This is a genomic window from Comamonadaceae bacterium OTU4NAUVB1, assembly GCA_024372625.1.
Taxonomy (GTDB): domain Bacteria; phylum Pseudomonadota; class Gammaproteobacteria; order Burkholderiales; family Burkholderiaceae_C; genus Variovorax.
The window spans coordinates 2,672,593-2,729,976 of record CP099605.1; the positions used below are offsets into that span (position 1 = coordinate 2,672,593).

Genomic DNA, 57,384 nt, shown 5'->3' on the forward strand with positions numbered 1-57,384 from the left:
TTCGTCCCGAGGTCGCCCTGGCGCCGCCGGACCCTCGGCCGCCGGCGCGCCCGCCGGCCGCGTCAGATCGCGACGAGCTGGCGCACGCCCTGCGCTTCCATGTCCTTGCCCTGGCCGCGCGCGATGACCTCGCCGCGCTCCATCACCAGGTACTCGTCGGCCAGTTCCTGGGCGAAGTCGTAGTACTGCTCGCACAGCACGATGGCCATGTCGCCCCGGTCGGCCAGCATGCGGATGACGCGGCCGATGTCCTTGATGATGGAGGGCTGGATGCCCTCGGTGGGCTCGTCCAGGATCAGCAGCTTGGGCCCGGGCGCCAGCGCGCGGGCGATGGCGAGCTGCTGCTGCTGGCCGCCGGAGAGGTCGCCGCCGCGCCGGTGCAGCATCTGCTTCAGCACCGGGAACAGCGTGTACAGCTCGGCCGGGATCGGCGTGCCGCCGCGCTTGTAGGCCAGACCCATGCGCAGGTTCTCCTCGACCGTCAGCCGGGCGAATATCTCGCGGCCCTGCGGCACGAAGCCCATGCCGGCGCGCGCGCGTTCGTAGGGCGTCCGCTTCTGGATGGGCTGACCGTCGAACTCGATGCTGCCGCTCTTGATGGGCACCAGGCCCATGAGCGACTTCAGCAGCGTCGTCTTGCCCACGCCGTTGCGCCCGAGCAGCACCGTGACCTTGCCGAGCGTGGCCGTGAAGCTGACGTCGCGCAGGATGTGCGAGCCGCCGTAGTACTGGTGGATGTTCTTCACCGTGAGCATGGCGTGTCCTTTCGGAAGGGATGTCCCGCGCTATCGACCAAGGTACACCTCGATCACGCGTTCGTCGGCCTGCACCTCGTCCAGCGTTCCCTGCGCCAGCACCGAACCGTCGCACAGCACGGTGACGATCTCGGAGATCGTGCGGATGAAGCTCATGTCGTGCTCCACCACCATCAGCGAATGCCGGCCCTTGAGCGTGAGGAACAGCTCGGCCGTGCGGGCGGTCTCCTCGTCGGTCATGCCCGCGACCGGCTCGTCGAGCAGCAGCAGCTTGGGGTCCTGCATCAGCAGCATGCCGATCTCCAGCCACTGCTTCTGGCCGTGGCTGAGCGTGCCGGCCAGGCGCGTGACGCTGTCGGCCAGGTGGATGGTGGCGATGATCTCGGCGAGCCGGTCGCTCTGCGCCGAGTCGAGCCGGAAGCGCATCGAGCGCGCCACGCCCTTGTCGGTCTTGAGCGCCAGTTCCAGGTTCTCGAACACCGTCAGCTGCTCGAACACCGTGGGCTTCTGGAACTTGCGCCCGATGCCCAACTGCGCGATCTCGGCCTCGCGGTAGCGCAGCAGGTCGATGGTGCTGCCGAAGAACACCGTGCCCGAATCGGGCCGGGTCTTGCCGGTGATGATGTCCATCATCGTGGTCTTGCCCGCGCCGTTGGGGCCGATGATGCAGCGCAGCTCGCCCGGGGCGATGTCCAGCGACAGCTTGTTGATGGCCTTGAAGCCGTCGAAGCTCACGCACACGTCCTCCAGGTAGAGGATGCGGCCGTGCGTGACGTCGACCTCGCCCGGCGTGGCGATGCGCCCCGAGCCGGCCTCGCGCCCGCCCGATTCGGTGTTGCCCGTCGGGGCGAGCGCGCCGCCGCGTGTCGACAGGCGCTGGGCGCCCGCTTCCATCAGATCGGGCGTCATGCGCGCGCTCCCTTCGTCTCGATGCCGGCGGCGGTGGCGACGCCCGCGGGCGGCAGCGCTTCCGGTTCCATGCCCTCGCCGGCGGCCAGCGCGCGCTGCGCCTCCTGCCGGGCGTCGCCCGACGCCGCCGCGCCCTGGGCCTGGGGAGCGCGCCACTTGCGCACCAGCCCGACGATGCCCTGGGGCAGGAACAGCGTCACGGCGATGAACAGCGCGCCGAGGAAGTAGAGCCAGTACTCCGGGTACGCCACCGTCAGCCAGCTCTTGGCGCCGTTGACGATGAAGGCGCCCACGATCGGGCCGATCAGCGTGGCGCGCCCTCCCACCGCCGCCCAGATCGCGATCTCGATCGAGTTGGCCGCGCTCATCTCGCCCGGATTGATGATGCCCACCTGCGGCACGTAGAGCGCGCCGGCCACGCCGCACATCACGGCCGAGATCACCCAGATCGTCAGCTTGTAGGGCAACGGGTTGTAGCCCGAGAACATGACCCGCGTCTCGGCGTCGCGGATGGCCTGCAGCACGCGGCCGAACTTGCTCGCCACCAGCCACTTCGCGAACAGGAAGGAGGCGAGCAGCGTGAGTCCGGTGATGGCGAACAGCGTCATGCGCGTGGCCTGCGTGGCGATGGGGATGTCCAGGATGCGCTTGAAGTCGGTGAAGCCGTTGTTGCCGCCGAAGCCGGTCTCGTTGCGGAAGAACAGCAGCATCGCCGCGAAGGTCAGGGCCTGCGTGATGATCGAGAAGTACACGCCCTTGATGCGCGAGCGGAAGGCGAAGAAGCCGAACACCAGCGCGATCAGGCCCGGCACCGCGACGATCAGCACCAGCGTCATCGCGAAGCTGCCGCTGAAGGTCCAATGCCAGGGGAGCTCCTTCCAGTCGAGGAACACCATGAAGTCGGGCAGGTCGCTCTTGTAGTTGCCGTCGCGCCCGATCTGGCGCATCAGGTACATGCCCATCATGTAGCCGCCCAGCGCGAAGAACAGCCCGTGGCCGAGCGACAGGATGCCCGTGTAGCCCCAGATCAGGTCCATCGCCAGCGCGCAGATGGCGTAGCACATGATCTTGGCCGTCAGGGCCACGGCGTAGTCGCTCAGGTGGAAGGGGCTGTCCGGGCTCACCCACATGTTGAGCATCGGCGCCACCGCGCACACCGCGATCAGCGCCACGAAGAACGCGGTCCAGCCCTTGCCGCGCAGCAGCGGCCCCCTGGTCGGCAGAGTCACTGCGGCGGTCATGCTTCCCGTCCCTTCATGGCGAAGATGCCCTGGGGCCGCTTCTGGATGAACACGATGATGAACACCAGCACCGCGATCTTGGCCAGCACCGCGCCGGCCCAGCCCTCGATGAACTTGTTGAGGATGCCCAGCCCCATGGCCGCGTACACCGTGCCGGCGAGCTGGCCGACGCCGCCCATCACCACCACCATGAACGAGTCGACGATGTAGCTCTGGCCGAGGTCCGGGCCGACGTTGCCGATCTGGCTGAGCGCGCAGCCCGCCAGGCCGGCGATGCCCGAGCCCAGCGCGAAGGCATAGGTGTCGATGCGCGCCGTGTTCACGCCCATGCAGGAGGCGATCGGGCGGTTCTGCGTGACCCCGCGCACGAACAGCCCGAGCCGCGTGCGGCCGATGAGCCAGCCCATGGCCAGCAGCACCGCCACCGCGAACACGATGATGCCGATGCGGTTCCAGGGCAGCGAGACGTTGCCCAGCATGGTGAAGCCGCCGCTCATCCAGGCCGGGTTCTCCACGCCGACGTTCTGCGCGCCGAAGATCGAGCGCACCAGCTGCTGCAGCATCAGGCTGATGCCCCAGGTGGCCAGCAGCGTCTCCAGCGGGCGGCCGTACAGGAAGCGGATCACGCCGCGCTCGAGCACCGCGCCCACCAGCGCCGCGGCCAGGAACGACACCGGGATCGCGGCGAGCAGGTAGCCGCCGAACCAGGCCTCGGGCAGGTAGCGCTGGAACACGCCCTGCATCAGGTAGGTGGCGTAGGCGCCGATCATCATCAGCTCGCCGTGCGCCATGTTGATCACGCCCATCAGGCCGTAGGTGATCGCCAGGCCGAGCGCGGCGAGCAGCAGCACCGAGCCCAGGCTGATGCCGCTGAAGACGGCGTTGATGCGGTCGCCCCAGACCAGGCGGTCGTCGATGCTCCGGATCGCGGCCGTCAGCGCGGCCTTGACCTCGGCGTCGTCCTCCTTGCCCAGGCGCTCGTTGAGCAGCAGCTTGACCTCGGGGCTGCCGCTGGTGGCCAGGGCGCCGGCGGCCTCGATGCGGCGCGCGCGGTCGGCGCTGTCGAGCAGGCTGGCCGCGCGCACGCGCTCCAGCCGGGCCTTGATGGCGGGCACCTGCTCGGCGGCCAGGGCCTTCTCGATCAGCGGCAGGCGCGATTCGTCGGGCTCGTTCAGCAGCGTCTGCACGGCGTCGCCACGCACCTTCTCGTCCGCGCTCGTGAGCTGGAGCGCGGCCATCGCCGAGGCCAGCGTGCTGCGCAGCAGGTTGTTGTTGACGATGTCCTCGGCGTCGTCGGGTACCTTGGCTTCGGCGCCGGTGACGGGATCGAAGCCCTTGTCGTCCTTCGTCACGAAGACGCGCTCGGGCGTGGTCTTCACGGCGTCGTCGGCCATCGCCTGGAAAAAGTCGGCCGTCCTCGCATCGGCCGTGAGCACGGCCTTGTTGATGGCGACGACGCGGTCGTCGGTCTCGCCCGATGCCATGGCCCGCGCCTCGTCGGACGTCAGCGCCTGGGCCGGCCAGGCCGCCAGCAGCGCGAGCGCCGTCGCGCAGGAGTAGAGAAAGCGCATGGTCATGGATGGATGCGACACGGATGGATTGAACGTGGGAACCCGGCGCGACCGGCGTTGCCGGCCCGCGGACATCACCGCCCGGAGGCCGGGCTCGGCCCGCGAGGCAGGCCGGCCGGGGGGTATTGCCGGAACACCGTGGAACCGGCTCCGCCGGTCCGCCGGTGTCGCCCCCGGCAGGGGGTCGGGCGAAGCGGCACGCAGTGCGCGAGCCCCGGGGGGTTACATCTTCCCGGCGGGCTGGTCGGGCTTCTTGTCGTTGCCTTCGATGAACGGGCTCCACGGCTGGGCCTTGATCGGCGCCGGGGTCTTCCACACCACGCCGAACTGGCCGTCGGCCTTGATCTCGCCGATGAACACCGGCTTGTGCAGGTGATGGTTCTTGGCGTCCATCTCGACCGTGAAGCCGTCCGGCGCCTTGAAGGTCTGGCCGGCCATGGCGGCGATGACCTTGTCGGTGTCGGTCGACTTGGCCTTCTCCACGGCCTGCTTCCACATGTGCATGCCGATGTAGGTGGCTTCCATCGGGTCGTTGGTCAGGGGCTTGTCGGCCTGGCCGGGCAGCTTCTTGGCCTTGGCGTAGTCGCTCCACTGCTTGATGAACGCCGTGTTGGTCGGGTTCTTGATCGACATGAAGTAGTTCCAGGCGGCCAGGTGACCCACCAGCGGCTTGGTGTCGACGCCGCGCAGTTCCTCCTCACCCACCGAGAAGGCGACGACCGGCACGTCCTTGGCCTTCAGGCCGGCGTTGCCCAGTTCCTTGTAGAACGGCACGTTGGAGTCGCCGTTGATGGTGGAGATCACAGCCGTCTTGCCGCCCTGGGAGAACTTCTTGATGTCGGCGACGATGGTCTGGTAGTCGCTGTGGCCGAACGGGGTGTACTTCTCCTCGATGTCCGAATCCTTCACGCCCTTGCTCTTGAGGAAGGCGCGCAGGATCTTGTTGGTGGTGCGCGGGTAGACGTAGTCGGTGCCCAGCAGCACGAAGCGCTTGGCGCCGCCGCCGGCCTTGCTCATCAGGTATTCGACGGCCGGGATGGCCTGCTGGTTGGGCGCCGCGCCCGTGTAGAACACGTTCTTCGACAGCTCCTCGCCCTCGTACTGCACGGGGTAGAACAGCAGGCCGTTCTGCTCCTCGACCACCGGCAGGACCGACTTGCGCGACACCGAGGTCCAGCAGCCGAAGATCACGGCGACCTTATCCTGGCCGAGCAGCTGCTTGGTCTTCTCGGCGAACAGCGGCCAGTTGGAGGCCGGGTCGACGATCACGGGTTCGAGCTTCTTGCCCATCACGCCGCCCTTGGCGTTGATCTCCTCGATGGTCATCAGCGCCACGTCCTTGAGCGCGGTCTCGGAGATGGCCATGGTGCCCGAGAGCGAGTGCAGGATGCCGACCTTGATGGTGTCGGCGGCGAAGGCCGGCGCGGCGGCGAAGCCGGCGAGCGCGGCGGCGGCGGTGATCGCCTTGAGGGTGAAACGGCGTTGCTGCTGCATGGTGACTTCCTTCTCCGTTGGTGTCTGGGATGGAGGCGAGTCTGCGCAGCGGGACCGTTTCGACCAATACGCCGGGTGGCGTACGGCGGACGGGCGCGCGGCCCGGCGGGTCAGGCCCCGGGCATCGGGCGCGGCAGCGGCGCGCCGTCCAACCAGGCCTCCACGCCCTCGACCGCGTCCCGGTAGAAGCGCTCGAACACCGGCTGCGACACGAAACCCAGGTGCGGCGACAGCAGCGCGTTGGGGAGTTCGCGCAGCGGGTGCGCGGCGGGCAGCGGCTCGATCGCGTGGACGTCGAGCGCCGCCGCGCCCGGACGACCGGCGCGCAGGGCGGCGACCAGCGCGTCCTCGTCCACGAGGCCGGCGCGCGAGGTGTTCACGAACACGGCGTCCGTGCGCATCCGCGCCAGCCGCTGCGCGTCGAACAGGTGGCGCGTCGCCTCGGTCATCACCAGGTGCAGGCTCACGACCTTCGAGGTGCGCACCAGTTCGTCGAGCGCGACCGCGCGCGCGCCGTGTTCGGCGGCCCGCGCGTCGGTCATGCGCGGACTCCACGTCACCACCTCCATGCCGAAGGCCTGGGCCACGCGCGCCACGCGTCCGCCGATCTCGCCGAGGCCGACCAGCCCGAGCCGCTCGCCGTGCAGCACCTGCCCGAGCGGGCCGCCATCGCGCCATCGCCCCTCCCGCAACGCCTCGAGGGCCTGCGGCAGGCGCTTGACCGCCGCCAGGATCAGCGCCCAGGCGAGCTCGCAGGTGCTCTCCTTGGACGGCCCCCAGGCCGTGTGGCAGACCGGCACGCCCCGCGCGTGCAACGCGGCGACGTCGAGCGCCGCGTTGCGCGTGCCGGTGAAGGCGAGGTACTTCAGCCGGGGCATGGCCGCGACCAGCGCGGCATCGACCGGCGTGCGGTCGCGCATCAGCACCAGCGCGTCGGCGTCCTTCACGGCGTCGAGCAGCGCGTCGCCCCGCAGCGGCGAGGTGTGGATGCGCAGGTCGGCGCGCCGCTCGACGCCGGACCAGTCGGCCAGCCGGCGGGCGGCGTCTTCATGGTCGTCGAGCACGACGACGAGGGGGCGGGTGTTCATGTCGGATCGATCAGGAGACCGGCGTCCAGCGCGCGGATGCGTGGGTCGACGTAGTAGCCGCCGTATTCCGTGTAGCGCAGGAACGGCCGGGCGCAGTTCACGCAGCGCCACAGTTCGCAGCGGTTGTAGGGGAAATGGGCGAGGGAGACGGGCGCGTCGGGCGCGTCGTAGCGCGTGCCGTGGGGGTGGAACTCCTCCAGGGTCGGCTCGTCGTAGGCGTCGCCCGCGCGCAGGCTGCCGACGCGTTCGAGCAACGCGCCGTCGAAGGTCGCCGGCAGGCTCTCCCAGCCCCGGCACCGCAAGGCACCGCACGGGCAGGCCGGGTCGGGCGCATGGCGCGCGGCGGCCTCCCGGAGGTCCTTGATCGTCAGGGCCGCCATGTCAGTCGGGCGTCGCGCCGGAGGTCTTGACGACCTTGGTCCACTTGTCCAGGTCCTTCTGCGCGAAGGCCTGGAAGTCGGCCGTCGACATGTCCATCGGCTCGGCGCCGAGGGCGAAGATGCGCGCCTTCATCTCGGTGGCGGCGAGCGCCTCGCGCACGGCCTCGTTGAGGCGCTTCGCGATGGCCGGGTCCAGGCCCGCCGGCGCCAGGAGGCCGTACCACGGCTTGGCATCGAAGCCCGGCAGGCCCAGTTCGGCCACCGTCGGAATGTCGGGGAACGCGGCCGAACGCGTGAGGCCGGTGCTGGCCAGCACCTTGATCTTGCCGGCCTTCACGTGCGGCATCGCCGGCACGGGGTTCTCGAACGACACCGGCACCTGGCCCGCCAGCAGGTCGTTCATGGCCGGGCCCGACCCCTTGTACGGGATGTGCTGCATCTTGATGCCGGCGCTCTGGTTGAACATCTCGCCGATGATGTGCTGCGGGGTGCCCGAGCCGGCGGAGGCGAAATTGACCTTGTCGCCCTTCTTCGCGCGCGCGACGAGATCGGGGATGGAGGTGATGCCCGAGGCCGGGTTCGCCAGCACCACGAACGCCGCGTTGGCGACCGGCGCGACGAAGGTGAAGTCGGCGATCGGCTGGTAGGGAATCCGGGCGTAGAGCGAGGGCGAGATCACGATCGGCCCGCTCGCGGCCAGCAGCAGGGTGTAGCCGTCGGGCGCGGCCTTGGAGACGAAGTCGGTGCCGACGTTGCCGCCGGCCCCGCCCCGGTTCTCCACCACCACGGTCTGGCCGAGCTTCTGCTGCAGCGGGATCGCCAGCAGGCGCGCCATCACGTCGGTGGTGCCGCCCGGCGCGTAGGGCGAGATGATCCTGATGGGCTGCCGGGCGGGCCAGGCCTGCGCCAGCGCGACGGCCGGCAGGAACGCGGCGGCGACGAGCGCCGGGACGAAGAGGCGGCGAGGGATCATGGAAGTCTCCTTGTGATGGTTTGGACGGAAAGGCGCGGCGTTCATGCCACGGCCTTGAACTGCTTCTCCGCGAACGCCCACACCAGGCGCGTGGCGTCGGGTCCGGCCGGGTCGCTGTAGGCGACGCTCTTGAGCCCGCCGCTCCAGGCGTGGCCGAGCCGCTCGATCTCGCAGAGGGTGACGTGGACGCGGCGCCCGCGCTTGAAGTCGGTCACGCGCATCGGATGGCGCTGTCCGCGCCGCACCAGGCGCTCGGCCACCGGCCGCGCCGCCGTCGCCGAGGCCCACACCATCGCGGCGCTGCGGGCGTTGTTCGACGCCACCACGTGGTCGGCGTCGCCGTGCAGCACCAGCAGCGGCGGCAGCACCGCGCCTTGCGCCGCCGCGCCGATGGCCTTGCCCACGGCGGTGGTCGGGATGGAGGCGGCGCGGCGCCCGTGCATCGCGCTGATGGCCGTGGCCGTGGACTGCGCGGCGCCCGGCGCCACGCCCGAATGCATCGCCACCGCCGCGAAGCGATGGGGATGGCGCGTGGCCAGCAGCGCCGCCATGCCGGCGCCGGCGGACAGGCCGGCCACCGCCACGCGCGCGCGGTCGACGGCGTAGAGCAGGCAGACCTGGTCGATGGCCGCCATCAGCGTGGCGGCCTCGCGGTCGGCGTGGCCCGAGCGCGTGTCGTACCAGTTCCAGCAGCCCTTGGGGTGGTGCAGGCGGTCCTGTTCGGGATAGAGGACCAGGAAGCGCCCGCGCGCGGCGATGCGGTTCATGCGGGTGCTGGTGGCGAACTCGCGCCCGGTCTGGTCGCAGCCGTGGAGCATCACCATCAGCGGCAGCTTCTCGCCGACGGCGAGCTTCAGGCCCGGCGGGCGGTAGAGGTGGTAGCCGCGCGTGCCGGCCGGGCCCATGGCCATGCCGCCGATCCAGTCGCCCGGCCCGGGCGGCGGCTTGCGCTGCTCGGCCGCGGCGTCGACGACCTTCTTCGTCACCTGCTTGGTGATGCGGCGGGTGCTGGTGATGGCGGCCTTGGTGAAGGCCTGGAGGTTGCGCTGGTAGGCGCGCGTGAAGGCGGTCGTGGCGGCGGAGGAAAGGGAACGTCGGGACATGGCGCACAGTGTGACGCGTCGCCGCGCGCCCGGGCGTCGGCCTTCGGCCCCAATGCAGGCCGCCCGTCGCCCTCAGTAGATCTCGGGGACGATCATGGTCCCGGGGACCGGCTGGCGGAAATAGTCCGGGTTGCGCATCCGCGCGGGCAGGCTGATGGGCGCGTGCTCGGTCTCGTGGTAGGGCAGCTGGCCCAGCAGGTGGGCGATGCAGTTCAGGCGCGCCTTCTTCTTGTCGACCGCCTGCACCACCCACCAGGGCGCCTCCTCGATGTGGGTGCGCTCCAGCATGATCTCCTTGGCCTTGGTGTATTCCTCCCAGCGGCGGCGGCTCTCCAGGTCCATCGGGCTGAGCTTCCACTGCTTGAGCGGATCGTGGATGCGACCGAGGAAGCGCAGGTGCTGCTCGTCGTCGGTGATGGAGAACCAGTACTTGATCAGCTTGATGCCCGAGCGCACCAGCATGCGCTCGAAGTCCGGCACGCTGCGGAAGAACTCCTCGTACTCGTCGTCGCTGCAGAAGCCCATGACGCGCTCGACGCCGGCGCGGTTGTACCAGCTGCGGTCGAACAGCACGATCTCGCCGGCGGCCGGCAGATGGGCGACGTAGCGCTGGAAATACCACTGCGTGCGTTCGCGGTCGTTGGGCGCGGGCAGCGCCGCCACGCGCGCCACGCGCGGATTGAGCCGCTGCGTGATGCGCTTGATCACGCCGCCCTTGCCGGCCGCGTCGCGGCCCTCGAACAGGATCACGACCTTCTGCTTGCTGTGCTGCACCCAGTCCTGCAGCTTGACCAGCTCGCCCTGCAGGCGGAACAGTTCCTTGAAGTAGGAGGCCCGCGCCGCGCGGTCGACGCCGATCGGGTCGCCGGCCTCGTCGACGTGGCGGTCCTCGATCTCCAGCTCCAGTTCCTCGTCGTAGCTGTCGACGAGGTCGCGGGCGATGCGCTGCATCAGGTCGTCTTGGTCGGGGGTGAAGCTGGCCGGCATGGTGTCGTCGCTCGAAGGGAAGGAAAGGATGGAAAGGCGGGCCCGCGATGCTGCCGGGCCGGCATGACCGCCGCATGACAGTTTCGCGAAACCGACACGCGCCTGTCACATGCCGGCGCGACCATCCTCGCACCGCTCCCCTTTCCGACGCAACGCGAGTTTCCATGACGACGCCCGTGCCCCCCGCAACGGGCCTCCCGCCCTCCTCCGGCGACGACGCCGGCCTGATCTGCGGCTACCTCTTCACCGGCACCGCCGCGGGCGCCGTCCGCCCGCTCGACCCCGCCGGCGCCGCCGACTGGCTCGCCCAAGGCGACGCGGCCGCGCCCGGCGCCTTCGCGTGGCTGCACTTCAATCTCAGCCACGCCCAGGCCGAGCGCTGGATCGAGCGCCATGCCGGACTCTCCGACGCCTTCTTCGAGGCCCTGAAGGACGGCTCGCACTCGACCCGCATCGAGCGCGACGACGACGCCCTCGTCGCGGTGGTCAACGACGTGCATTTCGATTTCGGCTTCGAGCCCTCGGACATCGCCACGCTGTGGGTCAGCGTCGGCCCGCGCCTGGTGGTGACGGCGCGCACGCGCCCGCTGCGCTCGGTGGACGTCCTGCGCACGGCCGTGCGCCGGGGCGACGTGCCGGGCTCCAGCATCGGTCTGCTGGAGCAGCTCATGCGCACGCAGGCCGACGGCCTGGTGGGCATCGTGCGAGGCGTGACCACGCGCGTGGACGACGTCGAGGACGCGCTCCTGAGCGGCCGCCTCGACCGCAAGCGCGCGCGCCTGGGCGCCCTGCGCCGGCTGCTGGTGCGGCTGCAGCGCCTGCTCGCGCCCGAGCCGGCCGCCCTGTTCCGCCTGCTGCAGCACCCGCCGGCCTGGGTGCCCGAGGACGACCTGCAGGAACTGCGCGGGGCGAGCGAGGAGTTCTCGGTCGTGCTGCGCGACATGCAGGGACTGCAGGAGCGCATCAAGCTGCTGCAGGAGGAGATCGCCGCCAGCGTCAACGAGGACAACAACCGCAGCCTGTTCGTGCTGACGGTGGTCACGGTGCTGGCGCTGCCGATCAACATCCTCGCCGGCCTGTTCGGCATGAACGTGGGCGGCATCCCGCTGGCCGAGGACGCGCACGGCTTCTGGATCGTCATGGCGATCGTGCTGGGCTTCACGGCCGTGGCGGGCTGGGTCGCGCTGCGGCGCCACCGCAAGGGCTGAAGGAGCCCGCGCCGGCACCGTCGCGGGAGGCTGACGCGGCAGCGGGGGCTTGTCGTCCGGGCACCACGGCCGGCCGGCCTTCGCGCATAGACTCGACGGGTGCCTTCCATCCTCAACGCCGACCTGCACTGCCACTCCGTCGTCTCCGACGGCACCCTCACGCCCGAGGCGCTGGCCGGGCGCGCCGCGGCCAACGGCGTCGAGCTCTGGGCACTGACCGACCACGACGAGGTCGCCGGCCAGCAGCGTGCCCGTGACGCGGCGCACGCCCACGGCCTGCGCTACCTGACCGGGGCCGAGATCTCCGTCACCTTTGCCGGCGAGACCGTGCACATCGTCGGCCTGGGCTTCGATGCCGACGACACGCGCATCCGCGAAGGCTTGCGCGCCACGCGGGGCGGCCGCGGCGCGCGGGCGCAGGAGATGGCAGCCGGCCTGGCCAAGGTCGGCATCGCCGACGCCTACGAGGGTGCCCTGCGCTTCGTCGGCAATCCCGAACTGGTCTCGCGCACGCATTTCGCGCGTTTCCTGGTCGAGACCGGCGTCTGCAGGGACACGCCCGAGGTGTTCCGCAAATACCTCACCGAAGGCAAGCCCGGCTACGTCCCGCACCGCTGGGCCAGCCTGAAGGACGCGGTCCACTGGATCACCGAGGCCGGCGGCGTCGCGGTGGTGGCCCATCCCGGGCGCTACCGCTTCACGGCCAACGAGGAGCACGCCCTCTTCACCGAGTTCCAGGCCCACGGCGGCCGCGCGATCGAGGTCGTGACCGGCAGCCATTCGCCGGCCGAGTACGTCGAGTACGCCGAGAAGGCGATCGAGTACGGTTTCGCCGCCTCGCGCGGCAGCGATTTCCACAGCCCCGACGAGAGCCACACCGATCTCGGCCAGCTGCCCTGGCTGCCCGGCACCCTGACGCCGGTCTGGGAACTGCTCGAAGACCGGATCCGGTGAGCGCCGCGCCCGGCGACCGGCCCCGGGGCGTGACGAAGCAGACGCGCGACCTCGAATCCGAACGCATCCTCGCAGGCATCGGCCTGCTCATCCTGGCCGTGGCGTGCTTCACCACGCTCGACACCGCGACCAAGATCTCCGTGAGCACGGTGCCCATCCTGATGGGCGTCTGGTTCCGCTACGCCTTCCAGGCCGTGGCGACCACGGCCTTCCTGCTGCCGCGCCATGGCACGGCCATCCTGCGCACCTCGCATCCGGCCTACCACGTGCTGCGCGGGGCCTTGCTGCTGAGCACCAGCATCTTCGCGTTCCTGAGCCTGCGCTACATGCCGCTGCCGGAGTTCACCGCCGTCGTGCTGATCGCGCCGCTGGTGGTCACGCTGCTGGCGGCGACCGTCCTGAAGGAGCAGGTCTCGGCCTTGCGCTGGAGCCTGGTGGCGGGCGGCTTCGCCGGCACCCTGGTGATCCTGCGGCCGGGCAGCGGCACGTTCAGCTGGGCGATCCTGCTGCCCCTCGGGCTGGTGCTGACCAACGCCTGTTTCCAGGTGCTCACGAGCAAGCTGGCGCAGACCGAGAACCCGCTGACGATGCACTTCTACACCGGCTGGGTCGGCACGCTGATCGCGTCGTGCGTGCTGCCTTTCGCCTGGACGAGCCTGCCCTCCTGGCATCCCTGGGGCGTGCTGTGCATCATGGGCGTGATGGGCACGGTCGGACATTTCCTGCTGATCCTGGCTTACCAGCGCGCACCGGCCTCCACCCTCACACCCTACCTCTACGCGCAGATCGGCTTCGCGACCCTCGGCGGCTGGCTGGTCTTCTCGCACGTTCCCGACACCGGCTCGCTGATCGGCATGGGCATGATCGCCGCCTGCGGGGCCGCCGGCGCGTGGCTCACGGTGCGCGAGCGGCGCGTGCCCATCGAACCCGCCGAGACCTGAGCGAAACCCAAGGAATCCGTCATGGCACAGTTCTTCGAAGTCCACCCGGACAACCCCCAGCAGCGGCTGCTCAAGCAGGCCGTGACCCTGCTCCAGCGCGGCGAGGTGATCGCCGTGCCGACCGATTCGAGCTATGCGTTCGTCTGCCACCTGGACGACAAGGACGCGGTCGACCGCCTGCGTCGCGTGCGCGGCGTCGACGACAAGCACCACCTGACCCTCCTGTGCCGCGACCTGGGCGAACTGTCGAACTACGCCCGCGTCGACAACAAGCAGTACCGCCTGCTCAAGGCCGCGACGCCGGGCGCCTACACCTTCATCCTGGAGGCCACCAAGGAGGTACCGCGCCGCGTGAGCCATCCGCAGCGCAAGACCATCGGCCTGCGCGTGCCCGACCACAAGGTGCTGTGCGACCTGCTGACGCTGCTGGGCGAGCCGCTGCTGGCGACCACGCTCATCCCGCCGGGCGAGACCGAGCCGCTCAACGACGCCCAGGAGATCCGCGGGCGCTTCGAGAAGCTCATCGGCGCGGTGATCGACGCCGGCGCCTGCGCCTCGGAGCCCACCACGGTGGTCGACCTGACGCCCGTGGGCGAGGGCGAGGAGCCGCTCGTCCTGCGCCAGGGCCGGGGGGCGCTGGGGCCGCTCGGGCTGTAGGCCCTTCGAGGGCTCTGAGACAATCGATCGGTGGACATTTCCCAACTCGCTCAGACCGTCCTGATCTACGCCCTGCCGGTCGTCTTCGCCATCACGGTCCACGAAGCGGCGCACGGCTACGCGGCGCGCCATTTCGGCGACGACACCGCCTACGTCCTCGGACGCATGACGCTCAATCCGCTGCGCCACATCGACCCCGTCGGCACGGTGCTGATGCCGCTGCTGCTGTACTTCGCGACCTCCGGTGCCTTCCTGTTCGGCTACGCCAAGCCGGTGCCGGTGCAGTTCGCCAACCTGCGCCATCCCCAGCGCGACATGATCTGGGTCGCGCTGGCCGGGCCGGCGTCCAACTTCGTCATGGCGATCGGCTGGGCGCTGGTGCTGCTCGCGCTGGTGGCGCTGGGCATCGACGAGTCCTTCTTCATCCGCATGGCGCAGGGCGGCATCCTGGTCAACCTCGTGATGTGGGCGTTCAACCTCTTTCCCCTGCCCCCGCTCGACGGTGGCCGCGTGCTCGCCGGCCTGCTGCCGCGCGGCCGCGCGCAGGACCTGCTGGCGCGCATCGAACCCTTCGGCTTCTTCATCGTCCTCGCGCTGGTGCTCGCCGGCGTCGTGGGCACGTGGTGGCTGCGGCCGCTGATGGACGTCGGCCTGAAGGCGATCGGCCTGATCGTGTCGCCGCTCGACTTCCTGCTGCGCTAGCCGCACCGCTCCCTCACCTCTTCCGACCGTGCTCCCCATGACGACGCCCTCCACGCCGACCGCTCCCACCCGCTTCCTCACCGGCATCACGACCACCGGCACGCCGCACCTGGGCAACTACGTCGGCTCGGTGCGCCACTCGGTGCGCTTCAGCCGCCGCGACGACGTGCAGAGCTTCTACTTCCTGGCCGACTACCACGCGCTGATCAAGGTCGACGACCCGGCGCGCATCCAGCGCTCGACGCTGGAGATCGCAGCCACCTGGCTGGCCTGCGGGCTCGATCCCGAGCGCGTGACCTTCTACCGCCAGTCCGACATTCCCGAGATCGCCGAACTGACCTGGTTCCTGACCTGCGTCACCGGCAAGGGCCTCCTCAACCGCGCCCATGCCTACAAGGCGTCGGTCGACCGCAACGCGGCACGCGGCGAGGACCCCGACGCCGACGTGACCGCCGGCCTGTTCATGTATCCGGTGCTGATGGGCGCCGACATCCTGATGTTCAACGCCCACAAGGTGCCCGTGGGCCGCGACCAGGTCCAGCACATCGAGATGGCGCGGGACATGGCCCAGCGCTTCAACCACCTCTACGGCGACCACTTCACGCTGCCCGAGGCCGAGATCGACGAAGCGGTGGCCACCCTGCCCGGCCTCGACGGCCGCAAGATGAGCAAGAGCTACGACAACACGATCCCGCTGTTCACGCCGCGCGCCCAGCTGCAGAAGCTCATCGGCGGCATTGTGACCGACTCGCGCGCGCCGGGCGAGCCCAAGGACACCGAAGGCTCGGCCCTGTTCCAGCTCTACCGCGCCTTCGCCGACGCCGAGGAAACCGCCGCCCTGGGCCGCGCGCTCGCCGAGGGCATCGGCTGGGGCGATGCGAAGCAGGTGGTGTTCGAGCGCGTCGATCGCGAGATCGCGCCGATGCGCGCCCATCACGACGCGCTCATGGCGGATCCGGCGCACATCGAGCGCATCCTGCTGGCCGGCGCGGAGAAGGCCCGTGCGATCTCGCGCCCCTTCATCGCCGAACTGCGCCAAGCGGTGGGCCTGCGCCGGCTGGAACCTCCGAAGCAGGCCGCCGCCGCCAAGGGCGTCAAGGCGGCGCGGCCGACGTTCAAGCAGTACCGCGAGCGCGACGGCCGCTTCCATTTCAAGTTCCTCGACGCCCAGGGCGGGCTGCTGCTGCAGAGCCTGGGTTTCGAGACACCCCAGGAAGTGGGCCGGGCCATCGCCTTGCTTCAGGCGCAACGGGGCGAAGCAGTGAACTTTCTCGCCAATCGCCTGGAACCGGCCGACAATGAAACAATACGTATGACAATCGAAGCACTGGAAACGCTGGCCCGTGCGTCCGGCGACGTTTGAACAGCAGCGAATCTCGCTCCGGAGTCGATCGCGGCCGCCGGGGCATCTACCAAGAGAGCAGACCATGAGTATCTATGTCATCGACGACCACCCCCTGATGCGCGACGCCATCGTCATGGTGCTGAGACGCCTGCGGCCCGCCGAGAGCATCGTGGAACTGGAGCGGCTCGACAAGCTGACCGGCGCCGTCAAGCAGCACGGCCTGCCCGACCTGTTCTGCCTCGACCTCAAGCTGCCCGACACCACCGGCTGCTCGGGCGTGATCGCGGTCAAGGAGGTCTATCCGAACGTGCCGATCGCGGTGTATTCGGCGTCTCCGGCGGCCGACATGGAGGAAGCCTGCATCGAGGCGGGCGCCGACACCTACATCGAGAAGTCGGCCAGTTCGGCCGAACTCACCGCCGCCCTGCGCGGCCTGCTGATGGCAGACAGCGAGGTCGAGGAACCCGTCGCGGCCTCGGCCAGCGGCAAGCTCTCCAAGCGCCAGACCCAGCTGATCGCCATGCTCGACAAGGGCATGAGCAACCGCGACATCGCCACGGAACTGGAGATCAGCGAACACACCGTGAAGGTGCACCTGTGGCGCCTGTTCCGTCGCCTGGGCGTCAAGAGCCGTACCCAGGCCCTGCACCACGCGCGCAGCCACGGCTTGCTGTCGGGTTCGATGTGACCCGGCGCTGAGGCCGGGGCGCCGTCGGCTGATTCCGGGCATTCGCCCGACCGGAATCAGCCGACGGCGCCCGAGATGCGGGTCTGGGCCGTCGACTCGTCGGCGTCGTGCAGGGCGACGCGGAACACGCTTCCCCGGCCCAGGCGCGAACGCACGCTGACCGGATGCCCCAGCGCATGCGAGAGGCGCGCCACGATCGCCAGACCCAGCCCGAAGCCGTCCGACGTGCCGGCATGGTCGGCCACCTTGTAGAACTCCAGGAAGACGTCGCGCAGGTGCTCGCGCGCGATGCCGATGCCGGTGTCCCACACCTCGACGCGCAGACCGTCGCGCGTCTGCCGCGCCGCCAGCAGCACGCCCCCCTCGGCGGTGTACTTGATGGCATTGGCCAGCAGGTTGCCCAGCATGCGGCGCACGCGGATCGGATCGGTGAGGATCACGCCCGAACTCGCGTGCACGCGGAAACGCAGGCCCTTGGCCTCAGCCACCGGCCGGTACTGCAGTTCGAGGTCATGCAGCAGCTGCGCCACGTCGACGCGCTCGATGTGCAGCTTCACCTGGCCGGAGTCGATGCGCGCCAGATCGAACAGCGAATCGAACAGCGCGTTGACCGCGTGCGTCGCGCGCACGATCTTCGGCGCGATCTCCTCCACCAGCTCGGGCTCGTTGCGCAGCCAGTCGGCATACAGCGAGAGCGCGAGCACGGGCTGGCGCATGTCGTGGGCGGCGCTGGCGAGGAAGCGGTTCTTCATCGCCACGGCCGACACGGCGGCCTGGCGCTGCTGCGTCAGCGAACTGATGAGGATGTGGTTGTGGAACAGCAGCTCGAAACTGTTGCGCGCGGTCTCGTGGATGCGGCGTCCCGAGCGCAGCAGCAGTCCCCAATGCAGGACCGGCAGCAACAGGAAACCGTAATGGAAGTGCGGCCGCATGAACTCCAGCTGCACCACGCGGTAGGCGACGGCTGCCATCATGGTAATGAACAGCACGTTCACATAGCGCTTGAGCAGCGGCGGATAGAGCGCCAGGCCGTTGAGCGGGAAGGTCGCCACGCCCGCGACGATGAGCCAGCTCATGAACTGGTTCACGATCGGCGTGCGCTCGAAGAAGATCAGGATCGACAGGCCCCAGGCGAAGGCGCTGCCCATCCAGAGGAAACTGTAGCGGTCGACGTACTTCTGCTGCGCCGTCGAATCCTTGTCGGCGTAGTCGCGCACGTAGACGCGTTCGCCCCAGACGCGCAGGCCCGTGGCGACGATGCCCAGGCACAACCACAGGAACAGCTGCCAGCGCGGCACGTGACCCCAGCTCAGTCCGACCATGGCCGGCATCAGGGCGGCGGCCAGCAGGTAGGAGCCCCGGGCCGCGCGCATCAGGCTGCGGATGAGTTCGCCACGCACCCACGGTTCGGCTTCGTCCGCCGTGGCCGGCGCGGGCGTCAGGCTCGCGAACGAGGAATTGCCGAGGCCCACGAAAGACGAATTACCCTTCATGACTCGCTACCTTTGTGGGTCTGTCCGGGAAAGTGCATTGGATCCATCGCTCTCAGACTAATGGACTTCGTGGAACCGGGCATGAAACCCGAGTGCCGGAAACAAAAAAAATGGCGCCTGGTTAGGCGCCACTGGAGGAGAGGGAGGGATTCGAACCCTCGGTACGTTCGCACGTACGCCTGATTTCGAGTCAGGTACATTCGACCACTCTGCCACCTCTCCGGTGTCTGTCGAGCCTTCGATTCTAGCAGCAAGTCGCATCGTTTCTTACGGCGACCGCACATAAAAATCCGTCGGACCCGCGCCTCGCAGGCTCAGGCCCGCAGGACGTCGAGACCGCCCAGGTACGGCCGCAGGGCCACCGGCAGGCGGATCGAACCGTCCTCGTTCTGATGGTTCTCCAGCACCGCCACGAGCGCCCTGCCGACCGCCAGCCCGGAGCCGTTGAGCGTGTGCACCAGCTCGTTCTTCCCCTGCGTGTTCTTGAAACGGGCCTGCAGGCGACGGGCCTGGAAGGCCTCGCAATTGGAGACGGAACTGATCTCGCGGTAGGTGTCCTGCGCCGGCAGCCACACCTCCAGGTCGTAGGTCTTGCTCGACGCGAAGCCCATGTCGCCGGTGCACAGCAGCACCACGCGGTAGGGCAGTTCCAGTGCCTGCAGCACGGCCTCGGCGTGGCCGGTCATGGCCTCCAGGGCGTCGTAGCTGTGATCGGGATGCGTGACCTGCACCATCTCGACCTTGTCGAACTGGTGCTGGCGGATCATGCCGCGCGTGTCGCGCCCGGAGCTGCCGGCCTCCGAGCGGAAGCACGGCGTGTGCGCGGTCAGGCGGATCGGCAGGCGCGATTCGGCCACGACCTCGTCGCGCACGAAGTTCGTCAGCGGCACCTCGCTGGTCGGGATCAGGTAGAGCGCCGAATGGTCGGGCACCGGCTCGCCGTCCTGGCCGCCCTTCTTCGCGGCGAACAGGTCGCCCTCGAACTTGGGCAGCTGCGCCGTGCCGCGCAGCGAATCGGCGTTGACCACGTAGGGCACATAGCACTCGGTGTAGCCGTGGCGCTCGGTCTGGAGGTCGAGCATGAACTGCGCGAGCGCGCGGTGCAGCCGGGCGATCGGTCCCTTCATGACGTTGAAGCGCGAGCCGGAGAGCTTGGCGCCCATCTCGAAGTCCAGGCCCAGCGGCGTGCCGAGGTCCACGTGATCGCGCGGCGCGAAGCCGAGCGCGACGGCCGAGGCGCCCGCTCCGCCCTGCGGGCTCCAGCGCCGCACCTCGACGTTGCCGCCCTCGTCCTCGCCCACCGGCACGCTCGCGTGCGGCAGGTTGGGCACCGCCAGCAGCAGGGCCTGCAGCTCCGGCTGGATCGCCTCGAGCCGGGCGCCCTGCGATTCCTGCTCGGCCTTGAGCGCGTTGACCTCGGCCATCAGCGCGTCGACCGGCTCGCCCCTGGACTTGAGGGGGCCGATCTGCTTGTTGAGCGCGTTGCGGCGTGCCTGCAGTTCCTCCGTGCGGGTCTGCAGGATCTTGCGTTCGGCCTCCAGGGCGCCGAAGGCGTTGACGTCGAGGAAGGTCTGGTTCTTCTTGCGCGTTTCGAGGCGGGCCACGGCCGAGGCCAGGTCCTTGCGCAGCAGGGTGATATCGAGCATCGGGCGATTCTAGGAGACCGCCCGGCGCCCTCCGCCCACGCCGGGGCGCCTCCGCGCCCCGGAATGCGGCCTCAGGCCGGCCGGCCCGGATCGATGGCGGCGCCGCCGTCGGCGAGCGGCGCGTCGTCCAGCTTCAGGCCCTTGGGCAGCGGGAACTTGAGCGTCTCCTTGACGCCGTCCATGGTGCGCACCGAGACGGCGCCGAGCGCCTTGAGCCGGTCGATGACCTCGCGCACCAGCACCTCGGGGGCCGAGGCGCCGGCCGTGACGCCCACGCGCGTCTTGCCCTCGAACCACTCGGCGCGCAGCTCCGCGGCGGAGTCGACCATGTGGCTCTCGGTGCCCAGGCGCTCGGCCAGTTCGCGCAGGCGGTTGCTGTTGGAACTCGTCGGGCTGCCCACCACGATCACGATGTCGACGTTCGGGCTCATCACCTTCACGGCGTCCTGGCGGTTCTGCGTGGCGTAGCAGATGTCCTGGTGCTTGGGCTCGCGCACCAGCGGAAAGCGCTCGCGCACGGCCCGGGCGATCTCGGCGGCGTCGTCGACCGACAGCGTGGTCTGCGTCACCACGGCGAGCTTCTCGCGCTGCGCCGGCTGCACGCGCGCCACGTCGGCCACGTCCTCCACCAGGTGGATGCCGCTGGCGAGCTGGCCCATCGTGCCCTCGACCTCGGGGTGGCCCTTGTGGCCGATCATGATGAATTCGTAGCCCTCGCGCGCCAGCTTGGCGACCTCGACGTGGACCTTGGTGACCAGCGGGCAGGTGGCGTCGAAGACGTCGAAGCCGCGCGCGCGCGCCTCGGCCTGCACCGCCTTGCTCACGCCGTGGGCGCTGAAGACCAGCGTCGCGCCGGGCGGCACGTCGGCCAGGTCCTCGATGAAGATCGCGCCCTTGGCCTTGAGGTCGTTGACGACGAAGGTGTTGTGCACGATCTCGTGGCGCACGTAGATGGGCGCGCCGAACTTGGCCAGCGCCCGCTCGACGATCTCGATGGCGCGGTCGACGCCGGCGCAGAAGCCGCGCGGCTCGGCGAGAAGGATGTCGTCGATCGCCATCACAGCACGCCGATCAGCTGGACTTCGAAGGTGACCGGCTGGCCGGCGAGCGGGTGGTTGAAGTCGAACTGCACCGCGCTGTCGTTGGAGGCGACGACCGCCCCGGCGTAGCTGCCCTGGCCGTCGGGCGTGGGGAACTGCACCACGTCGCCGGTCGCGTAGCGCTCGTCGGGATCGCCCAGGCGCGCGAGCAGCGTGCGCGCCACCCACTGCAGCATCTCCGGATTGCGATCGCCGAAGGCCTCGCCCGCGGGCAGGTCGAAACGCGTGTGCGTGCCCTCGGCCAGGCCCAGCAGGCGCTGCTCGACCGCCGGCGAGAGTTCGCCGGTGCCCAGCGACAGCGTGGCGGGCTTGTCGGCGAAGGTGTTGATGATGTCGCCCGCCGGGCCGGCCAGCCGGTAGTGCAGCGTGAGGAAGGAACCGGCCGTGACGACCGCGGAGGTGGAGGGCAAAGACAAGATGGGCGTCCCTATAAACTGAACCGACCGATTTTAGGGAGCCCTCCTCGTGCCTGCCGTCGCAATGACTTTCAAGGACCTGCCGCCGGACCTGCGCCCGCGCGAGAAGCTCGTCGCGCGCGGCGCCGCCGCGCTGGGCGACGCCGAGCTGCTCGCCCTCCTGCTGCGCACCGGCCTGCCGGGCAAGAACGTGCTGCAGCTGGCGCAGGAGGTGCTCGAGCGCTTCGGCGGCCTGGCCGGCCTGCTGCGCGCCAGCCTGGACGACCTCAAGACGGTCAAGGGCCTGGGTGGCACCGCCAAGCGCGCCCAGCTCGCCGCCGTGCTCGAACTCGCCCGGCGCGCGCTGGCCGAGCAGCTGAAGGCGCGTGCCGTCTTCGATTCGCCCGACGCCGTCGGCCAGTACCTGCTGCTGAACCTCGGCGACCGCCCGCACGAGGTCTTCGCGGTGCTGTTCCTGGACGCCCAGCACCGGCTGATCGCGCTGGAGGAACTGTTTCGCGGCACGCTGACACAGACCAGCGTCTACCCGCGCGAGGTGGTGGTGCGCGCCCTGCACCACCACGCCGCCGCCGTGGTGCTGGCGCACAACCATCCGAGCGGGGACGTCGAGCCCTCGCGCGCCGACGAGCTGCTCACGCGGGCGCTGCAGGGCGCGCTGGCGCTGGTCGACGTGCGGGTGCTCGACCACGTCATCGTCGGCGCCGGACGCACCCTGTCGATGGCCCGGAAAGGATTGATCTGATGCCCACGCCGTCCCGCCCACCTGCCAAGCCGGCGGGCCTGAAGAGCCTGTCCGACCTCAAGGGCGTGCAGCGCGCCCTGGCCGAGGCGCGCGAGCGCGAGGCCGCCGAGGCCGCCGCCCGCGCCGAGGCCGAACGCCGCCAGACGGCCGAGAAGGACCTGTTCAACCGCGCCGTGGGCGCCACGCAGCCGCTGCGCCGCGTGGCGTCGGTGCCGCTGGCGCCCGAGCGGCCGCCGCCGATCCCCGTGCAGCACCAGCTCGACGAGCAGCGCGTGCTGCGCGAGTCGCTCTCCGACGAGTTCGATGTCGAGACGTTGCTCGACGTCGACGACGCCATGAGCTTCCGCCGCCCCGGCATCGGCACCGAGATCACGCGGCGCCTGCGCGCGGGCGAGTGGACGATCCAGCAGCAGCTCGACCTGCACGGCATGCGCAGCGACGAGGCGCGCGAGGCCCTGGGCGCCTTCATCCGCACGGCCAACCGCCAGGGCGTGCGCTGCGTGCGCGTGGTCCACGGCAAGGGGCTGGGTTCGCCCGGCAAGCAGCCGGTGCTCAAGAACAAGACCCAGCGCTGGCTGATCCAGAAGAACGAGGTGCTGGCCTTCGTGCAGGCCAAGCCGGCCGAGGGCGGCGCCGGGGCGCTGGTCGTGCTGCTAGCCCCCGTCAGGCGCTAGGCCGGCCCGGACTCAGGTCCGCATCCAGTCGGCGGTCTGGAAGAACGAGCCGCGCAGGCGCTCGCGCAACGGCGGGTCGACGGCGATGTCGCCCATGGCCTGGTCCATGCAGGCGAGCCATTCGTCGCGCTCGCGGAGGCCGATCGAATGCCCGCCGATGCTGCGCGGCAGGTGGCGCGCGCGCAGCATCGGGTGACCGAAACGGTCGGTGTAGTGCTGCGGCCCGCCCAGCCAGCCGCACAGGAACCAGAACAGGCGCTGGCGCGCGTTCTCCAGCGTCGTGCCGTGCACCGCGCGCAACCGCGCGTAGGCCGGCTCCAGTTCCATCAGGTCGTAGAACCGGTCCACCAGCGCCCTCACCCGCTCCTCGCCCCCGATCCATTCGAAGGGCGTGTCGAACGGTGGTTTGTCCTGGATCTGCATGGCGCCGATCATCCCCTGCGCAGGGTCTCGACGACCGGGCGGCGCAGGATGTCGCGCAGGCCCCACCAGCCCGCGGCGAGCGCCAGCGCGGCGCCGGCCAGCGCGCCGGCGACCGGCACCAGCGGCGAGGCGCGCCAGGCGAACTCGAAGACGTAGCGCGCCAGTCCCCAGCCGATGGCCGAGGCCGCGATGCTGGCCAGGAACCCCGCCAGCAGGCCGACCCCGGCCAGCTCGGCGCGCTGCACCTGTCGCAACAGGCTGGCGCGGGCGCCGACGGCGCGCATCACGGCGAACTCCTGCGCGCGCTCCTCGCGCGTGGCGGTGACGGCGGCGAACAGCACCACCAGCCCGGCCGCCAGCGTGAAGCCGAACAGGAACTCGACCGCGCGGATTACCTGGTCGAGAACGCGCTGCACCTGGCCGATGGTGGCGCTCATGTCGACGTTGGTCACGTTCGGGTAGGCGCGCACTAGGGCGTTGTCGAAGCCCTTGGTCTCGGGCGCGCGGAAGGCGCCCATGTAGGTCACGGGGATGTCGTCCGAGAGCCGGGCGACGCTGTACATGACGAAGAAGTTGGCGTGCAGCGAGCCCCAGTCGACCTTGCGCAGCGAAGTGACGCGCGCCTCGTTGGGCACGCCGCCGATGTCGAAGCGCAGGGTGTCGCCCAGCTTCAGGCCCAGCGTCTCGGCCAGGCCCTGCTCGACGCTCATCTCGCCGGCCGCGTCGGGCGTCCAGGCGCCGGCCACGACCTGGTTGTGCGGCGGCGCCTCGGCGCTGTTGCTGAGGTTGAACTCGCGGTCGACCAGGCGCTTGGCGCGGTCCTCCGTGTAGTCGTCGGGGCCGACCGCGCGGCCGTTGACCGCCACCAGCCGGCCGCGGATCATCGGATACCAGTCGAAGCCCTTGACGCCGCCCTCGCGCAGCGACTGCTGGAAGGCTTCGCTCTGGTCGGGCATGACGTTGATGACGAAGCGGTTGGGCGCGTCCGGGGGCGTCGCCTGGCGCCAGCTCGCGACCAGGTCGGTGCGCAGCAGCACCAGCAGCACCAGCGCCAGCAGACCGACCGCCAGCGCGCTGACCTGCACCACCGCGTAGGCCGGCCGGGCCGAGATCTGGCGCGTCGCCAGCACCAGCCAGCGCGGCGCGGTGGATTCGTTGACGGCGCGCCGCAGCACCTTCACCGCCAGCCAGCTCAGGAGCGCGAACACGGCCACCGCGCCCGCGAAGCCGCCCACCGCGATCAGGCCGAGCTTCAGGTCGCTGCTGGCCGCCAGCAGCAGCGCGACGAAGCCCAGCGCGCCCACGCCCAGCACCGCCAGCGAGGCCGGCTTGAGCCCGCCGACGTCGCGCCGGATGACGCGCAGCGGCGGCACCTGGGCGAGCTGCAGCACCGGCGGCAGGCCGAAGGTGAACAGCAGCGTCAGGCCCATGCCGATGCCGAAGGCGGCCGGCCGCAGGGTCGGCGCGGGCAGCGCGGTCTCCACCAGGCCGGCGAGCAGCAGCACGAAGGCGTGATGCACGGCGAAGCCGATCGCCACGCCCAGTGCGCTGGCGCCCAGGCCGACCAGCGCGAACTCGAAGGCGTAGGCGCCGGCGATGGTGCGCTGGCTCTGGCCGAGCACGCGCAGCATGGCGCAGTCGTCGAGGTGGCTGGCCGCGAAGCCGCGCGCGGCCAGCGCCACCGCCACCGCGCTCAGGAGCGCGGCCAGCAGCGCCACGAGGTTCAGGAATTTCTCGGCCCGGTCGAGCGTCTGGCGCATTTCCGGGCGGCCGCTCTCGAAGGATTCGAGCCGCGCGCCGCGCAGTTCGCCCTTCTTCAGCACGGCGTCGGCGGAATCGGTGAAGGCCTTGACGGCGGCATCGCCGCCCGCCACAGCGAATCGGTAGTTGACGCGGCTGGCCGGCTGCACGAGCGCGGTGCGCGCCACGTCGGCCTGGTTGAGCATCACGCGCGGCGAGAAGCTCATGAAGCCGCCGCCACGGTCGGGTTCCAGAACAATCACGCGCGCGACGCGCAGGCTGGCGTCGCCCAGCAGCAGCGGGTCGCCCACGCGCAGACCCAGCGCGTCGAGCAGCGAGGCATCCACCCAGACCTCGCCGGGCGCCGGGACGTCGCGCGTGGCCTGCCCGGGGGCGTCGGCGGCGGTGGTGGTCAGCAGGGTGCCGCGCAGCGGATAGCCCGGGGCGACGGCCTTGAGCGACACCAGCTTGCTCGCGCCGCCCTGGGCGTCGGTGGCGCGCGCCATGGTCGGAAAACCGTAGGTCATGGCACCCTGCAGTCCCAGCGTCGCGGCCTGCGCGGTGAAGGCGGCCGGCGTCGCGCTGTCGGTGACCAGCACGGCGTCCCCGCCCAGCAGCTGGCGGGCGTCGCGCTGCAGGCCGCCCTGGAGCCGGTCGGCGAAGAAGCCGACGGCGGTCAGCGCCGCCACGGCCAGCACCACGGCCACGATGAGCAGGCGCAGTTCGCCGGCGCGCAGGTCGCGCCACAACGTGCGCCAACCGAGACGGAGGGAGGGGTTCATCGCGCCCACGATAGCCGAGGGCCAAAGGGCCGGGCGGTTGCGGGTTGATCACAGGACAGGGATAAGAACCTGTCGCTAGACTGTTTCAAAATCTTTACGGCGGGCGTCCACGCCGTCTCGAAGGAGAACACCTTGCACCCACGACACCTTATTTCCGGCGCCACGGGCGCGACGCTGGCCGCGCTGGCGCTGGCCGCGTCGGCCGCCCTCGCGGGTTGCGACCGCAAGCCTTCGGCGCCGCCCGCGCCGTCGGCCGGTGGCACGTCCATGGGGCCGACCGCCGCCTCGGGCGGCGCGCCGACGGCGGGCTACCCGGCGGGCATCAAGGCGGCGCCGTCGGGCGACACGGTGGCCAAGTCCGGCACCCACGACGGTCCCGGCGAGGGCGCCACCGCCATCGGCGGAGTGACCCCGAGCGCCAACGTGACGCCGCCGCCCATCGGCAATTCGACCGTCCCGACCGGCGGCGACGGCCGCCCCGCCACGCCCGACGCCCCCAAGCCCTGAGGCCGCGCGGCCCGACCGGTCGCCCAGGCGTCCGGTCGGTCGCGCCATCGCGGGCACGATCCGTTCTTGTTTCCGTTTTCCGTTTTCCGTTTTCTCTCAGTCCAGTCCCGTTCGCTTGTTCCCCCACGAGAAGAATCACGATGAAGCACCACAACCCTTGTCCGGCGGAGGTGTCCCTATGGACATGAGTCGCCGCCAGTTCTTCCGCGTCAGCGGTGCCGGCCTGGTCGGCTCCAGCATCGCGGCGCTCGGCTTCTCGCCGGCCGCCGCGCTGGCCGAGACGCGCAACTTCAAGCTCGCCCGCACCACCGAGACGCGCAACACCTGCCCGTACTGCTCGGTCGGCTGCGGTCTGATCATGTACAGCCTGGGCGACAACGCGAAGAACGTCGTCCCGGCCATCCTGCACATCGAGGGCGACCCGGACCACCCGGTCAACCGCGGCACGCTGTGCCCCAAGGGCGCCGGCCTGCTCGACTTCGTGCACAGTCCCAACCGCCTGAAGTTCCCCGAGGTCCGCGAGGCGGGCAGCAACGAGTGGAAGCGCATCAGCTGGGACAGCGCGCTCGACCGCATCGCCAAGCTGCTCAAGGACGACCGCGACGCCAACTTCCAGCGCACCAGCGCCGACGGCAAGATCGTCAACCGCTGGACCACCTCCGGCATGCTGGCCGCGTCGGCCTCCTCCAACGAGACCGGCTACATCACGCACAAGGCATTCCGCTCGCTGGGGATGCTGGTCTTCGACAACCAGGCCCGCGTTTGACACGGACCGACGGTGGCCAGTCTGGCCCCGACGTTCGGCAGAGGCGCGATGACCAACCATTGGCAGGACATCCAGCATGCGGATGTCGTGCTCATCATGGGCGGCAACGCGGCGGAGGCGCATCCGTGCGGCTTCAAGTGGGTGATCGAGGCGAAGAAGCACAACAAGGCCCGCCTGGTGGTGGTCGACCCGCGCTTCACGCGCTCGGCGGCCATGGCGGACTACTACGCGCCCATCCGGGCGGGTTCGGACATCGCGTTCCTCTCGGGGGTGCTCAACTACCTGCTGAGCAACGACCGGATCCAGACCGAGTACGTGCGCCACTACACCAACGCGCCGTTCATCGTCGGGCCTGACTACAGGTTCGAGGACGGCCTCTTCAGCGGCTACGACGCGGACAACCGCAAGTACGACGCCAAGTCCTGGGGCTACGCGCTCGACGAGCAGGGCATGGCGCGCGTCGACATGACGATGCAGGACCCGCAGTGCGTGCTCCAGGTGATGAAGCGCCACTATTCGCGCTACACGCCCGAGATGGTGAGCCGCATCACCGGCACGCCGCAGGACAAGTTCCTCAAGGTCTGCGAACACATCGCCAGCACGTCCACGCCCGACCGCACCATGACGGTGATGTATGCGCTCGGCTGGACCCAGCACAGCCAGGGCTCGCAGATCATCCGCACCGGCGCGATCATGCAGCTGCTGCTGGGCAACATCGGCGTGATGGGCGGGGGCATGAACGCCCTGCGCGGCCACAGCAACATCCAGGGCCTGACCGACCTGGGACTGCTGTCGAACTCGCTGCCGGGCTACCTGTCGCTGGCGCGCGATGGCGAGCAGACGCTGCCGGACTACTACAAGACCCGCGCGCTCAAGCCGCTGCGTCCCAACCAGATGAGCTACTGGCAGAACTACCCCAAGTTCTTCGTCAGCCTGCAGAAGGCCTGGTGGGGCGACGCCGCGACGGCGGAGAACGAATGGGCCTTCCACTACCTGCCCAAGCTCGACAAGCTCTACGACGTGCTGCAGGCCTTCGAGCTGATGAACAAGGGCCTGATCAACGGCTACATCTGCCAGGGCTTCAACCCGGTCGCCTCGTTCCCCAACAAGCACAAGACGGTCGCCGGGCTGTCCAAGCTCAAGTTCCTGGTCACCATCGATCCGCTGGTGACCGAGACGAGCGAGTTCTGGAAGAACTACGGCGAGTACAACGACGTCAGGACGGCCGACATCCAGACCACCGTCTTCCGCCTGCCCTCGACCTGCTTCGCGGAGGAGGAAGGCTCGCTGACCAATTCCACGCGCTGGCTGCAGTGGCACTGGAAGGGCGCCGAGCCCCCGGGCGAGGCGATGGGCGACATCGAGATCGTGGCGGGCATCTTCAACCGCATCCGCGCGGCCTACGCCAAGGACGGCGGCGCCTTCCCCGATCCGATCGTCAACCTGAACTGGCCCTACAAGATCCCGCACGCGCCCTCCCCCCAGGAGCTGGCGATGGAATACAACGGCAAGGCGCTGGTCGACCTGATCGATCCGAAGGACCCGACCAAGGTGCTGGCCAGGGCCGGCGAGCAGTTGCCGGGCTTCGGGCTGCTGCGCGACGACGGCAGCACGTCGTCGGGCTGCTGGGTCTACTCGGGCGCCTGGACGCAGGCGGGCAACCAGATGGCGCGGCGCGACAACGCCGACCCCTACGGCGTCGGCCAGGCGCTGAACTGGTCGTGGGCCTGGCCGGCCAACCGGCGCGTGCTCTACAACGCCGCCTCGGTCGATCCGAAGACGGGGCAGCCGTGGATCGCCCGGCGCATGCTGGTGAAGTGGGACGGCACGAAGTGGATGGGCTCGGACATTCCCGACATCCGCCCGGACGCCAACCCGATGGAGGCCGACGCCGTGCGTCCGTTCATCTTCACGGCCGAAGGCGTGGCGCGCCTGTTCGCGCCCACCGGCATGGCCGAGGGGCCGCTGCCGGAGCACTACGAGCCGTTCGAGTCGCCCCTGGTGAACAACCCGATGCACCCGAACAACCCGGTGGCACGCGCCAACCCGGCCGCGCGGGTGTTCCAGGGCGACCTGGAGATGCTGGGCGTCCCCAAGGACTTCCCGTACGTCGCCACCAGCTACCGGCTCACCGAGCACTTCCACTATTGGACCAAGAACGTCCGCTCCAACGCCATCATCCAGCCGCAGCAGTTCGTCGAGATCGGCGTCGAGCTGGCGGAACTCAAGGGCATCACCAACGGCTCGCTGGTGAAGGTGAGCAGCAAGCGCGGCTACATGCGGGCGGTGGCGCTGGTCACGCGGCGCATCCAGGCGCTGCAGGTGCAGGGACAGACCGTGCACACGGTCGGGCTGCCCAACCACTGGGGCTTCATCGGCCTCACCAAGCCGGGCTTCCTGGTGAACACGCTGACGCCCGTCGTCGGCGATGCCAACACCCAGACGCCGGAATACAAGTCCTTCACGGTCAACATCGAAAAGGCCTGAGCCCATGTCGTCCCTTCAAACCCTCGACATCGCGGCGCGCTCGGCCACCACCGTGCAGCCGCCCGACGCCCGCCACCGCCCCCAGGTGCAGGAGGTCGCCAAGCTGATCGACGTGTCCGCCTGCATCGGCTGCAAGGCCTGCCAAGTGGCGTGCATGCAGTGGAACGACCTGCGCGACGAGGTCGGCGTCACCACCGGCACCTACAACAACCCCAACGACCTGACGCCGGACTCCTGGACGGTGATGCGCTTCGCGGAGGTCGAGCCCGAGCCCGGCCACCTCGAGTGGCTGATCCGCAAGGACGGCTGCATGCACTGCGAGGACCCGGGCTGCCTGAAGTCGTGCCCGGCGCCCGGCGCCATCGTCAAGTACAGCAACGGCATCGTCGACTTCATCAGCGAGCACTGCGTGGGCTGCGGCAACTGCGTGACGGGCTGCCCGTTCGACGTGCCGCGCATCAGCAAGACCGACAACCGCGCCTACAAGTGCTCGCTGTGCTCCGACCGCGTCACCGTGGGCCTGGAGCCGGCCTGCGTGAAGGCCTGCCCGACCGGCGCCATCCACTTCGGCACCAAGGAGGCCATGCACCAGTACGCCGACGAGCGCATCGTCGACCTCAAGGAGCGCGGCTTCAAGAACGCCGGTACCTACGACCCGGCCGGCGTCGGCGGCACGCACGTCATGTACGTGCTGCAGCACGCCGACCGCCCCGGCCTCTACAGCAACCTGCCCAAGGACCCGCACATCAGCCCGCTGGTGTCGCTCTGGAAGGGCGTGGCCAAGCCGCTGGCGGTGCTGGCGATGGTCGGCACGGTGGTGGGCAGCTTCTTCCACTACATGAAGGTCGGCCCGGTGGAGGCCAAGGAAGGCGCCAGCGACGAGGACGAGGACGGCCACGGCGTCAAGGCCGAGATCATCGAGGCGCCGCCGGCGCCGGGGGCGCCACCGCCCTCGTCCGTGCCGCCCGTGCGGACGGTGCACGATCCCGCCGCCCCGCCGCCCCGCGTCTGAACCAGGAGCCTCCGCGATGTCGACCGTCCGCTACCTGCGCCGCTACCGCGACGCCACGCGCATGAACCACTGGTACGTGGTGCTCATGTTCATCGCCGCCGCGCTCTCGGGCCTGGCGTTCTTCCATCCCTCGCTGTTCTTCTTCAGCGCCTTCTTCGGCGGCGGCCAGTGGACGCGCATCCTGCACCCCTTCTTCGGACTGGGCATGGTGGGGGGGTTCGCGTTCCTGTTCTTCACGATGTGGCGCGAGAACGTGCTCGACCGCGCCGACCGCGAATGGCTCGCGAAGGCGCCGGAGATGCTCAAGGGCAACAAGGAGGGCATGCCGGCCGTGGGCAAGTACAACGCCGGCCAGAAGCTGGTGTTCTGGGCCTTCGCGGTCAGCCTGCTGCTGCTGCTGGTGACCGGCTTCATGTTCTGGAGCCCGTGGTTCGTGCACTTCTTCCCGATCACGCTGCGGCGCGTCGCCGTGGTGGTGCATGCCGCCTCGGCCGTCGTGCTGGTGGTCTCGGTGATGACGCACATCTACGCTGCGATCTGGATCAAGGGCACCATGCGCGCCATGACGCGCGGCACCGTCACCGAGGGCTGGGCCAAGCTGAATCACCCGCTGTGGCACCGGAAGATGACGCGCGGCGAATAATTCCTCGATGACCCGCAACGACCACGACGCTTCCTCCCCCGCCGCCGCACCGCGACCGGCCTACACCACGCGCGTCCTCTCGGCCGAGGAGATCGCGCTGCAGGCCGGGCGGCAGATGCCCTTCCTGCGCCTGCCCCGGCGCGCGCTGGTGTTCTCCGACCGCGCGCTGCGGCTGCGCCAGCTCGCCCCCGCCCACGCCATGCGCGACTACCTGCTGTTCGTGGCCGAACTGGCCTCGGCCCAGCACCGCGTGCTGCAGGACCATCCGGACGTCGCCCTGCCCGACGGCGCGGCCTGCGCCGCCGCCGCCAAGGCGCTCAAGCCGCCCGTGCCGGCCTTCGGCTGGCCGCGCGACGCGCTCTGGCGCACCGGCCTGCGGCGCCTGCTCGGCCACGTGCGCGAGCGGCTGCCCGACGGCGCGGCGCGCGCGACCGTCGAGCGCATGATCGACAGCGAGGACGACTGGCTCGAGGACCAGGCCGACCGCCTGCTGCGGCGCCAGACGCTCGGCCTCGACCTGGCCACCGCGCCCCTGATCGGCGCCGGCCTGCAGGTGTACTGGACCCAGCTGGCGCTGCAGAGCGCCGACGTGCACGGCGAGCGCGTCTTCGGCCACACCGACCCCGCCACCGAGTGCCCGTGCTGCGGCAGCGCGCCGACGGCCTCGGTCACCCGCATCGGCGCGGACGACGCCGGCTTCCGCTACCTGCAGTGCGCCCTGTGCGCCACGCAGTGGCACTACGTGCGCGTCAAGTGCGCCCACTGCGAGAGCACCAAGGGCATCCACTACGAGGCGCTCGCGCCGGCGCACGACGGCCTGGAGGCGTCCGCCACCGGCGCGCGTCCCGGCGCCGTCAAGGCCGAGTGCTGCGACACCTGCGGCCACTACCTCAAGCAGGTGTCGATGGAGAAGGACCACGAGGTCGAGCCCGTGGCCGACGACCTCGCCAGCGTGGCGCTCGACCTGCTGGTGGCCGACGCCGGCTTCGCGCGCAGCGGGCACAACCTGATGCTGCTCTTCGGCGACGGCGGGGACGCCTGATGGGCGCGTCCGGCGGACCCGCGGTCCACGGTGCCCAGGCGCGGCCCCAGGACCTGCCCTCGGTCGACCGGCTGATGCGCGCGCCGGGCGTGCCCGAACTGCTCGCCGCCCACGGCCACACGCTGGTCGCCGGCGAGATCCGCGCCCTGCTCGACGCCTTGCGCGCCCGGGTCCTGGCCGGCGGGCTCGACCGCGCCGAAGTCGCCCCCGATGCGCTCGCCACCGCCCTGGCCGCGCGCGTCGACGCGCGGCTCGCGCCGCGCATGCGCACCGTGTTCAACCTCACCGGCACCGTCATCCACACCAACCTCGGGCGCGCCGTGCTGGCCGATGCCGCCCTGGAGCGGCTCATGGTGCTGATGGCGTCGCCCGCCAACCTCGAGTACGACCTCGCCACCGGCGGCCGGGGCGAGCGCGACGCGCTGGTCGAGGAGCTGCTGTGCACCCTCACCGGCGCCGAGGCCGCCACGGTGGTCAACAACAACGCCGCCGCCGTGCTGCTGACCATCGGCGCGCTGGCGCACGGGCGCGAGGCGATCGTCTCGCGCGGCGAACTGGTGGAGATCGGCGGCGCCTTCCGCATGCCCGACGTGATGGCCGCCGCCGGCGCGCGCCTGGTGGAGGTCGGCACCACCAACCGCACGCACCCGGCGGACTACGAACGCGCCATCGGCGCGGACACGGCGCTGGTGATGAAGGTGCACACCAGCAACTACGAGGTCCAGGGCTTCACCGCCGCCGTCGGCGAGGCCGTGCTCGCGCCCATCGCCCACGCGCGCGGCGTGCCGCTGGCCACCGACCTGGGCAGCGGCTCGCTGGTCGACCTGGCCCACCACGGCCTGCCGCGCGAACCCCTCCCGCAGGAGATGATCGCCGCAGGCTGCGACGTCGTCACCTTCTCCGGCGACAAGCTGATGGGTGGCCCCCAGGCCGGGCTGATCGTCGGCGGCAAGGCCGCCATCGAGCGCATCCGCACGTACCCGCTCAAGCGCGCGCTGCGCGTGAGCAAGCTGCCCCTGGCCGCGCTGGAGGCGACCCTGTCGCTCTACCTGCGGCCCGAACGCCTGACGCAGGACCTGCCGACGCTGCGCCTGCTCACGCGTCCGGTCGCGGCGATCCGCGCGACGGCCGAGGCGCTGCTCGCGCGGGTCGCCGCCGCCGTCGCGCCGCGCTTCACGGTCGCGGTGGTGGCGCTCCAGGGGCAGATCGGCTCGGGCTCGCTGCCGGTCGAGCGCCTGGCCTCGGCCGGACTGGCGCTGGCGCCGGCGGGCACGACGCGCAAGGGCCTCGGCGGCGCGCTCGACGCCCTGGCGACGGTGCTGCGCGGCCTGCCGCGCCCGGTGATCGGCCGCATCGCCGACGACCGCCTGCTGCTGGACCTGCGCTGCCTGGAGGACCACGACCGCGCCGCCTTCGCGGCCCAGCTCGACACGCTGCGCGAGCGGCTCGGCTGACGGCTGCGCCATGATCATCGGCACGGCCGGTCACATCGACCACGGCAAGACCACGCTGGTGCGCGCCCTCACCGGCGTCGACACCGACCGCCTGCCCGAGGAGAAGCGCCGCGGCATCACCATCGAACTCGGCTACGCCTACCTGCGCGCGGACGACGGCGCCACGCTGGGCTTCGTCGACGTGCCCGGCCACGAGCGCCTGCTGCACACCATGCTCGCCGGCGCCACCGGCATCGACCACGCCCTGCTGGTGGTGGCCGCCGACGACGGCGTGATGCCGCAGACGCGCGAGCACCTGGCCGTGATGGCGTTGCTGGGCCTGCCGCGCGGCAGCGTCGCGCTGACCAAGATCGATCGCGTCGACATCGCCGAGCGCCCGGCCCGGCTGGCGCGCGTGCGCGCCGAGATCGACGCCCTGCTGGCGTCGACGCCCCTGGCCGGCGCGCCGGTCTTCGCGCTGTCCGCGGCCACCGGCGAAGGGCTCGACGCCCTGCGCGCGCACCTGGGCGACGCGGCGCGCGCCGTGCGTTCGCAGGACGCGGCCACGGCCTTCCGCATGGCGGTCGACCGCGCCTTCACGCTGGCGGGCGTCGGCACGGTGGTGACCGGCTCGGCGGTGGCCGGCCGCGTCGCCGTGGGCGACGAGCTGGTGCTGATGCCCGGCGAGCGCCGGGTGCGGGTGCGCGGCATCCACGCGCAGAACGCACCGGCCGAGCAGGCCCACGCCGGCCAGCGCTGCGCCCTGGCGCTGGCCGGCGTGGCCCGCGACGAGGTCCGGCGCAGCCAGTGGGTCTGCGATGCGGGCGTCGCGCTGGCCACGTCGCGCATCGACGTCGAACTCGCGCTCTGGCCCGGCGAGTCGCGCGCGCTGCGCTCCGGCGCCCCCGTGCACGCGCACCTGGGCACGAGCGACGTCATGGCGTCGGTCGCGCTGCTCGACCGCGACGCCCTGGCGCCGGGCGAGACCGCGCTGGCCCAGCTGGTGCTGCGCGAGCCGGTGGGCGCCTGGCACGGCGATCGCGGCGTGTTGCGCGACGCCTCGGCCACGCGCACCGTCGCCGGCGTGCGCGTGCTCGACCCCTTCGCGCCGGTGCGCCATCGCCGCACGCCGCAGCGCCTGGCCCAGCTCGCGGCCTGGCGCTCCGACGACCGGGCCGCGCGCGTCGCCGCCCTGCTCGACGCCACGCCCGCCGGCCTGGACACCGCGCGACTCGCGCGCGCGCTCGGGCTGCGCGCCGACGCGGCGCTGCCGCTGCCTGACGACGCGGTGCGCCTGGAGCGCGCGGCCATCGCCGGCGCGCACGCCGGGGCCCTGCGGCGGCAGGTCGTCGAGCGGCTGGACGCGTTCCATCGCGCGACGCCCGACGAGGTCGGCCCCGACGCCCGTCGCCTGAAGCGCCTGGCCGCGCCCCGCGTGGACGACGCGCCGTGGCGCCATGCGATCGAGACCCTGCTGAGCGACGGCCGCATCGCGCGCAGCGGCCACTGGCTGCACCTGCCCGCCCACGCGGCGGTGCTCGGCGCCGTCGAGGAGCGCCTGGCGCAGAAGCTGCTGCCCGCGCTGGCCGAAGGCGGCTTCGATCCGGCCTGGGTGCGCGACCTGGCCCGGGACACCGGCGCCACCGAGCCCGTGGTGCGCCAGACGCTCGCTAGCCTGGCGCGACGCGGCCAGACCTTCCAGGTCGTCAAGGATCTCTACTACCCCGCGGGGACGATCGAGCGGCTCGCGGCGCTGGCGCGCGATTGCCTGCAGAATCCGGCCGGTCTGCAGGCCGCGAGTTTCCGCGATGCGACCGGGCTGGGCCGCAAGCGCGCGATCCAGCTGCTCGAGTTCTTCGACCGCATCGGCTACACGCGGCGCGTGAAGGACACGCACCTGCTGCGGCCCGACACGCTGCTCTTCGGTGGCTCGGGCGCCGCGGCCGGCGCAGACGAGCAACCCGTGCCATAGGTCCACGGGAGGGAAGCGTCCCCGGTGGGACGGCCGGGCTTCAAACCCGGTGGGTGGCGCCACGCGTCGCCGGGCGGGTTCGACTCCCTCTCCCTCCCGCCTTCCCGCGTACTCCTCCGCCCGCCCGCCGCCGCCTTCGTCCGGCCTCAGCGCCGGCCGGTCATGGCACCCACGCAGCCGGCGAAGGCATCGAGCGCGAACGGCTTGGTCAGCAGCTGGTCGTTCGGCGTGAGCAGGCCCTCGCCGACGACGGCGCTCTCCGCGTAGCCCGTCACGTAGAGTACCCGCAGGTCCGGCCGCAAGGGCCGCGCCGCCTCGATCATCTGACGCCCGTTCATGCCCCCCGGCAGGCCGATGTCGGTCACCACCAGGTCGATCGCGACGGGCGAGCGCAGGATGCGCAGCCCGGCGGCGCCGTGATCGGCCTCGCGCACGTCCAGGCCCTGCTCGCGCAGCACCTCGGCCATCAGCATCCGCATGGACGGCTCGTCCTCCACCAGCAGCACCGTGCCGGCGCGCTCGTTGGCCCCGTAGCTCGACCCGCGCGGGGGCTGCGGTGCCTCGCCCGGGCCGACGTGGCGCGGGAAGTACAGGGCGACGCAGGTGCCCCGGCCCGGCCGCGATTCGATGCGCGCCTGGCCGCCCGACTGCCGCGCGAAGCCGTAGACCATCGACAGCCCGAGCCCCGTGCCCTGGCCCATCGGCTTGGTGGTGAAGAAGGGTTCGAAGGCGCGCGTGCGCGTGTCCTCGGACATGCCCGCGCCGTCGTCGCTCACGCGCACCGACACGTAGGCGCCGGCGGGCAGGTCGCGCTCGCGGCCCGCGCCGTCGTCGAGGTCGTGGTTGGCCGTGGAGATGACGATGCGCCCGCCCCCGGGCATGGCGTCGCGCGAGTTGATGCACAGGTTGAGGATCGCGTTCTCCAGCTGGTGGGCGTCCAGCAGGGCCGACCACAGGCCCGGCGCGGGCGGCGTCTGGACCTCGATGGTCGGACCGACGGTGCGCTGCACGAGCTCGCGCATGTCGGCGACGCGCGCGTCGATGTCGACCGGGCGCGGGTCGAGCGGCTGGCGGCGCGAGAAGGCCAGCAGCCGGTGGGTGAGCGAGGCCGCGCGCGTCGCCGCGCCCCGCGCGGTGGCGATGTAGCGGTCCTGCGTCTCGGGCGTGAGCTGGCCGAGCGCCAGGCGCCGCTGCATCAGCTCCAGCGCGCCCATGATCCCCGCGAGCAGGTTGTTGAAGTCGTGCGCCAGCCCGCCGGTGAGCTGGCCGACGGCTTCCATCTTCTGCGACTGGCGCAGCTGCTCCTCGAGGTGGCGCCGCGACGCCTCCGCCGCGAGGCGGGCGGTGACGTCGCGTCCCACGGCGTTGAAGCCGCCGCCTTCGGGATTGGGCGAGAGCGACCAGTCGATGGTGCGCCACGAGCCGTCGGCGTGCCGCAGGCGGGTCGCGCGCCGGGTGGACCGGCCCTCGCGCCGCAGCACCCGCATGTTGGCGATCACGCCCTCCACGTCCTCGGGATGCACCAGCTCCAGGTAGGGCGTGGCCGCCAGGAAAGCCGGGTCGTGGCCCAGCGTGCGGCTCCACGACGGGCTGCGGCGGAAGATCGTGCCGTCGAAGTCCCCATGCACGAGCAGGTCGACGCTGGTCTCCCAGAGCCGGTCGCGCTCGCGCGTGCGGTCGTCGACCTGGTGCTCCAGCGACGTGGCCAGGCGGCGCAGGTCGAGCTCGGCGCGCCGGCGCTCGATGTTCAGCCGCGCGCGCTCGGCGACGTTGCGGATGAAACCCAGCTCCGAGGGCGTCCAGTGGCGCGCCCGCTCGGACAGCACGAAGAACATCGCGACATAGCGTCCGTTCTCCAGCACCGGCACGTTGACGGCGGCGCGCACCCCCAGCACCCGCCAGCCGGCCGGGGTGGCGGCCGTGCGCGGATCGCCCTCGATGTCGCCGACGACGAAGTCGTGGCCCCGGCGCAGCAGCCCGACGAAGTCGCCGTAGTCCGCCAGCCGGTGGCGCCCGACGACGCTGGCCGCGCCCGGGGCGCTCCAGCCGCGCGCGACCTCCAGCGTCTCGTCGTCGGCGAGCATGGTGCCGAAGCCGGTGATCGCGGCGTCGAGCGTCTCGCCCACCACCTGCGCGCACAGGCCGGCGATGGTGTCGGGATCGTCCAGGTCGCGCAGCCGGTCGTCGAGCCGGCCGACGACGTGGCGCAGGTCGGCGTCCTCCATGCCGCGCCGCGCGTCGGCCAGGCTCATCAGCATGCGCGAGCGCAGGGTGTGCGTGGTCAGGTCGCGCGCCCGGTGGAAGGCGCCGAAGACGACGCCGGCCGCGTCGCGCAGCGGCGTGTACGAGATCTCCCACTGCGGCACGCCCAGCTCCGGCTTGCCGAAGGCCTCCACCACCGTGAACGCTTCGCCGGCGAGCGCGCGCGCCATCAGGCCGCGCATGAGCCCGGCCTGCTCGCCGGTGAAGAGGTCGGGGAAGACGTCGCCCGGGTGCGTGCGGAACCCGTTGACGCGATGGAACTCGTCGTCGTGGGCCTGGTTGAAGGCGATCAGCCGGTAGCCGGTGTCGAAGACGCAGATCGGCTCGGGGTCGAGCTGCCCCACCAGTTGCCAGAGATCGAGGTCGTTGGATTCCATGAGACGGCGCGGCTCGCCGTCGACGCGTGTCGCGCGGCTGGTTTCGGAATCGGCGGATTCTGCCATCGCCAGGGCCGGGGACCCGGGCCGTCCGGCCCGGCCCTCAGGCGAGGACCCGCAGCCCCGGCGCGCCGGCCTCGACGCGGCCGATCACTGCGGCCTGCGCGAAGCCCTCGGCCCGGAAGATCGCCAGCACGTCGTCCAGCGCCTCGGCCGCGCAGCTCACGAGCAGCCCGCCGGAGGTCTGCGGGTCGGTGAGCAGGTCGAGCGCGGTGGCCGGCAGGTCGTCGGCCAGCGTCACCCCGGCGCCGTAGCCGTCCCAGTTGCGGCCCGACGCGCCGGTGACGAAACCCGCCGCCGCCAGCGCCTCGACCTCCTCGATCAGCGGCACCTTCGACCACTCGATCACGGCCGCGAGGCCCGCGCCGCGCGCCAGCTCCAGGGTGTGGCCGGCCAGGCCGAAGCCGGTGACGTCGGTCAGGGCGTGCACGCCCTCCAGGGCCGCCAGCGCGATGCCGGGCGTGTTCAGGCGCGTGGTGGTGTCGATCATCCGCCGGTAGCCGGCGTCCGAGAGCTGCTCCTGCTTGAGCGCGGCCGAGAGCACGCCCACGCCCAGGGGCTTGCCCAGCACCAGGACGTCGCCGGGCCGGGCGCCGGCGTTGCGGCGCACGCGGTCGGGATGCACCAGGCCGAGCGCGACCAGGCCGTAGATCGGCTCGACCGAGTCGATGGTGTGGCCGCCGGCGATCGGGATGCCGGCGGCGCGGCAGACGTCCTGGCCGCCGCGCACGATCTCCCCGATCACCGCCACCGGCAGCTGGGCCACCGGCATCGCCACCAGGGCCAGCGCTAGGATCGGCCGCCCGCCCATCGCGTAGACGTCGCTGATGGCGTTGGTGGCGGCGATGCGGCCGAACTCGTAGGGGTCGTCCACGATCGGCATGAAGAAGTCGGTGGTGGCGATCAGCGCCTGGGTGTCGTTCAGGCGGTAGACGGCGGCGTCGTCGGCGGTCTCGATGCCCACCATGAGTTCGGGCGGGATCAGGCCGCCGGCGCTGTTGCGCAGGATCTCCGAGAGCACGCCGGGCGCGATCTTGCAGCCGCAGCCGCCGCCGTGGGAGAGCGAGGTCAGGCGCGGGCCGCGCGGCGCCGGCGGCGCATCGGCGGCCGGAGCCCCCAGGGAGGAAGCGGACATCGGTGGGGTGGTCATGCAGAGGTCTCCAGCATTGCGGCCAGCAGGGCGCGCAGGGTCGCGCGCTCGCGGGCCGGGTCGAACAGGGGGGCGCGCAACGCGCATTGCGCCGCCAGGCGATCGAGTATCGCCCGGTCGTCGCGGCAGCTTTCGAGGAGGGCCGCGAGCCCGGCATCGTCGCCGGGTTCGAAGTAGCCGGCGTAGTCGGGGCCCAGCATGCCGACGTTGCCGGCGATGCGGCTGGCGAGCACCGGCGTGCCGCTGCGCACGGCCTCCATCACGACGTGGGCGCCGCCCTCCATCAGGCTCGGATGCACCAGCACGTGCGCGGCCTGGATGCGGCGGCGCGCCTCGGCATGCGGCCGGGCGCCGAGCCAGCGGTAGGCGGGCTGCGCGGCCTGCAGCGCCTGGGCCTCGCGCCCGAGCGCCGCGTCGAGCGCGGCGCCGACGTGGTCGAGCCGGATTTCCGGCCGCCCGGCCAGCCGGCGCGCGGCGGCGAAGTACGTCCCGGGCGACTTCTCCTCCCGCAGGTGCCCCACCATGACCGCGCGCAGGTGGCGCCGGGGCTTGGCCGCCGGCACGCGCGACGTCGTCGACTGGAAACAGGCGACGGCCTTGGCGCGGAAGGCCGGCGGCAGGTCCGCGACGGCGCGCTCGTGCAGCACCACCAGCCGGTCGGCCAGCCGCAGCGAACGCACGGCCACGGGGTCGTGGAGGATGTCGCGGTAGAGGTCGGTGCCGGTGAGCACCACGGCCGACGGCCGCCCCGGCGCCGCCTCGGCCCAGCGCGCGACCGAGTCGGCCGAACGCCGCGCGTGCAGGGCGATGAGGGCGTCCGCCGGCGTGCCGTCCCAGCGCGCCACGAGGTCGATCCGATAATTGCCGCCCAGCATCCGGGACCACCGCCGGGCCGTCTGCCAGTTGCCGTTGTTGGCATCGGCCAGGGCCGGCGTGACGATGCAGATCGAAGGGCGATTCATGAACGAGCTTATAGCCAAGGATGGCGATCCCGGGGCGCGTGGGGCCGCGGCCGCGGCGCAGGAGGGGCCCGCGGGCGGGCCCGGCGAGGCGATGAGGCACGCCGGGCCGGCCGCCATCGAGGCCGCGCTGGGCGCCGGGCGGGAGCGGCTGCTGGCGCTGTTCGAGGGATTCCGCGCCGCGCTCGGGCCCGGGGGCCTGCGCATCGCCCGGGACGCGGCGGTCAACCTGCCGCTGTGGGAACTCGGCCACATCGGCTGGTTCGAGGAGGTCTGGGTCTCGCGCAACACGGCCCGGCCGCAGGGCGTGGACGGCGATCCGCTGGCGCCTCGCACGGCGTCGCTGCTGCCCGGCGCCGATGCGTTCTACGACTCCTCGGCCGTGGCGCACGCCACCCGCTGGCACCTCGCGCTGCCCGACGTCGAGGCCACGCTGGCCTACCTGGATGCCGTGCGCGCGGCCACGCTGGGGCTGCTGCGCGCGAGCGCGCCGTCCGACCGCGCGCTCTACTTCTTCCGGCTGGCGCTGTTCCACGAATCGATGCACTGCGAGGCCTGGCATTTCATGGCCGACCGGCTGGGCATCGATCCGGGGCCGGGCGCGCAGGGCCGCGGTCCCCGGGCGCGGCCGACCGACGCCGGCGAACTGCGCGTGGCGGCGGGCCGCCACGTCCTGGGCACGACGGCGCCGGGGTTCGCGTTCGACAACGAACTCGGCGCCCACGCGGTCGACCTGGAAGCCTTCGCCATCGACCGCGCGCCGGTCGCCTGGGGGGCGTTCCTGCCCTTCGTCGAGGCCGGCGGCTACGCCGACGAGGCGGCCTGGACCCCGGCCGGACGCGACTGGCTGCGCCGCACCGGCACCGGGGCGCCGCTGAACCTGCGCCGCGGGACGCACGGCTGGGAGCAGCGGGTGTTCGGGCGCTGGACGCCGCTCGATGCGGCCGCGCCGGCCTGGCACCTGACCGTGCACGAGGCCGAGGCCTGGTGCCGCTGGGCCGGGCGCCGCCTGCCGACGGAGGCGCAATGGGAGGCCGCCGCCACCCAGGCGACGCGCGCCGGGGACTTCGCCTGGGGAGAGGTCTGGGAATGGACCGCCAGCGCGTTCGAGCCCTACCCGGGCTTCGCGCCGCATCCTTACCGCGACTACTCGCAGCCGTGGTTCGACGGCCGGCGCGTGCTGCGCGGCGCCTCCTTCGCGACCGCGCCGTGGCTGCGCCATCCGCGCTACCGCAACTTCTTCCCCGGGGAGCGCAGCGACGTCTTCGCGGGCCTGCGCAGCTGCGCGCGGCCATAGCCCCGGCGCCACGCCCGGTGCGGACCCGCTTCCTACAATGCGGCCTCCCCGCGCCCGCCGCGCGGTGCGACCGTCCTTCCACCGCCCCCTCCACGGCATTCTCCCGAGGCCTTCCCCGATGCTCCCCGTCTCATTCCGCTCGTCGCTCCTCCGCCGCCTGGGCGTGGCGTTCGCCCTGACCTTCACCGCCCTCGGCGCCCTGGCCCAGGGCGTGCTGCGCGTCTCGGCCATTCCCGACGAGGCGCCCACCGAACTGCAGCGCAAGTTCACGCCGCTGGGCGACTACCTGAAAAAGGCCACCGGCATGGACGTGCAGTTCACGCCCGTGACCGACTACGCCGCCGTGGTGGAGGGCCTGGCGACCAACAAGATCGACCTGGCCTGGCTCGGCGGCTTCACCTTCGTGCAGGCGCGCATCCGCACCCAGGGCGGCGCCGTGCCGATCGTCCAGCGCGCCGAGGACGAGGTCTTCACCAGCAAGTTCATCGTCCCCGTCGACAGCCCCGCCCGGACGCTGGCCGACCTCAAGGGCAAGACCTTCGCCTTCGGCGCGCCCTCGTCGACCTCGGGCAGCCTGATGCCGCGCTATTTCCTGCTGCAGGCCGGCATCGATCCCGAGAAGGACTTCAGGAGCGTGGCGTTTTCCGGCGCGCACGACGCCACGGTGGCCTTTGTCGCCGCCTCGCGCGCCGAGGCCGGGGTGCTCAACGCCTCGGTCTGGGACAAGCTGGTCGAGTCGAAGAACCCGAACGCCGCCAAGGTGCGCGTGCTGGCCACCACCCCGACCTACTACGACTACAACTGGACCGTGCGCCCCGGCATGGACCCGGCGCTGCAGAAGAAGCTGACCGATGCGTTCCTGAAGCTCGATCCGGCCGATCCGGCGCACCGGGACATCATGGCGCTGCAGCGCGCCAGCCGGTTCATCCCCACGAAGTCGTCCAACTACGACGGCATCGAGGCGGCCGCCCGGTCCGCCGGGCTGGTCAAGTAGGCGCGGCGCGGCCTCCCCCATGGGCTTCGGGCTCGACGCCGTCGGCGTGGTGCATCCCAACGGCCAGCGCGCGCTGGCCGCACTGTCGCTCGCGGCGGCGCCGGGCGAGCGCATCGCGGTGATCGGGCCGTCGGGCGCGGGCAAGACGACGCTGCTGCGGGTGCTGGGCACCGCGCTGCGGCCGGCCGAGGGCGCCGTGCGCGTGCTCGGCGAGGCGCCCTGGGGCCTGTCGGCCGGGACCCTGCGGGCGCTGCGCGGGCGCATCGGCACGGTGCACCAGTCGCCGCCGATCGCCCCGCGCCTGCGGGTGGTGACGGCGGTGCTGTCGGGCCGGCTGGGGCGCTGGTCCACGGCGCGCGCGCTGCGCTCGCTGGTCCATCCGTCGGACATCGAGGGCGCGCACGAGGTGCTCGCGCGGCTGGGGCTGGAGGACCGCCTGTTCGAGCGCTGCGACCGGCTCTCCGGCGGCCAGCTCCAGCGCGTGGGCGTGGCCCGCGCGCTCTACCAGCGGCCCGACCTGCTGCTGGCCGACGAGCCGGTCTCCGCCCTCGACCCGACGCTGGCCGACGCCACGCTCGGCGCCCTGGTCGCGCAGGCCGAGGCCACGGGCGCGACCCTGGTCGCCTCGCTGCACGCGGTCGACCTGGCCCTGCGCTGGTTCCCGCGCGTCGTCGGCCTGCGCGAGGGTGCCCTGGCCTTCGACCGCCCGACGGCGGAGGTCACCCCGGCGCTGCTGGAGGCGCTCTATGCGAGCGAGGGCGGGCCGGCCACGCAGGCGCCGCCCGGCGGCGCCGGCGCGGCGAGCATGGCGTCCTCCGGGGCCGCGTCCGCTCCGGTCCGGCGTCCGGCGCCGGTCTGCCGTTGAACGCCCCGTCCGTGTCCCTCGCGCGGCGCCCCGGGCGCGTGTCCCATGCCGATCCGCAGGCACGGCGCCGGCTGGCGGGCACGCTCGCCGCGCTGGCGATCGCCTGGCCGATGCTGGCGCTGTCGGAATTCCAGCCCTGGCGGCTCTTCGACCGCGACAGCCTGGCCGTGCTGGGCGGCTTCCTCGGCGGCTTCCTGCCGCCGGCGACGGCGCCGGATTTCCTGCGCCTGCTCGGACGCGCCACGCTGGAGACCCTGGCCATGGCCACCGCCGGCATCGCCCTGGCGTTCGTCATCGGCGCACCGCTCGCGTTCCTGGGCACGCGCGCGCTGTCGGTCTCGCGCATCGGGCCGGGTCCGGGACGGTGGCGCGGCGCGCTGCTGCGGCGGGCGGTGCGCCTGCTGCTGATGGGGCTGCGCGCCATCCCCGAGATCGTGTGGGCCCTGCTGTTCGTGCGCGCGCTCGGCCTGGGGCCGGCCGCCGGCGTGCTGGCGCTGGCCATCACCTACGGCGGCATGCTGGGCAAGGTGTACGCCGAGATCCTCGAATCCACCGACACCCGCCCGGCACGCGCGCTGCTGGAGGCCGGCGGCGGGCGGCTGGCGGCGCTGGGCTACGGGCTGCTGCCCAACACCGCACAGGAACTGGTGTCCTACACCGTCTACCGCTGGGAATGCGCGGTGCGCGCCTCGGTGGTGATGGGTTTCGTCGGCGCCGGCGGGCTGGGCCAGCTGATGGACCAGTCGATGAAGATGCTCAACGGCGGCGAGGCCAGCAGCATCCTGCTGGTGTTCCTGGCTCTGGTGCTGCTGGCCGATCTGCTGAGCAACGCCCTGCGCAGGATGCTGGCATGAACCCGCCTCCCCGCTCGCCCACGCTGGCCCGGCGTCCCGCGCCGTGCCTGCGCTGCCGGCTCGTGCCGGTGGCGGTGCTGGCGGCGGTGGTGGCCAGCTTCGTCTACCTGGACCTGGGCTTCGGCGCGCTGGCGTCGGCGGAATCGCTCGGCCACATGGGCCGCTTCGTCGCCGAATTCTTCCCGCCGGACCTGACGCCCGCGTTCCTGCGCAAGGTCGCAGCGGGCGCGCTGCAGACGCTGGCGGTGTCGGCGCTGGGCACCGTGCTGGCCGCCCTGGCCGGGGCGCTGCTGGCGCTGCCGGCCTCGGGCCGCGCCGGTCCGGTGGCGAGCGAGGCGTCGCGCTTCACGCTCAACGTGCTGCGCAGCGTGCCCGAACTGGTGTGGGCCGCCGTGATGGTGCTGGCCGCCGGCATCGGCCCCTTCGCCGGCGCACTGGCGCTGGCGCTGCACACCACCGGCGTGCTCGGCCGGCTGTTCGGCGAGACGCTGGAGAACGTGCCGCGCGAACCCGAGGCGGCGCTCGCCCTGTCGGGCGCCGGTCCGGTCGCGGCCTTCGCCTACGCCAGCCTGCCGATCGCGCTGCCGCAGTGGGTCGCCTACGCGCTCTATCGCTGGGAGATGAACATCCGCATGGCGGCGGTGCTGGGCTTCGTCGGCGGCGGCGGGCTCGGGCAGCTGCTGTACTTCCACCTGTCGATCTTCCAGCAGTCCCAGGCCATGACGGTGCTGATCGCCATGTTCGCGATCGTCGCCGCGGTGGACGCGGCCAGCGCCCGGTCGCGGCGCGGTCTCGGTCCGGCCTACGCCTGAGCCTCCGCTTCCCTTCCCTTTTCCCCGCATCGCCATGAACTCGCATCGCCAACCCGTCCAGGTCAAGGACATCGCCGGCTTCGACACCGTGATCGACGCCCGCAGCCCGGCCGAATTCGCGCTCGACCACATTCCCGGCGCCATCAACCTGCCGGTGCTCGACGACGCCGAGCGCGTCGTCGTGGGCACGCTCTACAAGCAGCAGGGCGCCTTCGAGGCCCGCCGCGTGGGCGGCGCGATGGTCGCGGCCAACCTCGCGCGCCATCTGCAGACCCGGCTGGCCGACCAGCCGATCAAGTGGCGACCGCTGGTCTACTGCTGGCGCGGCGGCCTGCGCAGCGGCTCCATGGTCGCCTGGCTGCGCCTGGTGGGCTGGGACGCGCAGCAGCTCGCCGGCGGCTACAAGGGCTTCCGTCACGACGTGATCGAGCGCATCGAGGCGCTGTCGCCCCGGCTCGACCTGCGCGTGCTGTGCGGCGCGACCGGCAGCGCCAAGACGCGCGTGCTGCAGGCCCTGGCCGCGCGCGGCGAACAGGTGCTCGACCTGGAGGATTTCGCGCGCCACAAGGGTTCGCTGCTGGGCAATCTGCCAGGCATCCCGCAGCCCGCGCAGAAGGCCTTCGAGACCCGCATCGCCACGGTGCTCGGCACGCTCGACCTCGCGCGCCCGCTCTACGTCGAGGGCGAGAGCGCGCGCATCGGCCGGTTGTCGGTCCCCATGCCGCTGGTGGCGCGCATGCGCGAGGCCGCCTGCATCGAGATCGCCGCCACGCCCGCCGCGCGGCTGGACTACCTGCTGCGCGACTACGCCTACCTGGGCGACGACCGCGCCGGCCTGGCCGAGAAGCTGGGCGCGCTCAAGGAACTGCAGGGCAAGGAGACGGTGACGCGCTGGCAGCAGTGGGCGCGCGAGGCCGAGCTGCCGCGCCTGTTCGCCGAACTGATGTCGCTGCACTACGACCCGCATTACGAGGCCTCGCAGTCTCGGCATTTCAAGGCCTGGACGCGGCGCCAGGTGGTGGCGGCCGGCGACCTGACGGACGCCGGCATCGACGCGGCGGCCGACGCGGTGCGGGCGCTGGCGGGGTCGCCGGACGCTCAGCCGCCCGGGGCGCCGGCGTCGGGCAGCCCGTCGGCGTAGAGCACCGCGCGCGGCGCCCGGCACAGGCCCCAGAAGCGCACCCCGCCGAGCTCGGCCATGCGCACCCCCATGGCCGTGGGCGCCGAGATGGTCGCCATGGCGGCGATGCCCAGCCGGGCGCACTTGCGCACCAGTTCGTGGCTGCCCCGGCTCGACATCACGACGAAGCCGGGCTCCCGCAGGCGATCCATCCGCGCGAGGCGGCCGAGCAGCTTGTCGAGCGCGTTGTGGCGCCCGACGTCCTCCAGCACGTCGACGAGCGCGCCGTCGAGCGTCGCCCAGCCGGCCGCGTGGATGGCACCGGCCCGGGCGTTGAGCGTCTGGCGCGCGGGCAACGCGGCGAAGGCGCGCAGCACCGTGGCGGCATCGACGCGGCCGATCCAGTCGCGCGGGGGCACGCGCTGCGGCGCGATGTCCAGCGCGGCGAAGCTCTCGACGCCGCAGATGCCGCAGCCGGTGCGCCCGGCGATGCTGCGGCGGCGGCCCTTCAGGCGCTCGAAGCTGCGGGTGGAGACCTCCAGGCGCACCTCGACGCCGGGAACGCCCTCGGGCAGGCCGGCATCGGCGGCGGACACCGCCCGGACCTCGACGCCACGGCAGTCATCGGCCGCGTCGAGGATGCCCTCGCTGAGCGCGAAGCCGAGCGCGAAGTCCTCCAGATCCTGCGGCGTGGCCATCATCACGGCATGCGAGATGCCGTTGAAGACCAGCGCGACGGGCACCTCGGCGGCCAGCACGTCCTCGCGCGCCGCGCCTTCGGACGGCACGCCGGGCTCGCCGTGCACCCGCACGGGCCGGTGCGCGAGCGGGGACGGGACGGGCGGATCGGTGTCGATGTCGATGTCGATGTCGGCGGTCATGGGCACGGGAGCGGAAGCGGAAGCGAGGTGGCCGACGGCGCGCGCGGCCGCGCGGTCCCGCCTCAGGTGTCCTTGCTGACCGTGATGGTGGGGAACTTCGCCGAGAAGTCCTTCGATTTCTCCGCGATGCCCACCGCCACGCGGCGCGCCACGTCCTTGTAGATGGCGGCGATCTCGCCGTCGGGCTCGGCCACCACGGTGGGCGTGCCGCTGTCGGCCTGCAGGCGGATGCCCATGGCCAGCGGCAAGGCGCCCAGGTAGTCCATCCTGTATTCCGCCGCCATCTTCTTGCCGCCCTCGGCGCCGAAGATGTGCTCGACGTGGCCGCAGTTCGTGCACACGTGCACCGCCATGTTCTCCACGATGCCCAGGATCGGCACGCCGACCTTCTCGAACATGCGGATGCCCTTCTTGGCGTCGAGCAGGGCGATGTCCTGCGGCGTGGTGACGATCACCGCGCCGGTCATGGGCACGCGCTGGCTGAGCGTGAGCTGGATGTCGCCGGTGCCCGGCGGCATGTCGACGATGAGGTAGTCCAGGTCCTTCCAGGCGGTCTGGCGCAGCAGCTGCTCCAGGGCCTGCGTGGCCATGGGACCGCGCCAGATCAGCGCCTGGTCGGCATCGACCAGGAAGCCGATCGACATCACCTGCACGCCGTGGGCCAGAAGCGGCTGCATGACCTTGCCGTCGGTGCTCTCGGGCTGGCCGGAGACGCCCATCATCATGGGCTGGCTCGGACCGTAGATGTCGGCGTCGAGCAGGCCGACGGTGGCGCCCTCGGCGGCCAGCGCCAGCGCCAGGTTGGCGGCGGTGGTGCTCTTGCCCACGCCGCCCTTGCCCGAGGCCACGGCGACGATGTTCTTCACGCCCGGCAGCAGCTGCACGCCGCGCTGCACGGCATGGCTGGCGACCTTGGTGGTGATGTTGACCGAGACGTTGCCCACGCCGGGCACGGCGCGCGCCGCGGCGACGAAGGCGCTGCGCAGGGCCGCGTGCCGGCTTTTCGCGGGATAGCCCATCTCGACGTCGAAGGCGACATCGCCTTCGTCGATCTGCACGTTCTTCACCGCGCGGGCGGCGACGAAGGACTTGGACGTGTGGGGATCGAGGACGGACGCGAGCGCCTCCAGAAGCGCCGCTTGCGTGACTGACATGTGTTCAAACTCCAGAGTGGCCGGTAGTCTAGTGCGCCACCCAAGTCCTTCGGGGACCACAGTCTTGGCGCGGATTCAGCCCGTCGCGCCCAGCCGCTCGCGGACGATGCCGGCCACGCACGCGCTGGCCGGCAGCAGCGTGTGGACGACCGGCAGGCGGACCGGATCGGTGGCCCAGTCGGCCGCCACCTCGGACAGCGCCACGACGCCATCGTTGACTTCCATGCCGAAGGGACTGCGCGGCCCGGTCCAGCCGCGCGTGCCGACCACGCTGGTGACCGGGACGGCCGGCCGGCCGATCGCCGCCATCCGTTCAGGCGAGGCCAGCATCTGCCCGCAGTCGCGCGTGAGCAGGCGGTACACCGGCTGGCCCCGCAGCCGCACGGCGAGCCGCGCCGCGCCGACCGGCGAGCCCAGCAGGAACAGGTGGCGTGGCCGCATGGCATCGCCCGGCAGTCGCGCGATGGCCGCGCGCAGCAGCACGCCGCCGAGCGAATGGCCGATCGCGACGTGGTCGCCCTCCGCACCCAGCACGGCCAGCCGCGAGGCCAGCCGTTCGACGATGGCGTCGGCGTCCTCCAGGCTCGTCATGTAGCCGAAGGTGGCGGTGCGAAAACCCGCGCGGCGCAGCGTCGCCAGCAGCGGCCAGCCCGAGAGGGGGCTGCGCCCCATGCCGTGGACGAAGAGGATCCGCATGCGTCGGTGTCGTTCGCGAAACCGGCCGGCCGCCTCAGGCCGACGCGATCCCGAGTTCGTCGCACACGCGCGCCAGCAGGGTGCGCAGGGCCGCAACCTCGGCCTCCAGCCTCGCCACGTTCGACTTCAGCGCCGCGACCTCGCCCTGCGTCACGTCCGCGCCGCCCTGGCCGCCGCCGGCGTCGGCGCCGCGCGCGGGCGCGAAGTCCTCCGGCGGCGCGCCGGACAGCAGCTGCGCCCAGCGCCCCTCGCGCGCGCCGGGCAGCCGCGCGAGCTTGGCCACCAGCGCGCCGGCCGGCCGCTCGGCCATCTCGTCGAGGAAGCCCTCGACCGAGGAGATGTCGGCGAAGTTGTGCATGCGGTCGCAGGCGATGCGCAGTTCGCCCGCCGTCTGCGGCCCGCGCAGCATCAGCACGGCCAGCAGGATGGTCGACTGCGAGGGCAGCTTCAGCACCCGGTCGAGGTTGTGGGAGTAGCGGAAGGTGCGCCCGCCGCTGGTCTCGCCGACCAGGCTGCGGCCTTTGAGGCTGTCGAGCGCGTCCTGCGCCTGGGCGTCGGAGACCTCCAGCACCGGGTTGCGGCTGGTCTTCTGGTTGCAGCCGGAGACCAGCGCGTTGAGCGTGAGCGGGTAGCTGTCGGGCACGGTGCGCTGCTTCTCGATCAGCACGCCGAGCACGCGCGTCTCCAGCAGTGACAGCGTCGCCAGGGGAGAACCCATGGCGGTGTGGATGACGGGGGGCGAAAGCATGTCGTCCATCGATGCGCGCGCCTCAGCCGTTCGCGATGCGGGCCACCAGCGCGCGCGTGAACTCGGCCGTGGTGGCCTTGCCGCGCAGGTCGCCCGTGCGCACCTGGTCGAGGTTGAGCGTCTGGTCGATGGCGCGGCGCAGGCGCGTGGCCAGCGCCGGCAGGCGCACGTGGTCGAGCATCATGGCCGCGGCCAGCAGCAGCGCCGTCGGGTTGGCGACGCCCTTGCCGGCGATGTCGGGCGCCGAGCCGTGGACGGCCTCGAAGATCGCCGCGTCGGCGCCGATGTTGGCGCCCGGCGCCATGCCCAGGCCCCCGACCAGCCCGGCCACCAGGTCGGAGAGGATGTCGCCGAACAGGTTGGTGGTGACCAGCATGTCGAACTGCCACGGGTCGAGCACCAGCTTCATCGCGCAGGCGTCCACGATGATGGTGTCGAGCTCGAACCGGCCCTTGTACTTCTCCTCGTAAAGCCGCAGCCCGGTCTCCAGGAAGAGGCCGGTCAGCACCTTCATGATGTTGGCCTTGTGGACCAGCGTGACCTTCTTCCGGCCGGTGGCGATGGCGGTCTCGAAGGCGTACTCCAGCAGGCGGTGGCAGCCCTGGCGGGTGTTGATGCCGGTGGCCATGCCCACGGCGTGCGGGTCGTCGTCGATGCGCACGTAGTGCTCGTGGCCGATGTAGAGGCCCTCCAGGTTCTCGCGCACCACCATCAGGTCGATGTCGTCGAAGCGCCCGCCGGGGATGATGGTCAGCGCCGGGCGCAGGTTGGCGTAGAGCTGGAATTCCTCGCGCAGCCGCACGTTCGACGAGCGGTAGCCGCCGCCCGAGGGCGTCTCCAGCGGACCCTTCAGCGCCAGCCGGGTGCGCCGGATGCTCTCGAGCGTGGCCGCGGGCAGCGGGTCGCCGGCGGCCTGCACGCCGCCCAGGCCGGCGATCTGGCGGTCCCAGGCGAAGGGCGCGCCCAGGGCGTCGAGCGCGGCGAGCGTCGCATCGACGATCTCCGGGCCGATGCCGTCGCCGGGGATGAGGGTGGCGGGAATGGGGGTGGTCATGGCGGCACGCTCGCTTCCGTGGAGTCTGAAGGCCTTCATCCTAGCCTCGGGCGGCCCCCACTTAAAATGCCCGATCCGCCCGGGCGTCGCCACGGCCCCGGCGTCCCGCCTCTCCAAGCCGTTCGTCCCCTCCCCCCAGAAAGCGCCCTCCCGATGTCCCCGCGCAAGCTCTTCGTCACCACCGCCCTGCCCTACGCCAACGGTAAGTTCCACATCGGCCACATCATGGAATACATCCAGGCCGACATCTGGGTGCGGTTCCAGCGCATGAACGGGGCCGAGGTCGACTTCGTCTGCGCCGACGACGCCCACGGCGCGGCCATCACCATCGCGGCGGACAAGGCCGGCGTCACGCCGCAGGCCTTCGTCGCGGAGATCGCCGCCGGGCGCAAGCCCTACCTCGACGGTTTCCACATCGCCTTCGACAACTGGCACTCCACCGACGCGCCGGAGAACCACGAACTCGCCCGGGACATCTACCGCGACCTGCGCGACACCGCCGGCCTGATCGAGACGCGCAGCGTCGAGCAGTTCTACGACCCCGAGAAGGGCATGTTCCTGGCCGACCGCTTCATCAAGGGCGAATGCCCCAACTGTCACGCCAGGGACCAGTACGGCGACAACTGCGAGGTCTGCGGCGCGGTCTACGCGCCCACCGAGCTGATCGCGCCCTACTCCGCGCTCTCGGGCGCCAAGCCGGAACTGCGCAGCTCCGAGCACTTCTTCTTCCGGCTCTCCGATCCGCGCTGCGAGGCCTTCCTGAAGCAGTGGACCGCCGCGGCCGGCCACGTCCAGCCCGAGGTGCAGAACAAGATCCGCGAATGGCTCTACCGGGAGGAGCCGACCGACGCGCCGGCCGACACGCCGGCCGGGGACGGCGCCGCGAAGCCCGCGCGCGCCGGCCTGGGCGACTGGGACATCAGTCGCGACGCGCCCTACTTCGGCATCGAGATCCCGGACGCGCCGGGCAAGTACTTCTACGTCTGGCTCGACGCCCCGGTGGGCTACCTGGCCTCGCTGAAGAACCTGCTGGACCGCCGCCGCGCCCAGGCCCTCGAGGCCGGCGGCGACGCCGTCACCTATGCCGACTACATGGCCGACCCGGCGCTGGAGCAGGTGCACTTCATCGGCAAGGACATCATCACCTTCCACACCCTGTTCTGGCCGGCGATGCTGCACTTCAGCGGCCGCAAGGCGCCCGATGCCGTGTACGTGCACGGCCACCTCACCGTCGGCGGCGAGAAGATGAGCAAGAGCCGCGGCACCGGCATCGACCCGCTGCGCTACCTCTCGGTCGGGCTCGACCCCGGGCACCTGCGCTACTACCTCGCGGCCAAGCTCAACGGGCGCAACGAGGACATCGACTTCAACCCCGAGGACTTCATCGCCCGCGTGAACAGCGACCTGGTGGGCAAGTACATCAACATCGCCAGCCGCGCGGCCGGTTTCACCGCCAAGCGCTTCGGCGGCCGGCTGGGCGAGGTGTCGGCCGACGGCGCGGCGCTGCTGCAGGCCCTGCGGGAGGCCGGGGCCGGGCTGCGCACGCTGCAGGACGCGCGCGACACCGCGCGCGCCATGCGCGACACCATGGCGCTGGCCGACCGCGTGAACGAGTACGTCGATGTCAACAAGCCCTGGGAACTGGCCAAGCAGGACGGCGCCGAGGCCCGCCTGCACGACGTCTGCACGACCTGCATCCAGGCCTTCCGCCTGCTCACGATCTACCTCAAGCCGGTGCTGCCGGCGCTGGCCGCCGACGTCGAGCGCTTCCTGAACATCGCGCCGCTGCGCTGGCAGGACGCCGACGCGCTGCTGCCGCCGGGCCACGTCATCGCCGACTACCGCCACCTGACGCAGCGCGTCGATCCCAAACGCGTCGACGCCCTGTTCGAGTCCGACGCGCCGAAGGCCGAGGCGCCGGCGGCGGGTGGCGCGACGGCGGCGACCGCCGTGGCGCCCGTCGACGGCGACGCCCCCCGGCCCGGCGGCGAGGCGATCGCGCCGGTCATCGGCATCGACGATTTCGCGAAGATCGACCTGCGCATCGCCCGCATCGTGGCCTGCGAGGCCGTCGAGGGCTCGACCAAGCTGCTGCGCCTGACGCTCGACGTCGGCGAGGGCCGCACGCGCAACGTCTTCAGCGGCATCGCCTCGGCCTACGCGCCCGGGCAGCTGGTGGGCAAGCTCACGGTGATGGTCGCCAACCTGGCGCCGCGCAAGATGAAGTTCGGCGTCAGCGAGGGCATGGTGCTGGCCGCCAGCCATGCCGACGAGAAGGCCACCCCCGGCATCCACGTGCTCGAACCCTGGGCCGGCGCGGTGCCCGGCATGCGGGTGCGCTGAGCATCGGCGCCATGGCTTCGCCCCTCGAGGACACCCCTGGGCGCCGGCGCCTCGCCGGCCCCGCCCTGGCCGTCTGCGCCGCCATCGCGCTGTCGGGCCTGGGCGGCTGCGCCGTGATCGGCGTGGCCGGCGCCGCCGTCTCGGTGGCGGGCACGGCGGTGGGCGTCGGCGCTTCGGTGGTCGGGCTGGCGGCCGACGCGGCGGTCGGCACCGTGCGCCTGGGCGGCAAGGCGATCGGCGCGGCGGCCGACGCCGTCCTGCCCGATCCAGCGCCCTGACGTCCGCACCCTGTGAACTGGGGCACACGGCGTGCCCAACGTGATCGTTTTGTTTACAAAACGTCCAATACTTCCATAGTTTTTGTAAGACTTTGCCCTACGATCACGGCCTTGCTGGTCTTGTTCTGAATACTTAGGTATTCTTTTTGGGGTAAAGATGATGTCAGGAAGCCATCGGGGCGCGTCGCCGGACGACGTCGACCCCGGCCCACCTCGGTTGCGGGCCTTCGGTGCGCCCGGCCGGGCCGGCATCGCCGCCGCCGCGCTGTTGCTCGCCCTGCTGACCGGCGTGGTCCTGGCCCTGGGCAACGCGGCGCTGCCGGGATCGAAGGCGACGGCGGCGACGCCGGCCCCGAGTTTCTACGACCATCTCCAGGGCATGCAGCTGGTCGACCAGGACGGCAAGGCCTTCCGGCCCGCCGGACTGGCCGGCCGGATCGTCCTGCTCAACTTCGTCTTCACCGGCTGCGCCACCACCTGCCCGACCCAGACGCGCGAACTCGCCGCCGTGCAGCAGTCGCTGCCCGCGTCGGTGCGCCGCGACGTGCGCTTCGTGTCGATCTCGGTCGATCCGCTGGGCGACACGCCCGCCCTGCTGCGCGCCTACGGACGCAGCGCCGGCGCGGATTTCTCTTCGTGGACCTTCGCCACCGGGCGCCCGCAGGACATCGAGCGGCTGGGCGAGCGGCTGCGGCTGTTCCGCGACGCCGCCTCGCCGCCGCGCCCCCAGGACCATGCCACGGGCCTGTGGCTGGTCGACGGCGCGGGCCGGCTGATGCAGCGCTACGGCGGCGTCGACACCGCGCGGCTGGCCGGCGAGCTGACGCGGTTGCGCGACATGGCCGACCCCGCCCGCCGGACGCCCTAGCCGGACGCCCCGTCCGCGGGCGGCCGCCCACGCGCCACCCTGTCTGTGCCGCGATCTCCCGCGATCTCCCGCGATTTCCGATCCCCGCTCCCGCGCGCACCGCGCCGCGTGGCTTCGCCGTGCCCGCCCGGGGCCGATGTCGCCGACCCCAGAACCGAAGAAGAACCACCATGTCGCACCCGCCCCAAGCCTCCGCTGCCGCGCCTCCGTCACGCATCGCCCTGCGCCCGGGGCGCCCGGGGCGCCCGGTGCCCCGTCCCTGGCCACGCCGCGCGCTGGCCCTGCTGGTCGCGGCGGGCCTGTCAGCCTGTGGCGGCGACGGCGACAACGCCGCGGCGACGGGCGCGTCCCCGGTGGCGAGCGGCACGGTCGCGGCCGTCGCGCAGCAGCGCGCGCCGGCGCTCAAGCCGTCGAGCTGGGTCACGGTGCCGGCGGTGGCCGATCCGACGCTGCAGAACCTGGCCATCCCGGCGAGCGCGCCCACGCAGGGCCTGTGGTCGGGCGTGCAGAACTGGCCGCTCAACGCGCTGCACGCCGCCGTGCTGCCCAACGGCCGCGTCCTGAGCTATGGCTCCACGCCCGACGGCGCGGGGCAGAACGGCCGCTACTTCGACGTCTGGGACCCGACGCTGGGTTTCGGCGACAACGCCCATCGCACCACCTACCGCGACGGCCAGCAGGACAGCTTCTGTTCCGCCGCCGCCTACCTGGGCGACGGTCGGCTGATGATCTCCGGCGGCAACGGCGCCGTCACGACCACGCTCTACACGCCCGCCACCGACGGCGTGACGACCTCCGCCGCCAACCTGGCCGACGAGCGCTGGTACGCCACGATGCTCAACCTGCCCGACGGCCGCCCGGTGGTGCTCGGAGGCATGAACCCCTATGCCGAGGGCATGCAGGACAACCCGGCCCAGTCGGTCGCCCAGGGTCTGGCGTCGATGACGCCGGAAGTGTTGGAGAACGGCGCTTGGCGTTCCCTGTTCGGCGCCTACAGCCGGGACGCCTTCGGCCCGGACTACCTGCGCGCCTCCTACCCGCGCGCCTGGGTGGCGCCGGACGGCCGCGTCTTCGGCGTCTCGGCCGAGACCATGTGGTACCTCGACCCCGCCGGCAACGGCACGCTGTCGGTGGCCGGCCGCTTCAAGGAGGCGCCCAACGCGACCACGCGGCCCAACGTCGGCGCGACCAACACCGCCGTCATGTACGCGCCGGGCCGCATCCTGGTGGTCGGCGGCAACGGCTCGTTCAACGGCGACGGCCTGCCCGCGAGCGCCGGGGCGACGATGATCGACATCAGCGGCGGCGCGCCCCGGCTCGCGGAACAGCCGGCGATGAAGACCGCGCGCCGCTTCCCCAACGCGATCGTGCTGCCGACCGGCCGCGTGCTGATCACCGGCGGCACGCGGCAGGGCAACGAGAACGGCGTCAACGCGGTCTATGCCGCCGAGACCTGGGACCCGGCCTCGGGCACCTGGAGCACCGGAGCGAACGCGGCCATCTTTCGCGGCTACCACTCCTTCAGCGTGCTGATGCCCAACGGCACGGTGCTCTCCACCGGCGGCGGCGCCCCCGGCCCGGTGACCAACCGCAACGCCGAGGCCTATTACCCGCCCTACCTGTTCCGCACGGTCAACGGCGCCGCGCAGCTCGCGCCGCGCCCGGTCATGGCGGCCCTGAGCGGGCTGACCTACGCCAACGGCGACGCCCTGCAGGTCGACATGGCCGGCGCCGGCGCCATCGCGCAGATGGTGCTGGTGGGCCTGAGCGCCGGCACGCACTCGTTCAACCCGGGCCAGCGCCGCATCCCGCTCGCGTTCTCCCAGGACACCTACCGCCTGACCACCACCGTGCCCGACAGGAACACCGTGCCGCCGGGCTACTACCAGCTGGTGGCGATCGACGCGGCGGGCGTGCCCTCGCGCGGCACCATCGTCGCCATCGGCGCCAACACCAGCGCACCGCCGGTGGCCACCACGCCCTACAACCCGCCGGACCTGTCGGCCACCGTCAACGCACCGGTCATCGTGGCCGGCGGCACGGCCAGCTATGGCGTCTCGGCGGTCGCCGGCACCACCTACAGCTGGGACTTCGGCGACGGCTCCGCCGCCACCGCCTTCGCCACGGCCGCCACCGCCACCCACGTCTACGCCCAGCCGGGGGTCTACGCCGTCGTGCTGACGGCCCGGGCGGCCGACGGCTCGCTGGGGCGCCGCAGCTTCGTCCAGGCCGTGGGCGCGACGCCGACGGCGCGCAGGCCCAACGCATCGGGCGCCACGGCGCTGGAGGCCCGCGCCAACGCCTCGGCGCGCCTGTGGATCGCCAACCCGGACAACGACTCGGTCGCCGTCGTCGACACCGCCACCAACGCCCGCGTGGCGGAGATCGCCGTGGGCGCCTCGCCGCGCAGCGTCGCGGTGGCGCCGGACGGCCGCGTCTGGGTCGTCAACAAGGCCTCGGCGAGCATCAGCATCGTCAACCCGGCCACGCTGGCGGTCGTGCAGACCGTGGCTCTGGCGCGTGCCTCGCAGCCGCACGGGCTGGTCTTCGCGCCCGGCGGCGGTGCCGCCTTCGTGGTGCTGGAGGCGCTCGGCCAGCTCCAGCGGCTCGACGCCGCCAGCGGCGCCGTGCAGGCGACCGCGGCCGTCGGCGCCAATCCCCGCCACCTGTCGATCGGCGCCGACGCGGCGACCGTGCTGGTCTCGCGCTTCGTCACCGCGCCGCTCGCGGGCGAAGGC

The 57,384-nt window shown here is 71.8% G+C and carries 50 protein-coding genes and 2 tRNA genes (1 of these 52 only partly in view); 27 read left to right on the plus strand and 25 right to left on the minus strand.

What is annotated here, in order from left to right:
- Positions 1-62: 62 nt before the first annotated feature.
- From urtE to ppk2, 10 genes are all read right to left on the minus strand, one after another.
- Complete coding sequence (urtE, locus tag NF681_15955; GenBank protein UST53782.1) at positions 63-755, minus strand: urea ABC transporter ATP-binding subunit UrtE; 693 nt, start codon at positions 753-755, stop codon at positions 63-65.
- 30 nt (positions 756-785) lie between these two features.
- Complete coding sequence (gene urtD / locus NF681_15960; protein ID UST53783.1) at positions 786-1,664, minus strand: urea ABC transporter ATP-binding protein UrtD; 879 nt, start codon at positions 1,662-1,664, stop codon at positions 786-788.
- A complete protein-coding gene (gene urtC / locus NF681_15965) occupies positions 1,661-2,905 on the minus strand; it encodes an urea ABC transporter permease subunit UrtC (protein ID UST53784.1) in 1,245 nt (414 codons plus the stop codon). The genes urtD and urtC overlap by 4 nt, the downstream gene beginning before the upstream one ends.
- The gene (gene urtB, locus NF681_15970) at positions 2,902-4,476 is read right to left on the minus strand and encodes an urea ABC transporter permease subunit UrtB (protein UST55807.1); all 1,575 of its coding nucleotides are present in this window, start codon (positions 4,474-4,476) and stop codon (positions 2,902-2,904) included. Before urtB ends, urtC begins: the two co-directional genes overlap by 4 nt.
- A gap of 222 nt (positions 4,477-4,698) precedes the next feature.
- Positions 4,699-5,970 carry an urea ABC transporter substrate-binding protein gene (urtA, locus tag NF681_15975; GenBank protein ID UST53785.1) on the minus strand — a complete coding sequence of 424 codons (1,272 nt, stop codon included), beginning with the start codon at positions 5,968-5,970 and terminating at the stop codon, positions 4,699-4,701.
- Between the two features lie 110 nt (positions 5,971-6,080).
- Positions 6,081-7,058: a D-2-hydroxyacid dehydrogenase family protein gene (locus tag NF681_15980; GenBank protein UST53786.1), complete on the minus strand. Its 978-nt coding sequence runs from the start codon at positions 7,056-7,058 to the stop codon at positions 6,081-6,083.
- Entirely contained in the window at positions 7,055-7,438 is a 384-nt protein-coding gene (locus tag NF681_15985; GenBank protein UST53787.1) for a hypothetical protein, read from the minus strand. Before NF681_15985 ends, NF681_15980 begins: the two co-directional genes overlap by 4 nt.
- Position 7,439: 1 nt before the next feature.
- Positions 7,440-8,411: a tripartite tricarboxylate transporter substrate binding protein gene (locus NF681_15990; protein ID UST53788.1), complete on the minus strand. Its 972-nt coding sequence runs from the start codon at positions 8,409-8,411 to the stop codon at positions 7,440-7,442.
- Positions 8,412-8,452: 41 nt separating this feature from the next.
- Complete coding sequence (locus NF681_15995) at positions 8,453-9,514, minus strand: PHB depolymerase family esterase (protein ID UST53789.1); 1,062 nt, start codon at positions 9,512-9,514, stop codon at positions 8,453-8,455.
- A gap of 72 nt (positions 9,515-9,586) precedes the next feature.
- Entirely contained in the window at positions 9,587-10,501 is a 915-nt protein-coding gene (ppk2, locus tag NF681_16000; protein UST53790.1) for a polyphosphate kinase 2, read from the minus strand.
- Between the two features lie 164 nt (positions 10,502-10,665).
- On the opposite strand from ppk2, the gene NF681_16005 reads away from it, so the two are divergent.
- The 7 genes from NF681_16005 to NF681_16035 all read left to right on the plus strand — a co-directional run bounded on the left by NF681_16005 (position 10,666) and on the right by NF681_16035 (position 16,996).
- The gene (locus NF681_16005; protein UST53791.1) at positions 10,666-11,709 is read left to right on the plus strand and encodes a transporter; all 1,044 of its coding nucleotides are present in this window, start codon (positions 10,666-10,668) and stop codon (positions 11,707-11,709) included.
- A gap of 99 nt (positions 11,710-11,808) precedes the next feature.
- Positions 11,809-12,663 (plus strand): PHP domain-containing protein, encoded by an 855-nt coding sequence (locus tag NF681_16010; protein ID UST53792.1) that lies wholly within the window; start codon positions 11,809-11,811, stop codon positions 12,661-12,663.
- Entirely contained in the window at positions 12,660-13,604 is a 945-nt protein-coding gene (locus NF681_16015) for a DMT family transporter (GenBank protein ID UST53793.1), read from the plus strand. The genes NF681_16010 and NF681_16015 overlap by 4 nt, the downstream gene beginning before the upstream one ends.
- 21 nt (positions 13,605-13,625) lie before the next feature.
- A complete protein-coding gene (locus NF681_16020) occupies positions 13,626-14,261 on the plus strand; it encodes an L-threonylcarbamoyladenylate synthase (GenBank protein ID UST53794.1) in 636 nt (211 codons plus the stop codon).
- Between the two features lie 30 nt (positions 14,262-14,291).
- A complete protein-coding gene (locus tag NF681_16025) occupies positions 14,292-14,963 on the plus strand; it encodes a site-2 protease family protein (GenBank protein ID UST53795.1) in 672 nt (223 codons plus the stop codon).
- 37 nt (positions 14,964-15,000) lie between these two features.
- Complete coding sequence (locus NF681_16030) at positions 15,001-16,326, plus strand: tryptophan--tRNA ligase (protein ID UST53796.1); 1,326 nt, start codon at positions 15,001-15,003, stop codon at positions 16,324-16,326.
- 64 nt (positions 16,327-16,390) lie between these two features.
- Positions 16,391-16,996: a response regulator transcription factor gene (locus NF681_16035; GenBank protein ID UST53797.1), complete on the plus strand. Its 606-nt coding sequence runs from the start codon at positions 16,391-16,393 to the stop codon at positions 16,994-16,996.
- 56 nt (positions 16,997-17,052) lie between these two features.
- Here NF681_16035 and NF681_16040 read toward each other — a convergent pair whose 3' ends face one another.
- The 5 genes from NF681_16040 to NF681_16060 form a co-directional block, all read right to left on the minus strand.
- On the minus strand, positions 17,053-18,489 hold the full coding sequence (locus tag NF681_16040; GenBank protein UST53798.1) for a HAMP domain-containing histidine kinase: 1,437 nt from the start codon (positions 18,487-18,489) through the stop codon (positions 17,053-17,055).
- Between the two features lie 132 nt (positions 18,490-18,621).
- Positions 18,622-18,711 (minus strand) — tRNA-Ser (locus NF681_16045).
- A gap of 92 nt (positions 18,712-18,803) precedes the next feature.
- Positions 18,804-20,135, minus strand: a complete 1,332-nt coding sequence (serS, locus tag NF681_16050; protein UST53799.1) for a serine--tRNA ligase — start codon at positions 20,133-20,135, stop codon at positions 18,804-18,806.
- 71 nt (positions 20,136-20,206) lie between these two features.
- Positions 20,207-21,193, minus strand: a complete 987-nt coding sequence (ispH, locus tag NF681_16055) for a 4-hydroxy-3-methylbut-2-enyl diphosphate reductase (protein UST53800.1) — start codon at positions 21,191-21,193, stop codon at positions 20,207-20,209.
- A complete protein-coding gene (locus NF681_16060; GenBank protein ID UST55808.1) occupies positions 21,193-21,654 on the minus strand; it encodes an FKBP-type peptidyl-prolyl cis-trans isomerase in 462 nt (153 codons plus the stop codon). The genes ispH and NF681_16060 overlap by 1 nt, the downstream gene beginning before the upstream one ends.
- Positions 21,655-21,715: 61 nt before the next feature.
- Here NF681_16060 and radC point away from each other — a divergent pair, with 61 nt between their 5' ends.
- Positions 21,716-22,393 (plus strand): DNA repair protein RadC, encoded by a 678-nt coding sequence (gene radC, locus NF681_16065; GenBank protein ID UST55809.1) that lies wholly within the window; start codon positions 21,716-21,718, stop codon positions 22,391-22,393.
- A complete protein-coding gene (locus NF681_16070) occupies positions 22,393-23,067 on the plus strand; it encodes a Smr/MutS family protein (GenBank protein UST53801.1) in 675 nt (224 codons plus the stop codon). The genes radC and NF681_16070 overlap by 1 nt, the downstream gene beginning before the upstream one ends.
- A gap of 12 nt (positions 23,068-23,079) precedes the next feature.
- Here NF681_16070 and NF681_16075 read toward each other — a convergent pair whose 3' ends face one another.
- Positions 23,080-23,490: a group II truncated hemoglobin gene (locus NF681_16075; GenBank protein UST53802.1), complete on the minus strand. Its 411-nt coding sequence runs from the start codon at positions 23,488-23,490 to the stop codon at positions 23,080-23,082.
- Between the two features lie 8 nt (positions 23,491-23,498).
- Complete coding sequence (locus tag NF681_16080; protein ID UST53803.1) at positions 23,499-26,012, minus strand: ABC transporter permease; 2,514 nt, start codon at positions 26,010-26,012, stop codon at positions 23,499-23,501.
- A 132-nt stretch (positions 26,013-26,144) separates the two neighbouring features.
- Here NF681_16080 and NF681_16085 point away from each other — a divergent pair, with 132 nt between their 5' ends.
- The 8 genes from NF681_16085 to NF681_16120 all read left to right on the plus strand — a co-directional run bounded on the left by NF681_16085 (position 26,145) and on the right by NF681_16120 (position 35,973).
- Positions 26,145-26,519, plus strand: a complete 375-nt coding sequence (locus NF681_16085; protein ID UST53804.1) for a hypothetical protein — start codon at positions 26,145-26,147, stop codon at positions 26,517-26,519.
- A gap of 178 nt (positions 26,520-26,697) precedes the next feature.
- The gene (fdnG, locus tag NF681_16090; protein ID UST53805.1) at positions 26,698-29,772 is read left to right on the plus strand and encodes a formate dehydrogenase-N subunit alpha; all 3,075 of its coding nucleotides are present in this window, start codon (positions 26,698-26,700) and stop codon (positions 29,770-29,772) included.
- A gap of 4 nt (positions 29,773-29,776) precedes the next feature.
- Positions 29,777-30,784 (plus strand): formate dehydrogenase subunit beta, encoded by a 1,008-nt coding sequence (gene fdxH / locus NF681_16095; protein UST53806.1) that lies wholly within the window; start codon positions 29,777-29,779, stop codon positions 30,782-30,784.
- Between the two features lie 16 nt (positions 30,785-30,800).
- Positions 30,801-31,427: a formate dehydrogenase subunit gamma gene (locus NF681_16100; GenBank protein ID UST53807.1), complete on the plus strand. Its 627-nt coding sequence runs from the start codon at positions 30,801-30,803 to the stop codon at positions 31,425-31,427.
- A gap of 7 nt (positions 31,428-31,434) precedes the next feature.
- Positions 31,435-32,469: a formate dehydrogenase accessory protein FdhE gene (gene fdhE / locus NF681_16105; GenBank protein UST53808.1), complete on the plus strand. Its 1,035-nt coding sequence runs from the start codon at positions 31,435-31,437 to the stop codon at positions 32,467-32,469.
- Positions 32,469-33,923, plus strand: a complete 1,455-nt coding sequence (gene selA / locus NF681_16110; protein ID UST53809.1) for an L-seryl-tRNA(Sec) selenium transferase — start codon at positions 32,469-32,471, stop codon at positions 33,921-33,923. The genes fdhE and selA overlap by 1 nt, the downstream gene beginning before the upstream one ends.
- Positions 33,924-33,933: 10 nt before the next feature.
- Positions 33,934-35,874, plus strand: a complete 1,941-nt coding sequence (gene selB / locus NF681_16115) for a selenocysteine-specific translation elongation factor (GenBank protein ID UST53810.1) — start codon at positions 33,934-33,936, stop codon at positions 35,872-35,874.
- Between the two features lie 6 nt (positions 35,875-35,880).
- Positions 35,881-35,973: transfer RNA gene (locus tag NF681_16120), tRNA-Sec, on the plus strand.
- Between the two features lie 47 nt (positions 35,974-36,020).
- Here the strand turns inward: NF681_16120 and NF681_16125 are convergent.
- The 3 genes from NF681_16125 to NF681_16135 form a co-directional block, all read right to left on the minus strand.
- Positions 36,021-38,513, minus strand: a complete 2,493-nt coding sequence (locus tag NF681_16125) for a PAS domain-containing protein (GenBank protein UST53811.1) — start codon at positions 38,511-38,513, stop codon at positions 36,021-36,023.
- Positions 38,514-38,616: 103 nt separating this feature from the next.
- A complete protein-coding gene (selD, locus tag NF681_16130; protein UST53812.1) occupies positions 38,617-39,708 on the minus strand; it encodes a selenide, water dikinase SelD in 1,092 nt (363 codons plus the stop codon).
- A gap of 11 nt (positions 39,709-39,719) precedes the next feature.
- On the minus strand, positions 39,720-40,685 hold the full coding sequence (locus NF681_16135) for a TIGR04348 family glycosyltransferase (GenBank protein UST53813.1): 966 nt from the start codon (positions 40,683-40,685) through the stop codon (positions 39,720-39,722).
- Between NF681_16135 and NF681_16140 the strand changes: the two genes are divergently transcribed.
- From NF681_16140 to mnmH, 6 genes are all read left to right on the plus strand, one after another.
- Entirely contained in the window at positions 40,684-41,979 is a 1,296-nt protein-coding gene (locus tag NF681_16140; protein ID UST53814.1) for an SUMF1/EgtB/PvdO family nonheme iron enzyme, read from the plus strand. The two genes, NF681_16135 and NF681_16140, sit on opposite strands and share 2 nt — an antisense overlap.
- A gap of 118 nt (positions 41,980-42,097) precedes the next feature.
- Positions 42,098-42,973, plus strand: coding sequence for a putative selenate ABC transporter substrate-binding protein (locus NF681_16145; protein ID UST53815.1), 876 nt, complete (start codon positions 42,098-42,100; stop codon positions 42,971-42,973).
- 19 nt (positions 42,974-42,992) lie between these two features.
- Positions 42,993-43,838, plus strand: coding sequence for an ATP-binding cassette domain-containing protein (locus tag NF681_16150; GenBank protein UST53816.1), 846 nt, complete (start codon positions 42,993-42,995; stop codon positions 43,836-43,838).
- A complete protein-coding gene (locus NF681_16155; protein UST53817.1) occupies positions 43,835-44,692 on the plus strand; it encodes an ABC transporter permease in 858 nt (285 codons plus the stop codon). The genes NF681_16150 and NF681_16155 overlap by 4 nt, the downstream gene beginning before the upstream one ends.
- The gene (gene phnE / locus NF681_16160) at positions 44,689-45,504 is read left to right on the plus strand and encodes a phosphonate ABC transporter, permease protein PhnE (GenBank protein ID UST53818.1); all 816 of its coding nucleotides are present in this window, start codon (positions 44,689-44,691) and stop codon (positions 45,502-45,504) included. Before NF681_16155 ends, phnE begins: the two co-directional genes overlap by 4 nt.
- A gap of 34 nt (positions 45,505-45,538) precedes the next feature.
- On the plus strand, positions 45,539-46,645 hold the full coding sequence (mnmH, locus tag NF681_16165; protein ID UST53819.1) for a tRNA 2-selenouridine(34) synthase MnmH: 1,107 nt from the start codon (positions 45,539-45,541) through the stop codon (positions 46,643-46,645).
- Here the strand turns inward: mnmH and fdhD are convergent.
- From fdhD to NF681_16190, 5 genes are all read right to left on the minus strand, one after another.
- Complete coding sequence (gene fdhD, locus NF681_16170) at positions 46,603-47,505, minus strand: formate dehydrogenase accessory sulfurtransferase FdhD (protein ID UST53820.1); 903 nt, start codon at positions 47,503-47,505, stop codon at positions 46,603-46,605. The two genes, mnmH and fdhD, sit on opposite strands and share 43 nt — an antisense overlap.
- Positions 47,506-47,567: 62 nt before the next feature.
- Entirely contained in the window at positions 47,568-48,659 is a 1,092-nt protein-coding gene (gene apbC, locus NF681_16175) for an iron-sulfur cluster carrier protein ApbC (protein ID UST53821.1), read from the minus strand.
- A gap of 75 nt (positions 48,660-48,734) precedes the next feature.
- On the minus strand, positions 48,735-49,355 hold the full coding sequence (locus NF681_16180) for a hypothetical protein (protein ID UST53822.1): 621 nt from the start codon (positions 49,353-49,355) through the stop codon (positions 48,735-48,737).
- A 34-nt stretch (positions 49,356-49,389) separates the two neighbouring features.
- Entirely contained in the window at positions 49,390-50,073 is a 684-nt protein-coding gene (locus tag NF681_16185; protein ID UST55810.1) for a YceH family protein, read from the minus strand.
- Between the two features lie 52 nt (positions 50,074-50,125).
- Positions 50,126-51,157, minus strand: coding sequence for an isocitrate/isopropylmalate family dehydrogenase (locus NF681_16190; GenBank protein ID UST53823.1), 1,032 nt, complete (start codon positions 51,155-51,157; stop codon positions 50,126-50,128).
- Between the two features lie 153 nt (positions 51,158-51,310).
- On the opposite strand from NF681_16190, the gene metG reads away from it, so the two are divergent.
- The 4 genes from metG to NF681_16210 form a co-directional block, all read left to right on the plus strand.
- Positions 51,311-53,500, plus strand: a complete 2,190-nt coding sequence (gene metG / locus NF681_16195) for a methionine--tRNA ligase (GenBank protein ID UST53824.1) — start codon at positions 51,311-51,313, stop codon at positions 53,498-53,500.
- 11 nt (positions 53,501-53,511) lie between these two features.
- Complete coding sequence (locus tag NF681_16200; GenBank protein ID UST53825.1) at positions 53,512-53,778, plus strand: hypothetical protein; 267 nt, start codon at positions 53,512-53,514, stop codon at positions 53,776-53,778.
- Positions 53,779-53,995: 217 nt separating this feature from the next.
- On the plus strand, positions 53,996-54,646 hold the full coding sequence (locus tag NF681_16205; protein ID UST53826.1) for an SCO family protein: 651 nt from the start codon (positions 53,996-53,998) through the stop codon (positions 54,644-54,646).
- 170 nt (positions 54,647-54,816) lie between these two features.
- Positions 54,817-57,384: the 5' portion of a DUF1929 domain-containing protein gene (locus NF681_16210; protein ID UST53827.1), read on the plus strand. Its footprint extends 2,580 nt past the window's final position; the window shows 2,568 of its 5,148 coding nt (coding positions 1-2,568); its start codon is at positions 54,817-54,819; the stop codon falls past the right edge of the window.

What these genes read in the sequence shown, in the direction of transcription:
- urtE (UST53782.1), bottom strand. Translation starts at nt 755, where the DNA reads ATGCTCACGGTGAAGAACATCCACCAGTACTACGGCGGCTCGCACATC.
- NF681_16125 (UST53811.1), bottom strand. Translation starts at nt 38,513, where the DNA reads ATGGAATCCAACGACCTCGATCTCTGGCAACTGGTGGGGCAGCTCGAC.
- phnE (UST53818.1), top strand. Translation starts at nt 44,689, where the DNA reads ATGAACCCGCCTCCCCGCTCGCCCACGCTGGCCCGGCGTCCCGCGCCG.
- NF681_16080 (UST53803.1), bottom strand. Translation starts at nt 26,012, where the DNA reads ATGAACCCCTCCCTCCGTCTCGGTTGGCGCACGTTGTGGCGCGACCTG.
- serS (UST53799.1), bottom strand. Translation starts at nt 20,135, where the DNA reads ATGCTCGATATCACCCTGCTGCGCAAGGACCTGGCCTCGGCCGTGGCC.
- NF681_16180 (UST53822.1), bottom strand. Translation starts at nt 49,355, where the DNA reads ATGCGGATCCTCTTCGTCCACGGCATGGGGCGCAGCCCCCTCTCGGGC.
- NF681_16100 (UST53807.1), top strand. Translation starts at nt 30,801, where the DNA reads ATGTCGACCGTCCGCTACCTGCGCCGCTACCGCGACGCCACGCGCATG.
- ppk2 (UST53790.1), bottom strand. Translation starts at nt 10,501, where the DNA reads ATGCCGGCCAGCTTCACCCCCGACCAAGACGACCTGATGCAGCGCATC.
- NF681_16200 (UST53825.1), top strand. Translation starts at nt 53,512, where the DNA reads ATGGCTTCGCCCCTCGAGGACACCCCTGGGCGCCGGCGCCTCGCCGGC.
- fdxH (UST53806.1), top strand. Translation starts at nt 29,777, where the DNA reads ATGTCGTCCCTTCAAACCCTCGACATCGCGGCGCGCTCGGCCACCACC.
- NF681_16035 (UST53797.1), top strand. Translation starts at nt 16,391, where the DNA reads ATGAGTATCTATGTCATCGACGACCACCCCCTGATGCGCGACGCCATC.
- urtA (UST53785.1), bottom strand. Translation starts at nt 5,970, where the DNA reads ATGCAGCAGCAACGCCGTTTCACCCTCAAGGCGATCACCGCCGCCGCC.
- selB (UST53810.1), top strand. Translation starts at nt 33,934, where the DNA reads ATGATCATCGGCACGGCCGGTCACATCGACCACGGCAAGACCACGCTG.
- ispH (UST53800.1), bottom strand. Translation starts at nt 21,193, where the DNA reads ATGGCGATCGACGACATCCTTCTCGCCGAGCCGCGCGGCTTCTGCGCC.
- mnmH (UST53819.1), top strand. Translation starts at nt 45,539, where the DNA reads ATGAACTCGCATCGCCAACCCGTCCAGGTCAAGGACATCGCCGGCTTC.
- NF681_16075 (UST53802.1), bottom strand. Translation starts at nt 23,490, where the DNA reads ATGCAGATCCAGGACAAACCACCGTTCGACACGCCCTTCGAATGGATC.
- NF681_16185 (UST55810.1), bottom strand. Translation starts at nt 50,073, where the DNA reads ATGGGTTCTCCCCTGGCGACGCTGTCACTGCTGGAGACGCGCGTGCTC.
- fdhD (UST53820.1), bottom strand. Translation starts at nt 47,505, where the DNA reads ATGACCGCCGACATCGACATCGACATCGACACCGATCCGCCCGTCCCG.
- metG (UST53824.1), top strand. Translation starts at nt 51,311, where the DNA reads ATGTCCCCGCGCAAGCTCTTCGTCACCACCGCCCTGCCCTACGCCAAC.
- NF681_16070 (UST53801.1), top strand. Translation starts at nt 22,393, where the DNA reads ATGCCCACGCCGTCCCGCCCACCTGCCAAGCCGGCGGGCCTGAAGAGC.
- NF681_16140 (UST53814.1), top strand. Translation starts at nt 40,684, where the DNA reads ATGAACGAGCTTATAGCCAAGGATGGCGATCCCGGGGCGCGTGGGGCC.
- NF681_16190 (UST53823.1), bottom strand. Translation starts at nt 51,157, where the DNA reads ATGACCACCCCCATTCCCGCCACCCTCATCCCCGGCGACGGCATCGGC.
- NF681_16040 (UST53798.1), bottom strand. Translation starts at nt 18,489, where the DNA reads ATGAAGGGTAATTCGTCTTTCGTGGGCCTCGGCAATTCCTCGTTCGCG.
- apbC (UST53821.1), bottom strand. Translation starts at nt 48,659, where the DNA reads ATGTCAGTCACGCAAGCGGCGCTTCTGGAGGCGCTCGCGTCCGTCCTC.
- NF681_15980 (UST53786.1), bottom strand. Translation starts at nt 7,058, where the DNA reads ATGAACACCCGCCCCCTCGTCGTCGTGCTCGACGACCATGAAGACGCC.
- radC (UST55809.1), top strand. Translation starts at nt 21,716, where the DNA reads ATGACTTTCAAGGACCTGCCGCCGGACCTGCGCCCGCGCGAGAAGCTC.
- NF681_15995 (UST53789.1), bottom strand. Translation starts at nt 9,514, where the DNA reads ATGTCCCGACGTTCCCTTTCCTCCGCCGCCACGACCGCCTTCACGCGC.
- urtB (UST55807.1), bottom strand. Translation starts at nt 4,476, where the DNA reads ATGCGCTTTCTCTACTCCTGCGCGACGGCGCTCGCGCTGCTGGCGGCC.
- NF681_16020 (UST53794.1), top strand. Translation starts at nt 13,626, where the DNA reads ATGGCACAGTTCTTCGAAGTCCACCCGGACAACCCCCAGCAGCGGCTG.
- NF681_16030 (UST53796.1), top strand. Translation starts at nt 15,001, where the DNA reads ATGACGACGCCCTCCACGCCGACCGCTCCCACCCGCTTCCTCACCGGC.
- urtD (UST53783.1), bottom strand. Translation starts at nt 1,664, where the DNA reads ATGACGCCCGATCTGATGGAAGCGGGCGCCCAGCGCCTGTCGACACGC.
- NF681_16135 (UST53813.1), bottom strand. Translation starts at nt 40,685, where the DNA reads ATGAATCGCCCTTCGATCTGCATCGTCACGCCGGCCCTGGCCGATGCC.
- selA (UST53809.1), top strand. Translation starts at nt 32,469, where the DNA reads ATGGGCGCGTCCGGCGGACCCGCGGTCCACGGTGCCCAGGCGCGGCCC.
- NF681_16005 (UST53791.1), top strand. Translation starts at nt 10,666, where the DNA reads ATGACGACGCCCGTGCCCCCCGCAACGGGCCTCCCGCCCTCCTCCGGC.
- selD (UST53812.1), bottom strand. Translation starts at nt 39,708, where the DNA reads ATGTCCGCTTCCTCCCTGGGGGCTCCGGCCGCCGATGCGCCGCCGGCG.
- NF681_15990 (UST53788.1), bottom strand. Translation starts at nt 8,411, where the DNA reads ATGATCCCTCGCCGCCTCTTCGTCCCGGCGCTCGTCGCCGCCGCGTTC.
- NF681_16150 (UST53816.1), top strand. Translation starts at nt 42,993, where the DNA reads ATGGGCTTCGGGCTCGACGCCGTCGGCGTGGTGCATCCCAACGGCCAG.
- urtC (UST53784.1), bottom strand. Translation starts at nt 2,905, where the DNA reads ATGACCGCCGCAGTGACTCTGCCGACCAGGGGGCCGCTGCTGCGCGGC.
- NF681_15985 (UST53787.1), bottom strand. Translation starts at nt 7,438, where the DNA reads ATGGCGGCCCTGACGATCAAGGACCTCCGGGAGGCCGCCGCGCGCCAT.
- fdhE (UST53808.1), top strand. Translation starts at nt 31,435, where the DNA reads ATGACCCGCAACGACCACGACGCTTCCTCCCCCGCCGCCGCACCGCGA.
- NF681_16145 (UST53815.1), top strand. Translation starts at nt 42,098, where the DNA reads ATGCTCCCCGTCTCATTCCGCTCGTCGCTCCTCCGCCGCCTGGGCGTG.